This window comes from Bifidobacterium sp. W8110 (assembly GCF_016101375.1).
GTDB classification, from domain to species: domain Bacteria; phylum Actinomycetota; class Actinomycetes; order Actinomycetales; family Bifidobacteriaceae; genus Bombiscardovia; species Bombiscardovia asteroides.
Map to the genome: position 1 here is coordinate 115,343 of NZ_JACFQO010000004.1, position 47,264 is coordinate 162,606.

Annotated in this window: 36 protein-coding genes and 2 tRNA genes (1 of these 38 cut by a window edge); 14 read left to right on the forward strand and 24 right to left on the reverse strand. The window is 58.2% G+C overall.

The genetic code is table 11. The features are described from left to right. From H3T88_RS07335 to H3T88_RS07350, 4 genes are all read right to left on the reverse strand, one after another. A protein-coding gene (locus H3T88_RS07335) for an alpha-galactosidase (protein ID WP_198204125.1) crosses the window boundary here: on the reverse strand, positions 1 to 2,094 show its 5' portion. 27 nt of this gene lie to the left of the window's left edge; only the first 2,094 of its 2,121 coding nucleotides appear in the window; the start codon lies at positions 2,092 to 2,094; its stop codon lies beyond the left edge, outside the window. Between the two features lie 103 nt (positions 2,095 to 2,197). Further along, complete coding sequence (locus H3T88_RS07340; RefSeq protein ID WP_198204126.1) at positions 2,198 to 3,058, reverse strand: carbohydrate ABC transporter permease; 861 nt, start codon at positions 3,056 to 3,058, stop codon at positions 2,198 to 2,200. A 2-nt stretch (positions 3,059 to 3,060) separates the two neighbouring features. Continuing rightward, positions 3,061 to 4,038: a carbohydrate ABC transporter permease gene (locus H3T88_RS07345; RefSeq protein WP_198204127.1), complete on the reverse strand. Its 978-nt coding sequence runs from the start codon at positions 4,036 to 4,038 to the stop codon at positions 3,061 to 3,063. A 124-nt stretch (positions 4,039 to 4,162) separates the two neighbouring features. Continuing rightward, the gene (locus H3T88_RS07350; RefSeq protein WP_198204128.1) at positions 4,163 to 5,416 is read right to left on the reverse strand and encodes an ABC transporter substrate-binding protein; all 1,254 of its coding nucleotides are present in this window, start codon (positions 5,414 to 5,416) and stop codon (positions 4,163 to 4,165) included. 265 nt (positions 5,417 to 5,681) lie between these two features. On the opposite strand from H3T88_RS07350, the gene H3T88_RS07355 reads away from it, so the two are divergent. Continuing rightward, on the forward strand, positions 5,682 to 6,698 hold the full coding sequence (locus tag H3T88_RS07355; protein ID WP_015021098.1) for a LacI family DNA-binding transcriptional regulator: 1,017 nt from the start codon (positions 5,682 to 5,684) through the stop codon (positions 6,696 to 6,698). Between the two features lie 157 nt (positions 6,699 to 6,855). Here the strand turns inward: H3T88_RS07355 and H3T88_RS07360 are convergent, their stop codons facing one another. Both H3T88_RS07360 and H3T88_RS07365 read right to left on the reverse strand, forming a co-directional pair. Beyond that, positions 6,856 to 8,607 carry an FAD-dependent oxidoreductase gene (locus tag H3T88_RS07360; RefSeq protein WP_198204129.1) on the reverse strand — a complete coding sequence of 584 codons (1,752 nt, stop codon included), beginning with the start codon at positions 8,605 to 8,607 and terminating at the stop codon, positions 6,856 to 6,858. Positions 8,608 to 8,727: 120 nt separating this feature from the next. Next, a complete protein-coding gene (locus H3T88_RS07365; RefSeq protein WP_144178619.1) occupies positions 8,728 to 9,291 on the reverse strand; it encodes a redoxin domain-containing protein in 564 nt (187 codons plus the stop codon). Positions 9,292 to 9,449: 158 nt separating this feature from the next. Between H3T88_RS07365 and H3T88_RS07370 the strand changes: the two genes are divergently transcribed. The 3 genes from H3T88_RS07370 to H3T88_RS07380 all read left to right on the forward strand — a co-directional run bounded on the left by H3T88_RS07370 (position 9,450) and on the right by H3T88_RS07380 (position 13,414). Then, positions 9,450 to 10,832: a hemolysin family protein gene (locus tag H3T88_RS07370; protein WP_198204130.1), complete on the forward strand. Its 1,383-nt coding sequence runs from the start codon at positions 9,450 to 9,452 to the stop codon at positions 10,830 to 10,832. 375 nt (positions 10,833 to 11,207) lie between these two features. Further along, complete coding sequence (locus H3T88_RS07375; protein WP_198204131.1) at positions 11,208 to 11,687, forward strand: Dps family protein; 480 nt, start codon at positions 11,208 to 11,210, stop codon at positions 11,685 to 11,687. A gap of 233 nt (positions 11,688 to 11,920) precedes the next feature. Next, positions 11,921 to 13,414: a Na+/H+ antiporter NhaA gene (locus H3T88_RS07380; RefSeq protein ID WP_269748993.1), complete on the forward strand. Its 1,494-nt coding sequence runs from the start codon at positions 11,921 to 11,923 to the stop codon at positions 13,412 to 13,414. Positions 13,415 to 13,524: 110 nt separating this feature from the next. Here H3T88_RS07380 and H3T88_RS07385 read toward each other — a convergent pair whose 3' ends face one another. After that, positions 13,525 to 14,292 (reverse strand): SDR family oxidoreductase, encoded by a 768-nt coding sequence (locus H3T88_RS07385; protein ID WP_198204133.1) that lies wholly within the window; start codon positions 14,290 to 14,292, stop codon positions 13,525 to 13,527. Positions 14,293 to 14,771: 479 nt separating this feature from the next. Next, the gene (locus tag H3T88_RS07390) at positions 14,772 to 15,380 is read right to left on the reverse strand and encodes a M48 family metallopeptidase (protein ID WP_198204134.1); all 609 of its coding nucleotides are present in this window, start codon (positions 15,378 to 15,380) and stop codon (positions 14,772 to 14,774) included. A gap of 104 nt (positions 15,381 to 15,484) precedes the next feature. Here H3T88_RS07390 and H3T88_RS07395 point away from each other — a divergent pair. Both H3T88_RS07395 and H3T88_RS07400 read left to right on the forward strand, forming a co-directional pair. Continuing rightward, a tRNA-Ile gene (locus tag H3T88_RS07395) sits at positions 15,485 to 15,558 on the forward strand. 37 nt (positions 15,559 to 15,595) lie between these two features. Beyond that, positions 15,596 to 15,668 (forward strand) — tRNA-Ala (locus tag H3T88_RS07400). A gap of 274 nt (positions 15,669 to 15,942) precedes the next feature. Here H3T88_RS07400 and H3T88_RS07405 read toward each other — a convergent pair. The 8 genes from H3T88_RS07405 to H3T88_RS07440 all read right to left on the reverse strand — a co-directional run bounded on the left by H3T88_RS07405 (position 15,943) and on the right by H3T88_RS07440 (position 28,359). After that, entirely contained in the window at positions 15,943 to 16,935 is a 993-nt protein-coding gene (locus tag H3T88_RS07405) for a hypothetical protein (RefSeq protein WP_198204135.1), read from the reverse strand. A gap of 241 nt (positions 16,936 to 17,176) precedes the next feature. Then, positions 17,177 to 18,193 carry a hypothetical protein gene (locus H3T88_RS07410; protein ID WP_198204136.1) on the reverse strand — a complete coding sequence of 339 codons (1,017 nt, stop codon included), beginning with the start codon at positions 18,191 to 18,193 and terminating at the stop codon, positions 17,177 to 17,179. A 914-nt stretch (positions 18,194 to 19,107) separates the two neighbouring features. After that, positions 19,108 to 20,148 (reverse strand): Abi family protein, encoded by a 1,041-nt coding sequence (locus tag H3T88_RS07415; RefSeq protein WP_198204137.1) that lies wholly within the window; start codon positions 20,146 to 20,148, stop codon positions 19,108 to 19,110. Between the two features lie 253 nt (positions 20,149 to 20,401). Continuing rightward, entirely contained in the window at positions 20,402 to 21,883 is a 1,482-nt protein-coding gene (gene nhaC / locus H3T88_RS07420) for a Na+/H+ antiporter NhaC (protein WP_198204138.1), read from the reverse strand. Between the two features lie 7 nt (positions 21,884 to 21,890). After that, positions 21,891 to 23,063 (reverse strand): MalY/PatB family protein, encoded by a 1,173-nt coding sequence (locus tag H3T88_RS07425; protein ID WP_015021082.1) that lies wholly within the window; start codon positions 23,061 to 23,063, stop codon positions 21,891 to 21,893. 100 nt (positions 23,064 to 23,163) lie between these two features. Continuing rightward, on the reverse strand, positions 23,164 to 23,991 hold the full coding sequence (locus tag H3T88_RS07430) for a helix-turn-helix transcriptional regulator (RefSeq protein WP_198204139.1): 828 nt from the start codon (positions 23,989 to 23,991) through the stop codon (positions 23,164 to 23,166). A 755-nt stretch (positions 23,992 to 24,746) separates the two neighbouring features. Continuing rightward, positions 24,747 to 26,495, reverse strand: coding sequence for an amino acid ABC transporter ATP-binding/permease protein (locus H3T88_RS07435; RefSeq protein ID WP_198204140.1), 1,749 nt, complete (start codon positions 26,493 to 26,495; stop codon positions 24,747 to 24,749). Further along, the gene (locus H3T88_RS07440; RefSeq protein WP_198204141.1) at positions 26,479 to 28,359 is read right to left on the reverse strand and encodes an ATP-binding cassette domain-containing protein; all 1,881 of its coding nucleotides are present in this window, start codon (positions 28,357 to 28,359) and stop codon (positions 26,479 to 26,481) included. Before H3T88_RS07440 ends, H3T88_RS07435 begins: the two co-directional genes overlap by 17 nt. A 194-nt stretch (positions 28,360 to 28,553) precedes the next feature. On the opposite strand from H3T88_RS07440, the gene H3T88_RS07445 reads away from it, so the two are divergent. From H3T88_RS07445 to H3T88_RS07480, 8 genes are all read left to right on the forward strand, one after another. Beyond that, complete coding sequence (locus H3T88_RS07445; protein WP_045934821.1) at positions 28,554 to 29,162, forward strand: MptD family putative ECF transporter S component; 609 nt, start codon at positions 28,554 to 28,556, stop codon at positions 29,160 to 29,162. Next, entirely contained in the window at positions 29,159 to 29,857 is a 699-nt protein-coding gene (locus tag H3T88_RS07450; RefSeq protein ID WP_181415515.1) for an energy-coupling factor transporter transmembrane component T, read from the forward strand. The genes H3T88_RS07445 and H3T88_RS07450 overlap by 4 nt, the downstream gene beginning before the upstream one ends. Beyond that, a complete protein-coding gene (locus tag H3T88_RS07455; RefSeq protein ID WP_198204142.1) occupies positions 29,835 to 31,286 on the forward strand; it encodes an ABC transporter ATP-binding protein in 1,452 nt (483 codons plus the stop codon). The genes H3T88_RS07450 and H3T88_RS07455 overlap by 23 nt, the downstream gene beginning before the upstream one ends. A 163-nt stretch (positions 31,287 to 31,449) precedes the next feature. Beyond that, positions 31,450 to 32,151, forward strand: coding sequence for an ABC transporter ATP-binding protein (locus H3T88_RS07460; protein WP_045923831.1), 702 nt, complete (start codon positions 31,450 to 31,452; stop codon positions 32,149 to 32,151). 2 nt (positions 32,152 to 32,153) lie between these two features. Then, complete coding sequence (locus H3T88_RS07465; protein WP_198204143.1) at positions 32,154 to 35,612, forward strand: FtsX-like permease family protein; 3,459 nt, start codon at positions 32,154 to 32,156, stop codon at positions 35,610 to 35,612. A gap of 104 nt (positions 35,613 to 35,716) precedes the next feature. After that, positions 35,717 to 38,548 (forward strand): ABC transporter ATP-binding protein/permease, encoded by a 2,832-nt coding sequence (locus H3T88_RS07470; protein WP_198204144.1) that lies wholly within the window; start codon positions 35,717 to 35,719, stop codon positions 38,546 to 38,548. A gap of 111 nt (positions 38,549 to 38,659) precedes the next feature. Then, positions 38,660 to 39,502, forward strand: coding sequence for a formate/nitrite transporter family protein (locus H3T88_RS07475; RefSeq protein WP_046323574.1), 843 nt, complete (start codon positions 38,660 to 38,662; stop codon positions 39,500 to 39,502). 126 nt (positions 39,503 to 39,628) lie between these two features. Then, positions 39,629 to 40,012, forward strand: a complete 384-nt coding sequence (locus H3T88_RS07480; protein ID WP_198204145.1) for a nuclear transport factor 2 family protein — start codon at positions 39,629 to 39,631, stop codon at positions 40,010 to 40,012. An 80-nt stretch (positions 40,013 to 40,092) separates the two neighbouring features. On the opposite strand, the gene ptsP is transcribed toward H3T88_RS07480, so the two are convergent. From ptsP to H3T88_RS07520, 8 genes are read right to left on the reverse strand one after another with little or no spacing between them, the layout of a single operon-like run. Further along, on the reverse strand, positions 40,093 to 41,706 hold the full coding sequence (gene ptsP, locus H3T88_RS07485) for a phosphoenolpyruvate--protein phosphotransferase (RefSeq protein WP_198204146.1): 1,614 nt from the start codon (positions 41,704 to 41,706) through the stop codon (positions 40,093 to 40,095). Continuing rightward, positions 41,703 to 41,963, reverse strand: coding sequence for an HPr family phosphocarrier protein (locus H3T88_RS07490; RefSeq protein ID WP_015021069.1), 261 nt, complete (start codon positions 41,961 to 41,963; stop codon positions 41,703 to 41,705). Before H3T88_RS07490 ends, ptsP begins: the two co-directional genes overlap by 4 nt. Before the next feature lie 10 nt (positions 41,964 to 41,973). Further along, positions 41,974 to 42,723: a D-allulose 6-phosphate 3-epimerase gene (gene alsE / locus H3T88_RS07495; protein WP_015021068.1), complete on the reverse strand. Its 750-nt coding sequence runs from the start codon at positions 42,721 to 42,723 to the stop codon at positions 41,974 to 41,976. 26 nt (positions 42,724 to 42,749) lie between these two features. Continuing rightward, on the reverse strand, positions 42,750 to 43,868 hold the full coding sequence (locus H3T88_RS07500) for a PTS fructose transporter subunit IIC (protein WP_198204147.1): 1,119 nt from the start codon (positions 43,866 to 43,868) through the stop codon (positions 42,750 to 42,752). Between the two features lie 37 nt (positions 43,869 to 43,905). After that, positions 43,906 to 44,217: a PTS fructose transporter subunit IIB gene (locus H3T88_RS07505; protein WP_015021066.1), complete on the reverse strand. Its 312-nt coding sequence runs from the start codon at positions 44,215 to 44,217 to the stop codon at positions 43,906 to 43,908. Between the two features lie 39 nt (positions 44,218 to 44,256). Then, positions 44,257 to 44,721: a PTS sugar transporter subunit IIA gene (locus H3T88_RS07510; RefSeq protein WP_198204148.1), complete on the reverse strand. Its 465-nt coding sequence runs from the start codon at positions 44,719 to 44,721 to the stop codon at positions 44,257 to 44,259. Beyond that, positions 44,721 to 45,194 carry a PTS sugar transporter subunit IIA gene (locus H3T88_RS07515; RefSeq protein ID WP_198204149.1) on the reverse strand — a complete coding sequence of 158 codons (474 nt, stop codon included), beginning with the start codon at positions 45,192 to 45,194 and terminating at the stop codon, positions 44,721 to 44,723. The genes H3T88_RS07510 and H3T88_RS07515 overlap by 1 nt, the downstream gene beginning before the upstream one ends. Then, complete coding sequence (locus tag H3T88_RS07520; RefSeq protein ID WP_198204150.1) at positions 45,191 to 46,693, reverse strand: BglG family transcription antiterminator; 1,503 nt, start codon at positions 46,691 to 46,693, stop codon at positions 45,191 to 45,193. The genes H3T88_RS07515 and H3T88_RS07520 overlap by 4 nt, the downstream gene beginning before the upstream one ends. Positions 46,694 to 47,264 lie beyond the last annotated feature (571 nt).

A 47,264-nucleotide genomic window follows, 5' to 3' on the forward strand; every position in this document is an offset into this window, starting at 1 on the left:
GATGGTCTCGGGCTGGCAGCGGGGTATGCGAACGCCCACGCGCTCCAGATAGGTGCCGGTGACCTCGGCGGTCCCCAGCGGGCCCGTCGGATCCAAAGGCTCAAGCGAGGCCCTGGGCTTGGCGGGGCCGGTCCAAGCCAGCCGGTACCGGGCCTTGGGATCCAGGCCGGGAATACGTAGATAAACACCACGATTATGCAGGGATTCGTCCAACTGGACATGGGCCAGGATGGCACGGCTGCGGTCGGGGGCCACCACACCATGAGCCAGAACCGAGGAATCGGCAACGTCCAGGCGGACCACACGGCCGGAGTGAAGGAAGCCACGGTTCGTTTTGTACCAGGTAATCCATTCCTTGAGCCGCTCCAGGTCCTCCTCGCTGGCCTGGCGGATGTCCCACTCGATGCCCATGGACCCGAAGACGGCCGTGGCCGCCCGGAAATCCAGGCTATAGGTTCTGCCGGTCTGTTGGGAGGAGGGCTGGGAGATGTGGGCGCCGATGTACTCGGGGGCCACGGTCTGCTCGGTCCAGCGCTGGATCATCTGCCTGCTCAGGGCATCGGTCATGTCGGAGTTCCAGAAGCGGCGGATCTTCTCGATCACGCCCAGATCGATGCGACCGCCGCCCGAGGCGCAGGACTCCCACTCGACCTTGGGGAAGCAAGCGCGGAGGATGTCCAGCAGGCGGTAGTAAGCCAGGGTCTGCTCATGGATGGCAGGCGCGCCACCGTGGGCCTGGGAACCAGCCTCAAGAAGGTCGCGGTTGTGATCCCACTTGACGTAGTCGATTTGGCAGGACCCCAGAACCTTGGTCATAGCCTCCAGCACATGGTTGAAGGCCTGAGGGTTGGTCAGGTCCAGGACCAGCTGGTTGCGCTGCAGCTCCGGGTTTCTGGAGGATGCCCTCATGACCCACTCAGGATGGTCACGGAAGGCATCCGAATTCGGATTGATCATCTCCGGCTCGAACCAGAGGCCGAACTGCATCCCCAATTTATGGACATAATCAACTAAAGGCTCCAGACCCTGGGGCCAAACCGCCGGGTCCACCCACCAGTCGCCCAGACCGGCCGTGTCGTCCCGGCGCAGGTGGAACCAGCCGTCGTCCAGAACGAGCCGCTCCACCCCGATGCGTGCGGCGCGGTCGGCCAGGTCGCGCAGGGTGTCGAAGTCGTGGTTGAAGGTGATGGCCTCCCAGACATTCAGGATGACCGGCTGCTCGCGCGGATGCTCGGGCAGGGTGCGCTCCCAGGCGTGCAGGCTGTTCATGATCGGATCCATGCCATGGTCGGAGGCCGTGACAACGATCCAGGGCGTGCTGTACTCCTGACCCTGGCCCAAGACCACCTCGCCGGGCAGAAGGAGTTCACCAGCGCTGATGCCTGCCGGGGTGGCGCTGTTCCGCTCCACCCGAAGCACCGTGTTCCCGCTCCAAGCCGGCTGGACGCAGAGCACCCTGCCGTGATGGAAGTTGAACCCTGGGGTGCCCACCATGACCACGGGCCCCTCGAAACCGGTGCGGCCCCAGCGGAACTCACGCACCCAGGCTCCGTCGGCCAGGTCATGGCGCTGGGGGCTGCGCTCACGCTCGTGCCTGCCGGCGAAGTCCAGAATCTGGGTCTGCTGGTCGTCCAAGGGCAGACGGACCTCCAGACCCTCCAACAGGAAAGGATCGGTGCCCAGATTGCGCAGGGTATGGCGAATCCGCAGGGAGCCGCCGGCCATTGCCTCCACCCTGGTTTCCAACCCAAGCTGGGCATCCTCATCGCGGGCCTTGATGGTCAGCGAGTCAGCGGTCTGCTCGGGCTTGCCCTCCACCAGGAATCGGGGCGACCAGGAACGGCCAGCCTGGATGCCCTCGGGGTCTGATACAATCCGATGCCCTGTCAGGCCAGGATGCAGGTAGGTGTTCTGCGCATGCTCCAACAGCAGGGGCGAATGGGTCGAGGTCCAGGCGGGAGTCTGTTCCAAACCATCCAGGTCGGGGCCTGCATACAGTCCCCTGATGTCAGGAATATCAGCACCCGGCGTAATGGGCCCCAGAGCCATATAGGTGACTGGCTGTTCAGAATGGACCGGCTGTGGAAAGAGCATGAAAATCCTTTGGTAACTACGCACAAATGTGCAAAAACAACGATGCTTGATGAACCAGTGAGCCGCCGGCTCCACTGCAGTCAGGCAGCTCCTGATTGATAGACTACTTGACTGCTCCGGCCACCATCCCAGCAATGAAGTACCGCTGCAGGAACATGTAGGCTACAACAATCGGTGCTGCAGCCAGCAATGACGCAGCTGCTGCAATACCTAGATTATTGGTGTTGGCCGAGAAGAAGGAGGCTACACGAGGCGCAATGGTCTGTGAATTGGGATCGGTAAGAATATAGCTGGAGAGGGCGTAATCATTCCATACCGTAGAGCCCGTCATAATTGCCACTGTCGCTGTCACCGGTTTCAGCATTGGTAGAATCAGCCGTCCGAATACCTGTAACTTGTTGGCGCCATCTATTTCGCCGGCTTCATCTATTGCAGAAGGTATAGCCTTGATGAACGCTGTATACAGGAAAATTGATAGGGGCAGATTGGTGGCTGTCAATATAAGAATGATGCCCCAGTAGTTATTCACACCTCCAATTTTGACCATGAACGAGTACAAAGGCACCAGAATGCTCAGTGGAGGAATCATCATCATTGACAGGATGAAACCGGAGACGAATCGGTTGCAACGAGTGAGCCTGCGAGCCAGCGGATAGGCCGCTGCGGCTCCTAAAACGCACACCAGCAATGTAGTTCCGACTGTAACTACAACGCTGTTAAGGACCGAACGCAGTATCTGTCCTTCTTCCACAGCCTTTGACCAGTTGTCCCAGGCAAGATCATGGGTTCGGAAAGCCAAGGAAGGCGACATATCATCCGCTGGCTTCAACGAAGTGGTCACCGCAAGGTAAAAGGGGAGAATCTGGCATAGACATACGACTGCAAGAAATGCATAGGTAAGCCAATGCCCGCGACGGTACTGGCGTTCAGCCGCTGTCATAGTCGGCGATTTTCGTCCACCCATGATCACGCCTCCCAATCCAACTTGGCCAGGCCTTTATTGATAAGCCATGTCACTACGGCAATCAGCACGAACAGGAAGACGCCGATTGCGGAGGCATATCCGGCTGCCTGATTATCGAAATACACGGTGCTGATATACGTCGAGACGGAATTGGTCGCGTACCCAGGGCCTCCACCGGTAAGGACCTTGATCATGTCGTACAGTTTCAGCCCACCGATGAGATTCAACACAACACTGGTGGTAAAAGAGGGAGCCAGCAAGGGAAGGGTTATATTCCAGAATTTCTTCCAACCATAGGCTCCATCCACCTCGGCAGCTTCGACTACCTGCTGATCCATAGTCTGCAAACCTGCCAGATAAATAATCATAGAGACGCCGACGAATTGGATGGAGTTCACAATAACCACAATCGCTACTGACAGCCCGGCATTGTTGAACCAAGCAATTTTGTGAATACCGAAAATGCCCAAAAAGGCGTTCAAAGCACCTTGCCTATATTGGAAGACGAAGTAGTACATGATGCCCATAATTACGGGAGCGACCAAGGCCGGCAGATAGATTATCGCACGCCAAAGCGTTCTCCCCTTGATTCTTTTATTCAGCATCAAAGCGAGTGCCAGACCAAGAACCTGCTGAATTGCAGTGCTTCCGATCCCGTAAATAAAGGTGTTGATAACAATTTGTTTAAAATTGGCATCAGTGAGCATCTGCTTGTAGTTCGCCAACCCCACAAAAGACTGCGCGTCACTATAGCCATCCCAGTTGGTGAGCGATAGCCTGATTCCGGAAATAAGCGGATAAATGATAAATACAATCAGCAGAAGTACAGCAGGCAGGTAGAAAAAGTTGATGGAAGCGCCCCTGAATCTTGAGCGCCTCTTCTGTATTCGCGCCGAGGCCCGCACCGATCCAGAACCCTTCCCGAGAGAATGATCTGGACGAGCGCCTGGCTCTGCTGCGTTTCCTTGTGTTCTTCTCAAGCTAAACACCTAGCCTTTGATGATATTGATTCCCGAGCCGCCTGCAGTGGACAAACGAGACCACAGGCGGCCTAAGAACTACATCGGGAACTTTGTCCTTACGGCACTGTGCGGTACGAAAGGACTACTTCTGGCCATACAGGCTGTTGAACGAGGACTTCACCTGATCGGAAGCCGCCTGCGGGGTCAGTTGCTTCGTTATGATGCCGTCCGTCGACTTACCCAAGGTATTGAACATTCCGTTAGGCAGATACTTCCTGTCGAAGAAGGGCACCATTGGAGTTTTCTGCTCTTTAACCCAGTAATCATATGTCGGCTGGAACTGGCCCAAAGCCGAATTCACGCCGGTCAGGGCTGAGTCGTTCAGACTCACATCGACGAGGCCTTGCATATTCTCGGGCTCTGCCATGAAGTCGATGAATTTCAGGGCGGCATCCTTGTTCTTGCTCGTCTTCGACACGCCGAAAGTCAACGTATCCTCGCCGGTTGAGAAGTAAGGCTTGCCGACCAAGGACGGAACAGGCATCATGCCCAGTTTCACGTCATGATTGTAATTTCTGATCAGCTCCGAATTCTGATTCGAGTAGAAGAAGAATGCTGCCTTGTCAGAGGCCATGAGACGAGAGATATCGTCCTGTGTCGCGGAGACATAGTCTTCATTGAAGAAACCGTTGTTGGTCCAGCCCGCAACCTTTTCGGCCAGTTGCTGATAAACCTTGGTGTCGAACTTCCCGTTCTTGAGATCTTTAAGATCACTATCCTTATACATGCCTGGCAGCATGTAATCGGTCAGATTAGCGCTGAGACCCGTATCTTTGCCCGAAGAGATTATCGGAGTTATACCTGCATCCTTGAGCTTTTGACAGGCTTGGTCGAATTCATCCCATGAGGTGATTCCCTTGGGATCCACCCCGGCCTTTTCAAGGGCTGTTTCGTTGTACATGATACCGGAAACCTGTATATCCGCCGGAAGCGCATAGAACTTCCCGTCGGACGTCTTGAACACGTCATCACCCAGCGGCTTCATTCGTTTGGCCCAAGAACGGTTCTGCAGAGGCTCCAGGAACTTGCTGTACCGGTCTCGAGACCAACCATGGGTATTCCAAATGTCAGGAGGATTGTGTCCGGCCAGACGAACCTTGATGTCGTTCTCATTGTTACTGGTCCCAGGATCCAGCTTGATAGTTATGTCCTTATTCTTTGCCTCGAATTTTTTAGCGATTTTTTCTATTGCTTTGAACTGCTGTGTCCCAGAAGCTTGCATTGTCATAAACTCGATGGTCTTCGTTCCGCCCCCTGAAGAAGATCCGCAAGCACCGACAGAAGTCATAGCCAAGGCACAGCAAATGCCGATCGCCATCGTCTTTACTCTTTTCATCGACCACTCCTTCGTGGATAATCGCCGACTCCATCAATTTGCCAAGTCTCCAAGGACCTGACGCCTCTCAGTATACACGAGTAGATTTTTCTGTCAAAACATACCTTCTCTGACGTATTTTTCAACTTTTGGTATGCGAAAAGCCCATGTTTACGCCATTTCTTCATAGCTGCTTCGAAGCCTAACTTACGGTCCATTATTTACTCGTGTAGATAAAACAGTGGAGTAAGATTACCTCGTACTCCTTTTACAGAGAGAAGCTCCGATGGCGAAGATCACCGATCATATCCAGACCCATCGCAAGCGCGCTACAAGAACAGACGTGGCAAAACTTGCAGGGGTATCCACAGCTGTGGTCAGCTATGTTTTCAACAACGGCCCGCGTACAGTGGCTCCAGCCACCATGGAAAAAGTGCGCAGAGCCGCTGCCATGCTTAATTACAGGCCAAGTTCAACGGCCCGGGCCTTACGCACTGGTCGTACAAAGACTCTGGGCATCATTGGAAACTACTCGACCAATCCATACAATGCAAGCATCTACGACAATATTCAAGCCAGCGCTACACGCAGAGGTTATACGGTACCGTTTATCAATGTACGAGACAATCCGGAGCTGGAAACAGTTGCGATAGACAAGCTGATAGAGCGCAACGTCGACGCGATATTCCTGTCTTCGCTTCGCAATGTTGTACAACTGAGAACAGCGGACTTGCGTGTGAGTCGTTTCGTGCTCCTGGATCAGCCACACGAAGTGCCGAATGCCAAATGCGTCTCGACAGATTTGTTCAGCTCGGCAAAAACCGCGACGAATCATCTGCTGAACCATGGTTATCAAAGCGTTGACATGCTGTTCGGGGGTTCTCCTGAAGACCGAACCGACGCAAGAATTCAGGGGTGGTACGCAGCTCATCAGGATGCGAACAAGCTCCCGGGGCGAATAGCATACTCTTCATTCACACGTAAAGGTGGATACCAAGCCACATTGGAACTTATTGACAGCGACCACCAGCCCGAGGCCATTTTCGCCGGTTCCGACATGGAGGCCATGGGTGCTCTTCGGGCTCTTCATGAGCGCGGGCTGCGCATCCCCGAGGACGTGGCCATCGTCTCCTTCGACGGTACCGTTGACTCTCTCTATACCTGGCCTCAACTGACCACCATGCAGCAGGACACCGATAAAATCGCCGCCTGTGCCATGAATGCGGCCTTGGATCCGGACCAGGTCCCTGACGTGCAACTGATCAAGGCGGATCTGGTCATCCGTCACTCCTGCGGTTGCTGATACGGCAAACCAATCAAACCGTATAAGTTCCGGATAATACCCATAGTTTTTCATCAATGCAGACCTGCAACATATATCAGAGAAGGCGCTGACGTCACGCCACAAAGGCATTGACGCCAGCGCCTTCTCAGGCTCTATTCAGGCTCGGACCTAGGGGTCAGGCCCCGATCAGATCCAGCATTTCGGGAACGGACTTCTTGCCGAACTCCACGGTCTCCTGGCCGTCCTTGCGGATCACGATGCAGGGGACGCTCATGACCTGGTACTGGTCCTTGAGCTCGGGGAAGTGGGCCAGGTCGTAGGCCTCGGCGCGCACCTTGCCGTTCTGGGCAGCCACCCGCTGGGCGGACAGGACCGTGGTCGGGCACATGGTGCAGGTCAGGGAGACCAGCATCATCACGTCCACCTGGTCCTTGATGGCATCGATACGGTCCGAGGTGGGCTGATCCACCTGCTGGCCGGGGCCCGCCGCATTGTAGAGGGCCAGGACGAAGGAGTTGAACTCGTGGCCGCTGGGCACGCCGTGGAAGGCCAACCCGGTCGGCTGGGAGACGCCCTGATCGTCCACGCGGCAGATCCGCACGCTGGGGCGGGCATCGGGCAGGTCGCCGGCGGGATCATAGTCCTTGCCGTCCTCGTCCGTGCGCGAGTCGACCCTGGAGGTCAGCTTGCCGTCGGAGAGCCCGACCAGCTCGTCCACGAAGGCCTCCAGCTCCTTGGAGACCTGGCTGCCGTCCAGATCCAGGGCCAGCTCCAGCTTTCCGGTCATCTTGCCGAAGACCATGTCCAGCTGCTTGCGGATGTCCGGCCCGAAGAAGCCGGAGGTCTTGGCCGGGGCCTGGTCGTGCTCCTGGGCCACAGGCGCGGGCGAGGTGCCCGAGGCCAGGGCGGAGTTCTCGGCCTGACGCTCGGAGCGGGCGTAGGGGGAATCCTCGGGACGCGGCGGCACCAGGCCGGTCTTGTCCGACATGTTGGAGGCGTAGCGCTCCAGCTCCACGGCGGCCACAGCCCCATCGGAGGTGGCGGTGATGACCTGGCGCAGGTTCTTGACCCGCAGATCCCCGGCGGCGTAGATGCCCGGCACCGAGGTCTCCAGGTAGCCATGGGTCAGCACGTAGCCATGATCGTCCAGATCCACCACGCCCTTGAGCATGCCGGTCTGGGGCACGTAGCCGGCGAAGACAAAGACGCCGAAGGTGCCGCCGTCCTGGGGCTTCCAGGTGGTGGTCTGCCCACTCTTGCGGTCCAGGAGGGTGGCCTCGACCAGCCCGCCGGGACCTGCGGAGACACCCCTGAGCTCGGTGGAGTAGTGAATTTCGATCTTGTCGTTGTCCCGGGCCTCGTCAGCCACGGCAGCGTCGCAGGTGAAGTCCTCCTCGCGCACCAGCAGGGTCACCTTGGTGGCGTACTTGGTCAGGAAGACCGACTCCTCAGCGGCAGCGAACCCGCCGCCGACCACCAGGACCTCGCGCCCGGTGAAGAACTCGCCGTCGCAGGTGGCGCAGTAGGCCACACCGCGGCCCGCGTATTCCTGCTCGCCCTGGAAGCCTATCTTGCGGGGGCTGGCGCCAGTGGCGATCAGGATGCCGAAGGTGCGCAGATCACCCCGGGAGGTGTGGACCACTTTGATGTCGCCCTGGGCCTCGATGCCCGTGGCCTCGGCGCTCATGAATTCGGCTCCGAAGTTCTGGGCCTGCTGGCGCATGGTCTCGGTCAGCTTGCGGCCGTCGGTGCTGGCCACGCCCGGGTAGTTGACCACGTCGGCCGTAATGGTGATCTGGCCTCCGAAGTCGTCCTTCTCCAGGATCAGGGTGCGATACCGCGCCCGGGCCAAGTAGAGTCCTGCGCTCAGGCCTGCAGGGCCGCCGCCGATGACGACCACGTCATAAAGATTCTTGTCTTCCGTCATGAATGCCTCTTCCGAAGGAATGCACGGATGTGCTGTTTTGGATGCTGGTCGTGAATACAGAAAAGGGAACCCGCCCTGGTCGCTTCCGATCGGCGAGTTCCCGATGTTGGCAGCTGCGGATCAGAGCTGGCCGACCAAATCCAGGCTGGGCTCGATGGTGTCCTCACCGGGCTCCCACTTGGCAGGGCAGACCTGATCGCCGTGCTCATAGACGAACTGGGAGGCCTGGACGCGGCGCAGCAGCTCGTCGGCGTTGCGGCCCACGTTGGAGGAGATGACCTCGTAGGCCACGACCTTGCCTTCAGGAGTCAGAATGAAGTCACCGCGCTCGGCCTTGCCCTCGGCCTCGTTATAGGTCTGCAGGTCCTTGGCCAGGGTTGCGGTCGGATCGGCCAGCATGGGGTACTGAACCTTGGCGATCTTCTCGTTGGCCTCGTGCCAGGCCTTGTGGACGAACTCGGTGTCGCAGGAGACGGAGTAAATCTCGCAGCCGATCTTCTTGAAGTCCTCGTACTTGCTGGCCAGATCCTCCAGCTCGGTGGGGCAGACGAAGCTGAAGTCCGCAGGGTAGAAGAAGAGCAGGGACCAGTGGCCCAGCAGATCCTTCTTGGAGACCGGGAAGGTCTTGTTATCCTGGTAGGCCTGCGTGGTGAACTCAACCAATTCGTGCTGAAGCTGTGACATGAAAAAAATCCTTTCGGGAGCATTGGGAACTTCGGCCTGAAGCCGAACCTGTCTCCGTATTTCATGCTAGTCAGGAAGCGCTGTATGGGGAAGACGGAGGTTCGCCGCTGGGGTGTGACATAGGGCACATGGGGCGTCCATACCCTAGCATTGAAGGCATGGCATTATGGCTGAACATCCTGCTCATTCTCTTCTTCCTCCTGCTCGGTTCCGTCTTCTCGGGGACTGAACTGGCGCTGGTCTCCCTGCGAGGCTCGCAGCTGGAGCAGATGGAGCAGCAGGACGCGCGAGGCGCCCGGGTGGCCCGCATCGCCCGCGACCCAAATACCTTTCTTTCTGCCGTACAGATCGGCGTGACGCTGACGGGCTTCCTGTCGGCCTCCTTCGGCGCATCGTCCATCGCCCCCTACGTGGTGCCCGTCCTGACCGGGTGGGGCGTGCACGAGGGTCTGGCCGGCACCCTGACCACGGTGATCCTGACCCTGATCATCTCCTACTGCTCCATCGTCATCTCCGAGCTGGTGCCCAAGCGGATCGCCATGCAACGCACCGAGGCCATCGCCAGGGCCGTCGTTCCAGCCATCGACGTCTTCACCACCCTGTGCAGGCCGCTGATCTGGCTGATCGGCAAGAACACCGACCTCATCGTGCGCATCCTGGGCTTCGACCCCCAGCAGACCGACACCGAGGTCAGCGACGACGAGCTGCGGATGCTGGTCTCTTCCAACACCAACCTGAGCAAGGACGAGCGGATGATCCTGGGCGACGTCTTCGATGCCTCCGAGACCAGCGTGGCCGAGGTCATGCGCCCCAGGGCCGACGTGGTCTTCATCGCCGGGGACATGCCGCTGCAGGAGGCGGTCGAATTCGTGCACGACGAGCCCTACTCGCGCTACCCGGTGACCGGACGCGACTTCGACGATGTGCTGGGCTTCGTCCACGTTCGCGATCTGATGGACGTGCGCAATCCCCAGGCCAAGACCGTGGCCGACGTGACCAGGCCCGGCATCGCCCTGCCCGGCACCTCCAAGCTCCTGCCCAGCCTGGAGAAGCTGCGCAAGAAGGGCATCCACCTGGCCGTGGTCATCGACGAGTACGGTGGCACCGACGGCATCGTCACCTTGGAGGACATGACCGAGGAGCTGGTGGGCGACATCCGCGACGAGTACGACCTGCCCGAGGAGCAGAACCCTGCCCATCCCCAGGCAACCGCCTTCGTCAACGGGGTTGCCACGGTCGACGGCGGCATGACCATCGAGGACTTCGCGGACCTGACCGGAATCGAGCTGGAGGATGGCCCCTACGAGACCCTGGCCGGCTACTTCCTGGCCCAGACCGGGCGCATGGGGCAGGTGGGTGACGTGATCCACTCCGACGACGGGTATGACATGGTGGTGACCAAGGTGGACGGGCGGCGCATCGAGACCATCGAGGTCAGGCGCCGGCAGGACGAGGACCAGGTCGCCGATGATGACGAGGCCGACGCGGATGGCAAGGGTGAAGACAGGTCGAATTCCGAAGCAGGAGCGGACCGAGGATAACCGGACCGGATCTAATCTGAGCAAGACTGACTTGACCGAGGATAGCTTTGCCGGCTCTAACCTGACCTAGGTTGGTCGAAGCCAGGAAGGAAGACGACAATCCAAGGCGGGCCGAGACGATACTGCGACCAGAGCCTAGCTATCGTCTAACCGAATCCCTTCTATCCTCTAGCCAGTGCTGGGCTAGTAGTCAGCCGGTGACCGCTCTGACGCCAGTCAAGAAAAAATGACTGTCAGCGTAGCCGATGGTCCGTGAATGATTTCACTGGTTGATTCCCGCAAAATCCAAGCGTTTCCTTGCTTTTTCCTCTAGTCTGGAGATACAAGGCCGGACTGACCCGACCGCAGGCATAATTTCATATTTAAGGAGCGATTATGGCATTGAACTTTACCGTACCGGGACTCGACGAAGCGACCAGCGAGAAGGTCGTCGCCATCCTGCAGAGCCGTCTGAGCCAGGAACAGGAGACTGCCCTGATCCTCAAGCACGCCCATTGGAACATGAAGGGCAAGGAATTCATCGGCATTCATGAGATGATGGACCCCGAAGTCGATTCGGTGCTGAACATGGCCGACGAGACCGCCGAGCGCATCGCCACCCTGGGCGGCTCCCCCGCCGGGCGCCCTGACGACATCATGAAGAACCGCGACTGGGATGGCATCACCATGACCGGGCGTCAGGATGCCCTGGACTACCTGAAGGCCCTGGACACCTACTACACCACCTTCATCAAGCGCGACCGTGAGGCCATCGAGAAGCTGGACGACCTGGACGCCATCAGCTCCAACATCGTGCAGGACCATGTGCAGGAGCTGGAGCACTTCCAGTGGTTCATGCGCAGCCACCTGTTCTGAGTTACTGAGTTACTCGGTTTCTGAGTTCTGAGAGCTCATCGCCGCTCCGATAGGCGATATGCCAGCGGCACTGCATCGTGAAAGGTGCGGGGCCGCTGGCATTTTCTCTGACCGAGATAGACTCTGGGCTTCAGGATAGAATTGACGCTTGGGAGACGGCCGGGCGCCGCCTCACGCCGGGAAGACTGGTCGGCCAAGGAAGACCGAACCCTATCCGCCCGACCAGGAGCATCATGCCGCCCACGCCTACATTCCCAGCATTCCAAGTCAATTCGCATCGTCAGGATTGCGACGATTCGAATTCGCGGCGGAATCCTAAACTGTTCAATCCAAGGCGGTCGGGCCCCCAACCCTCAGACCTCCAACTGAATTCCGGACCGTCAGATTCCAGGCCATCGAATGCCCAACCATCAAATCCTCAGCGTGGGCAGGGCGGATCTGACAGGGACCGGCACAGACGACTCCATCTTTCAAACTTCTTCACTGCCCTGTCGTCGCTGGCTGAAAACGATCGAATCACCGGGCTATTCATGATGGCCTGTGCCTTGGCCGGGCTGATCCTGGCCAATCTGCCAGAGACCGGGCCGGGGCTGAATGCTCTTGCCGCTTGGATTCCTCTGGATCTACCCGGTGGACTGAACCTGTCTCTCAAGGACTGGATACAGGACGGGCTGCTGACCATATTCTTCCTGACCATGGGTCTTGACCTGCGCCAGGAGGCTGCCACGGGCACTCTGCGCAACCACAAACAGGTCCTGCTGCCCATGCTGGCCGCTTTGGGCGGCGTAGCCGTTCCGATTCTGATCTACTGCCTGTTCAACCTTGGCTCCCCTGCCGGTTTGCGTGGCTGGGCTGTCCCAACGGCCACCGACGTAGCCTTCTCCCTGGCGGCTCTGCAACTGCTCCTGCCCAAGGCCGGACCCGCCCTGCAGGCGTTTTTGATGACCCTGGCCATCTTCGACGATCTGATCGGCGTCCTGCTGATCGCACTTGGCTACTCCAGCTTGGGACAACCGGGCTGGCTGCTTGTCTGCTTGGTCGGTCTTGTGGTCTGGATGTTGCTAGTCCGAGCGACGAGCCGTTCCTTCCGGCTCTGGCGACCCTTGATGCCACTGTTCCTGCTGGGCGCCCTTGCGGGCGGTCTGCTGGCCTGGTACGGCCTCTTCAAGGCTGGAATCCACCCCGTGCTGGCGGGAGTGGCAATGGGCCTCTTGACCCCTGTTGCCAGGTCGAACGAAGCAGGACCTTCCGGGACCGAGACAGCAGGGATTGAGCCGAGCCACGTCCAGACATCATCGCCTGCCGAACAGTTGGATCGCCTGCTGACGCCCTTGAGCGCCCTGGTGGTCCTGCCCGTGTTCGCCTTCTTCTCGCTGTCCATCCCCCTGGATCAGCTGGGACCCGGACTGCTGACGGACCGGGTCTTTTGGGGCACCACGCTGGGACTGGCCTTGGGCAAACCCCTGGGAATCATGACCATGGCGATCCTGGCAAGTCATCTGGGGCTGCGGCCACCGGCCGGCGCCACGACCGGAAACATGATTGGCCTCTGCCAGCTCTGCGGAATCGGCTTCACCATGTCCTTCCTGATCGCCAACCTGGCCTTCGCCGGATCCCCGCACCTGGAAACAGCCCTGCTGGGCGTGCTGGCAGGGTCGATCCTGTCCGTGCTCATCGTTGCCGTGGGCACTATCCCCGGTCGACTGCGGTCCGCCAGGCACGCATAGGCCTAGCTGCCAAGACCCAACCTCCGCCAGACCCCGTTCCTGCCGGAATCAACCTGCCAAACTCGGTTTCTGACAGAATCAGTTTTGACAGCATCGGTCCCTTACCAGGCTCAGCTGCGACGGTAAAGCTTGGTGTAGGAGCCCTCGGCCCGGGGACGGACCACGATTTGGTCGATGTCCACAGTGTCAGGTTGCTCCAGGGCCCAGGTGACACATCCGGCGATGTCGTCGGCGGTCAGCGGGTCGGGCACCCCTGCGTAGACCGCATCGGCCCGGTCGCTATCGCCGCCAAACCGCTTCAGGGAGAACTCGTCGGTGTGGACCAGACCAGGGGCAATGTCGACCACGCGCACTGGCTGACCGATCAGCTCCAGCCGCAGAATGCGGGCCATGACCCGTTCAGCCGCCTTGGAGGCGCAGTATCCGCCGCCGCCCTCGTAGGGCTCGATGCCTGCCGTGGAGGAGATGACCAGGACCGTGCCCTCCGACTCTTTCAGGGCCGGGAGCAGCTTCTGGATGACCCGCAGGGTGCCGATGACGTTCAGCTCATACATGCCGCGCCAATCGTCCAGGCTGGAGGTAGCCACCGGATCCTTGCCAAAGGCCGCGCCGGCACAGTTGACCAGAGCCTTGACCGGACCGCCCTTGAGCACGGCATCGACGGCCGCCTGGGTAGATTCCTCGTCAGTCACATCACAGACCTCATAAGTGAAGTTCTGACCCAGCTGGTCAGCCAGAGCCTTGAGATTTTCCTCGCGCCGGGCCAGGCCGACCACCTTCCAGCCCTTGTCCACCAAGGCCCGCGCACTGACCTGGCCGATGCCGCTGGAGGCGCCAGTCACCACGGCACGCTTGATCGTCTTCTTTGATTCCGTCATTTCATCCGCTCCTTCATGATCAATTGCCCCGGATCAGCTCCACGCTTGCCTCCGGTTCGCAGGGAGCCTGCCTAGCTGCTGCAGGATCGCCCTTCTTCTTTAACGCTAGCGCACCAGCTTGGCTGTGGCAGACTCTCTTCGGTCTTCGATGACAAATGTGGCGCATTAAACCAGCCTTGAACAAGGTCAGAACGAATTAAAGGCAGAGTAATAGAGTCAGAATAGATCAAAGTCAGATCGGGCTGAATCAGGCAGTATAGTCAGGTTAAATCAGGATCGAAAGGATGTGGCATAAACCAATCCTGCTTCGTACGAGATGGCCTAGCGGGGGCTCCGATTCGGAACTCATCAGTACGAATGATGCTGTGGGTTCATAATTGACTGGCTCGCAGTGCGCAAGTTCAGAAATCACGCCGAGTTCACAGCTTCCGAAATCATGACTCCGGAAATCATGACTTCAGATGTCGAAGCTTCGGAGGTCACAGAGCTAAATAGCGGTTGAGCCGACGACGGCGCTCAGTCCAGTCGGGCATATAACGATCCATCCGCGCGCGGAAGCCAGGTCCGTGACCATGCTCGTAGAGGTGGGTCAGCTCGTGAACCAACACATACTCCAACAGGTCAGAATCCAGCCAAGCAAGGTCGGTATTAAGCCGGATGCTGCCAGTGGCGGGAGTGCAAGAGCCCCAGCGAGTTTTCATCTTCCGCAGACTGATGCGCTCAGGCCGGCGACCCACCACGGGGACCCACCGATCAAGCAGAGTCGGCAGCCTCTCCTGGAGAATCCTCTTAGCTTCGGCCTCGGATCGGTCCGGCGACAGCTGACCATCGGCTCCGGTTTGGGCGTATACCTCGCGTGAGCGGGCCAGACGATCTCTAGTGGTTGCGATCCAGCGGCGCTTGCCGTCGATAAAGGCGCAAATCTGGTCATCACTCAAGGTCAGAGGTGCCGTCACTTCCAAATGGCCGTCAGGCGGCTTGACCCGCAGATAGACGTTGGCGATCCGCTTCCTAATGACTAGAACGATCTCGCCACCGACCTCCAACCGCTCCGACCGGACTGGTTCCGCACGCCGTTTCCGCCTCATGACCACCATTGTTCCGCCAAGACGCGACGCGACGCCGCCGAGATTGACTTGAGGGGACACTATGGTAAGCTATCCATTTGTGTGATTCTTCGATCACACGGCATGGGCCTGTAGCTCAGCTGGTTAGAGCGCATCCCTGATAAGGATGAGGTCGGAGGTTCAAGTCCTCCCAGGCCCACGCATTCTTGCGTGGTTGAAGTTCTTTACACATTCACGGGGCTATGGCGCAGCTGGTAGCGCATCTGCTTTGCAAGCAGAGGGTCGCCGGTTCGAATCCGGCTAGCTCCACCGGTAAATTTTTAGGTCTCTTGAAAACCGTATCGACGTTGACCGTGGGTGGCTGGTAATGATGCCGCGAAGTGAGCAAGTCAGAAGCCGAAGCTCATGCGGCAAGATACGACTTCGCTATTATCTCCGTGCCACTGAATGCATACCCACCCTCACCAAGCCGTTTTATAAAATTTCCAGCGAAGCTACTTATGGAAGCAGTTTTTGGTTCAATACAAGTTTCAACACCATCGCTTTATGAGAGAAGCAGATATTTTAATAGGAATTAGGAATATTAGAAATCCTGATGGCCGATCAGATGATCACCTTCCCAATGAGCTTCTCCATCTGAACCATCGGTTGTGCCAACCCAAGCAGGGTGACGATTAACACTGCTGTCACCGTTGCCGCCCTTGGGGGCAGTTGTGCCGCCTCCTCCGGAGGGTGCACAATAGTTGCTGCCGCCGTTCTGGGAGGGGGCTCGATAGCCGTTGCCGCCCCGGCGCGCAGTAGCGCCGTAACCGCTATCAACCATAGAGGGAGCGCTTGCAACAGCCTTGGCATCCGCCTGGGCTTTGGCTGAGACTGCGTCATTCACCGCCTTGACCTTGGCATCCAAATCGGCCTTGACGTTGGCGAAAGCCTTAAAGACAGACTTCTTGCCATTGAGGATATTCTTAGCTGAGTCCAAGTCCTTGGCCAGGTCGTTGCGCGTCTGGTCCCCGTCAGGCACCTTGCCCTCAGAATCAGCCAGGGCCTTATACCCATTCCCAATAGCATCAGAGAGCAGCTTATGCGCCTTGGAAGTGGTGACAGCAAGCACATCCCTCTTAAGGATCTTCAATTTTGACTTCATCTTCGAAGTCCGGGCCTTCAGAGTTTCGGTAACTTTTTTCAATTCGCTTGTGGATGCATCCCCGGTCAAGTTGGTTTTCGCCACTGTCGTCATACCGGAGGCCGGCTTGACGGTCTGCATGCTCTTGGCCAGAATCTGGACTGTCTTAGCGTCACTGACCTGATTATCTGTAACCGCCGAAGCGGACTTAACCTCGTCAGATGCCAGATATTTGCGGTATTCGCCGTCCTGTGCCTCGTAGGACCTGACCACTGCCTTGTATGAGGCAAAGGCCCGATCATGCTCCTGCACGGAATGATGATGCCACTGTAAACCCCCGCTAGAAACGACAGCAACCACCAGCACCAAGGCAGCTATGATGATAAACCGACGCCTCGAACCGCTGCTCTTACCAGTACTATTTTTACCAGTACTATTCTCGGATTTCTCCACGATTGCCCCTCTGCCCTTCCCGCGAACCCACAGCTATTTGTCCGCAGGAACCCCTTGACCTGGCATAACCAGCCTTGCGCCAAACGCCTCGCAATGCCCATTCTAAACGACGAACCGCTCCAATTCTTAGAGCAATGCATCATCCAGCTGAGGTCGGGAAACAATATGAAGGCATTATTGCCCACCGCCGGACGACACCGTACAAACAGAAAGGAGTCTGCGATTACCCTAGTCGGGCAGATCAGCACCCAGTGGTGATATCGGGCTGCATTATGCACAGGTAGCGGTGCGCCCCGTCTATCTGTTCCTGAGTGTATTGAGGGGTCGTGGGCGCAGGGTTGACCGCTGGGACCTGAGGAGACGTGGACCCACCACCGTTCCCTGTACTGCCCTGCCGTCCGGCCCCGGGCTGGTTCTGAAAATTCCCAGACATGCTTCCCGACCACCTCGACTGGGGGTACAAACCGGATGATGAAGCACCGGGAGCCCGTGCACTTCCGGCCTGCGCCTGAGCAGAGCGTGCTTGCTCGTCCCGTTGCCGAGCGGCATCCTGATCCGCCTGGGCTTTGGCTGAGACTGCGTCATTCACGGCCTTGACCTTGGCATCCAGATCGGCCTTAGCATCAGAGAAAACCTTAAGAACCGACTGCTTATCATTGAGGACATCCTTAGCTGACTCCAACGCCTTGGTCAGATTGTTACGTGTCTGGTCCCCGTCAGGCACTTTGCCATCGGAATCGACCAGAATTTTATCTCCGTTCCCGATAGCATCAGAGAGCAGCTTTTGTGCTTGGGAAGTGGTGACAGCAAGCACGTCACCCTTGAGAGCCTTCAATTTCGATTTGAGCTTCGAGGTCTGAGCGTTCAGAGTATCGGCAGCTGTTTTCAATTCGCTAGTGGATGCATCCCCGGTCAAGTTGGTTTTCGCCCCTGTCGTCCTGCCGGAGGTAGGCTTGACAACCTGCACACCCTTGGCCAAGGCATGGACGGTCTTCGCGTCAATCACCTGGTCATCCGTAACCGTTGAGGCGGCCTTTACCTCGTCAGATGCCAGATACCTGTGGTATTCACTTTCCTGAACCTTGTAGGTTTTGGCCGCTGCCCTATAAGAGGCAAAAGCCCGATTATGCTCCTGGACAGCAGTGCGATGCCACCACAGACCCCCGCCACAGATGACGGCAACCACCAGCACCAGGACCGCTACAATGCTGAGCCTGCGCCTCGAATTGTTGCTTTTACTATTCTCGGTTTTCTCCACGATTGCCCTTCTGCCCTTCCCATGGGCCCTCAGCCATTGTCGGCAGGGACCCCTTCATCCGACTCAAGCATAACCGAGCTTGCGCTAAATGCCCCGCTACGCTCATCATGTCATGTATACAAACATGACATCCTATTTGCATTGAGCTTATGGACAACACTGATTTGACCCGGAAGGACTATGCTCAAGAACTCGGCATCAACATCGCCAGAGCACGCACCGTCAAGGGATATTCCCAGAACAGGGCGGGGAACCAACGCAGGCCTCCCGTGCTTCACCTACTGGAAGCTTGAACGCGGGGAATCGAACCACGACACCCCTGCCAACCCCAGACTGAGCAGCATCCGCGCCTCGCCGAAACACTCGACGTCGAACTAGACGACCTACTGCCCAAACACACCCCAAGCCTCCGTCGCCGATAGCCTCAAAACATGTCAGGACAGTCCACAAAGCCTCAACGCCGATCAACCCCTAACCGCGCAAACAACGTGTCCCCAGTAAGAACCATTGCCATTACGAATATGACTGCACAAGCCATGTATCTGACTTGTGCCCACAACGAGAGCATAGAGAACTCGAATGAGATACTCGTCGACTTGATTCTCTTTTCGCAAAGATTCACGTTTGTTATTTTCCAGTTGGTTATGACGCACAACCACATCTATCACGCCGAAATGCGATTTGGGGTTCATTCTTTTAATTACTGATTCCACTGAATAAGGCCGATCACAATAACAGGAATGAAAACCCAATACACATAGCTTCTAACACAACTTGTCACCAGAAGAGTGCACAGAGATACAGCGACGCAAGGGATTCATTATCCAAATAGAATGCACTAAACAAGTAAGAGATCAGCTAAGTAACGACTTCGGGAAAACCGCGATTCCTTCAAACTGGTGACTGAGCAGGATTCACTTAACAGGAAAAGGCTGAGGGATAAAATGCAATCTTCCGCTTTGATGCGGCTTGTCTCTTTCAGCTTTAATGTATGCCGAGAACGCTCTAGAAATACGAATAATGCACGCAAGAGTATTCCTTAAGTGGATGCACTCCGAATTCCTCTGATAATACTGCTCATAATTCTTGCATATTCTTTGTTCTAGATCTGACATCAATTTTGCTGCTACGCGACGTATGGGCATACTGTTACAGATTGTAAGAAACATGCACAAGAAACTTGAATAGTCATAGACAAGTTGCGACTTCTTAATCGTACTTGGAATAGGTGCCGGGGGTTTATCCATCTGGAACAGATCGCACAAACACCCATCGGCAAACTCAGTCTGAGGCACATGGCCCTGCTTGTTTGTTCTATCCACATCCAACAGTAACGGGGCACTATGCGATACCGCATTTCGCAATCTACGGAAGTTGCCAAAAAATTTTGTAGCATTGTCCCTCAGATGTGATGACTCCAGATACTTCATGTATGAATCAATTAGATCACCCAGATTGAAGCATTCCCATAGATTCCATATTTCAGGGTCAGGGAAATATTTGCGAACCATAGCATCTGAATAAGGAGAATATTTAAGCTTGATTCCTGTCTTGCCAGGCTTGCCATCGCGCTGATTTCGATAGCCAGTTTTTTCATCAAATACAAAGCAATCATGTGGATCAACCAGCTTTGCGATTCGTTTACCGTCAAGCTCAGAATTTGACATCAATAAATTATTGAATCGCACTTTCAAATCATGTTCCGCGTTTGCTACCAGATATTCCATTGCCATCCTGAGTTCATAGTCAATGACCGCCAAATCCTTGAGTACAGCGAAATCGAGATTCTTGTACTTCCCATCATGGTTCTTATTGAAATTAGAAGCATATCGCTTAATCCTAAACAGATAGGTGTTCGCAGATAGATATGCTTTAGCGGATTCCTCATTACAGATATCGAATACGACGCCATCGTTTTGCAAATTAGCAATTTGAGAATCGAGGCTTTTAGCCAAACACATGCGCTTTGAACTGTCCACATTGGCCCCCGCAGCTAAACTAATGGGGCATCCGCTTCGAAAAGCGCTGCCCCATTAGTGAAGAGCCGGCCAATGTGACCAACCCCCTTTTGACTTTGTAGTTACAATGCTAATTACATATAAGCATGTGTCAATTTATTTCGTGTTCTCTTTTATCCGCCAACAAGAAAAGCGCCACAACAGGCATTGCCCGGTTGTGGCGCTGATTAGCTATAGCAGGGAAAATGCTCTACGCTTCCTTCTCCTTATCCAGCTCGGCGAGCATGGTCTTCTGCTCATCCGGTGTCAGCTTGCGAATGCCGATTCCAGTATATCCCCAGATGGTGGCGAAAATCACACCGGTCCAGCAGAGGGTTGCCCAAGGCATATAAGAGAGCGTAGGTACGCCCAAGGTGGCCGCCATATAGGCGCCAGCGGCTGTCCAAGGCAGGATCGGCTCGAATATGGTGCCGGAATCCTCTATGCTTCGACCAAGATTGCAGGGATGCAGACCTCGGCGAATGTAGGCAGGCCTCAGCAGCTCGCCAGGCAGTAGGAGGGAGACCTGGCCGTTGCAGGTGGTGGATATGGTCAGGATGCCGGTCAGCAGGGTGACGACAATCAATGAGCCGGTGCTCTTGCTGATCTTGAGCAGGGATTCCACGATCTTGTTCAAAGCTCCGGAGGCCGAAAGCACCCCTGCGAAGGACAGGGCACAGAATGCAATCAGGAGGGTGCTCATCATGCTCTCCATACCGCCCCGGTTCAGCAGACTGGTGATGTCCTTGGCTGCGGGACCCAAGTTGAAGCCCCTGGGAAGCATAGAGGTGTCGAATCCGTTGACAATCGCGCTGAATGCGTTGGTGACGGAGAAGTGCTGGATGACGACGGCATTGAACATGGCGACCACCGACGAGAGCAGCATGACCGGGATGGTCGGCTTCTTCCATGCAGACCCGATCAGGATGATCAGGAGGGGTATAAGCAGCATGACCACGTTCCAGGTGAAGGCCTGCGAAAGCGTGTTATTCATCTCGGCAACCTTGTCAAAGCCGCTGCCACCTGTGGACTGGACACCACGGCCCGCCACAAACATGACTATCGCTGACACCAGCAAGGAGGGGAAGGTTGTCCACAACAGGTGCTTCATATGCGTGAACAGATTCACATGGGTGATGGCTGCAGCCAGGTTGGTATCTCCGGACAGAGGGGAAAGTTTATCCCCGAAATAGGCGCCACTGACCACTGCACCAGCGGCGATGGCAGGATTGATGCCTTCCATGCCCAGCGCCACTCCCATAAAGGCCACGCCAATGGTACCTGCTGAACCCCAGGAGGTTCCCGTGCAGACCGAAGTGATAGCCGTGACCAGCAGGGCCGTCAGATAGAGGTACTGGGGCGATACGATCTTGAGACCGAAGTAGACCATCATCGGAATGGTTCCGCCAATCATCCAGGACCCGATAAGCATGCCCACCACTATCAGAATCAGCAAAGCTGGCATGATCCCAGCAATCTTCTCGGCTATGGTGTTGAGCATCTCATCGTAACCGTGACCGAGCATGTAGGCAATGATTGCTGCTACCACGGCAGCCAGGATAAGCATCGGCTCAGCGGGAAGTTCCAGCCAGATGGCTCCAACCCCCATGAACACCGCCATAGCAATAATTGGGGTCAGCGCCAAGAGCAGTGAGGGGGAGCGCTGCTCCCTTTGTTTCTTTTCCTTCGTCATTGCAAGGTTACCTTTCCGTTGAAGTGCCAAGCGCCCGATTCATACGCGACAGGGCCTTGGTCAGAATCGGCGTAGTTGTTGCCAGGTTGATGCGCACAAAGCCGCTGCCACCCTGGCCGAAGTCAGTCCCCGGATCCAGCATCAGACCCTGTTTAGCCAGCCGCTTTTCGATTTCCTCATCCTCGAGTCCAAGCCCTCTCATATCTATCCAGGCCAGGTAGGTGCCTTCAGGTTCAATCAGCTTCACACCATCCATCCCGGCAACGCAGTCTCGCAAAAAATCAGTGTGCCTCTCAATCTCGGTCAGAAGCTCATCCAGCCAGTCTGCGCAATGGTCGTATCCCGCTTGAGTAGCAACTTGTGCAAAATAGCGGGGATTATGGCAGCCGGCATCATCAATGGCCTTCTCCACCTTGTGCCGTAGATCAGCGTCAGGAACGACGATATTGGCCGTTTCCAGCCCAGCGATGTTGAAGGTTTTGCCCGGAGAGGTAAAGGAGATGCCTCCAGCCGCTTCGGGCGACGAAATCAGATAAGGCTGAAATCGATATCCTGAATGGATCAGATCGGCATGGAACTCATCTGAGATGACCAGAACATTATGCTTGGCAGCAGCCTTGGCCACTTTGGCCAGTTCGTCACGGGTCCATACGCGACCAGTGGGGTTATGCGGATTGGTGATTACCAGCGCACTAGCTTGGTCAAGCAGGCCTCCAAGAGCATCAAAGTCGAATCGGTATTTTCCTTGTCCGTCCATCTTGAGCAGCCACGGAAGAACCTTGCACCCTGCAGCCTTAATCGCCGTTGGGGTGGGCGAGTATGCAGGATAAGGAACGATTACCGAACAGGCGGGCGGTAGAGCCTCCCTGAGTATGGCAGGCAAGGATTCCACCATTCTGCCTACCGGCACCAGACTGGCTGGACTAATCTGCCAACCATGGCGCCTTTTGAACCAGTCGCACACTGACTGTCTATATGAGGCGTCCAGGTAGGTGTAGCAGAAATCGCCCACCTGAGCACGCTTGACCACGGCCTGGACCAAAGGGTCCGGGGCTTTGAAATCCATGTCTGCCACCGACAGGGATATGGCATCGTCACCGCAGATGCGATGTGCGTCATCCCAGCGGATACTGTGTATTCTTCCCAGATCCTGGGTTGAAACGGGATGTAGAAGACCCATAATTACATCTATTCCCTTCTTTACAACTATGTTGGATTCTTGCCTTCATTGGCAATGTGATCCTCAGAGGCCACCATGACCTCGATAGTGCTTCCCCCGTTTATTGCTTTTTCTTATCTTTGACGGAGGTCGTCTCCTCTATTTCTTTGAGATAGTTGTAGACGGTGAACCGTGAAATCTGCAAGCGGTCGGCCAAGGTCTCAGCCGCATCTCGCAGGAAGAAAAAGCCCTGCTCTTTGGCTTGTCTTATCACCTCCTTTTTATGACTTTTTGTCATGAGTTCAACGGGCACACCCTGGCTCGCAACAGCACGATCAAGCACGATATTCGCCAAGTCGTCAAGGTTGTGGACGAAGGCTTCACCCGCAGAATTCGCTTCAGCCGAGTCCGTTCCACGACTTATCTGCCCTGTCTCGAATCCAGTCTTTTTTCCGATGCCATACCGTTGGTTCTGATCCAAATCTTTATCAAAATCAACTTCCAACTCTGGTTCAGAACTTGCATCGATACTGCCGTAGAGCATTTGTTGGCATATTTTCAGAAGCCCGGACCAGATTTCGACGCTACTGTTGATGCATAAGGCAGCGACCGGCTCCCCTTGGCTATCCTTGACGGCTATAGTGGCACAACGAATCCGACGCCCGTCAGGCAGAACAGAGCTGTAGTTGACCATGGTGCGCACCCGACCCTCAGCCAGCTGCTTAAGTAGAACATCGGTGGCCGGATCGCCAACCTTGCGACCAGTCAAACCTCCTGCAATAGCGACGATGGTGGTGGGTACCTGCGAAAGATCATGCACTACAACCTCGCAGTCCGGCATCAGCGAGGCCAGTGGCTCCACCAGTTGGGCCAAGGATTGGATTATCAGGGCACGCTCTGCGCTGTCCTGCGCCTTAAGGCTGCGTGCCGACTGTGCATCGTTGCTCATACATCATCTCTTTCGTGAAGTACCTGAAGATAGTATAACCATTTAATAAACATTTTGTTGAGTGATTCTATAAATTGTTTATTTATTTCTGTAATTTTTGTGAATTCACAATCTTGATGGGGAATGTTCATCTATTCAAACCATTGAAAATCCAGCTGTTCAACCACGAAGCAGATAGTGTTGAGCACAAGGTGGTGGGACATCCATAATCTGCAGATAGGAAACCAAAGTAACCAACTAGACCCTTGATAGGAGCTTCAGGATATCGAAAAAGCGACGCTCTGCCGGGAATCCAACAAGCTCTAATTCCCAAAGTAAGTTGTCGAAGACTATCTACTCGACTGCTGGGGTCCATGCCAAGCAGACCTGAAAGCTGGCTTCCGCCTATTAATTAGTGAAGCAAGTCGGTAAAGCGATAACTGTACTGATAGACTTAGTTATCTCAACTCTACCGCAAGGAACCCTTTACTTTTCAGCTGTTCTAAGACTGCTGGGGTCCATGAACCAGGCTTGTAGAGGAAGCTGATAGATATACCACTACCCCGGATGAGAGCGGACACCTAGTTTACTGAACCTATTTTTCTCCGAACTAACTCCAACTACGCTCCCCATTTGCGGAGTCGGCAGAAAGAATCCGCGCCCAGAATCTTTCATTCAATGTGCCATGCCGATTTGAATTGTTTCGACAGCAACATAGCTACGAGCAACAATTCGAACCGGCACTATAAATTGCATCTCATTCTTTATGCAGATGCTCAGGCAGAGACTAGCCTTCCGTCCTGCAGCGTCAGCAGCCGGTCAGCTCGGGCAAGGACCGAGGAACGATGGGAGACAATCAGACAGGTACGGTCGCCCTTCTGCTCGATCAGCCTGGTCAAGACCCGGCCCTCCAAGAGAGCGTCCATGTTGCTGGTTGGCTCATCCAGGAGCATGAAAGGCGCTGAGCTCAGGAAGGCACGAGCCAGAGCCACCCTTTGCCGCTGCCCCTCAGACAGGTCGGAGCCGTTGTCAGCCAACAGATGATCCAAGCCGTCGGGCAGCTGGTCGATCAAATCATCCAGGCAAGCGTCATGAGCAGCCTGCTCAATATCCGCCCTACTGGCATCGGGCCGGGCCAAGGCGATGTTATCCACCAAAGTGAGACCGAATATGTAGGTGTCCTGGCTCACCAGAGCCTGCTGGGCGCGCAGGTCGGCGGTGCGGATGGTTTCGATAGGTAGACCGGAGACGGTCAGGCTCCCGCCGCTGCGCTCCTGGAACCGCATCAGCAAGTCGATCAGGGTGGACTTACCGACTCCATTGGCCCCCTGGATGCCAATCAATTCGCCAGGTTTGATGGAAAGATCCAGATTATCCAAAACCGAGATTCGACCGCCATGTTCACCCGAGTGAGTCTTGCCCGGGTCAGTCTTGCCAGCATAGGAGAAGGAAACCGCCTTGGCCTCTTCTCCAGTGAACTCCGTCAGGGGATTCCCATGATTGGATTCCACCTCACGCACAGGCGGCTCCTTGTCCAAAAGCGCGAAGACCCGCCTGGCAGCAGCCAGAGTAGGCTGCAGGCCGGCGCCTAGCCGGGCCACAGGTATCAAGGAAGCGAAGGAAGAGAGGAAACCGACCAGTCCGATCATCCCACGAGCCGGATCCACCAACCCTGCCGAACCTAGGTGGCAGGCCATCAGCGTGAAGACTCCAGCGCAGATCAGAGTGACCACGTTGGTGACCATATCGTTGGCGATGGTCCGCCCAGAGGTACGTCCCCGTGCATCCAGCATCTGGTCCGTAGCGGCTCCCACCAGACGACGGGTATTCCCAAGAGCGCCCAGCCCCGCCAGTTCGGTACGGCCCTGCAGGGTCTCCAGAAGAAGGGAATGCAGGTTGGCTTGGGCCGTTCGCTCCTGCATGGCTACCTTGAAAGTGGGCCTTGCACTCAGGATGGGGATGAGCAGACCGACAATCAAATAGGAGACGAGGGCGGCCAGGCCCATCCAGGGCGAGAGCCAGGTGAGCAGGGCCAGGTTGGCCAAGGAGGTCACCAGGGCGATGGCGATGGGCGAAAGGGTGTGGGCGTAGAAAATCTCCAGCAGCTCGATGTCGTTGGTGATCACGGTCACCATGTCCCCGCGCGCCTGGTCTCGCAGACCGGCCGGGGCCAGGGAGCGCATCTTGTCGAAGACCGTCGTGCGGATGTCGCGGAGCATACTGAAGGCCATCTCATGGTTGTAGTACTGCTCTCCATAGGCCATAACCCCTCTGCTGAGAGCAGTCAGGACCGCCACCAGAGCCCAGACGACCCACTGGCCATTCAGCGGCGGCCAGTCCGTGACCAGACCGATCAAGGCCGCAGCGGCTGCCATCATGCTCCAGACCGCGAAGAGGTGACCCAGGCTGCCACAGAGGATGGCTTTGCCCTCCGTACCAGCCAGAGGCTTCATCAGCCGGGCCATGCGGCGCATCATCGTCAGATTGCCGGTCGTCTGCTGCATGTCGTCACTCCCCGTCCTCATACTGGGCCTGCTCCTTCCACTGGGCCGCAAATCCGCCCCCGGCATCCATCAGTTCACGGAAGCCACCACTTTCCATCAGACGACCCCCTTGCAAGAAGAGAATGGCATCGGCATTACGAACCCCGGCCAGGCGGTGGGTGATGGTCAGGACAAGGGACTCCTTGCCCAGCGCGTCCATCAAGGCGGCCAGAGTGGCGTCATGTTCACGGTCCACGGCACTGGTAGCCTCGTCGAAGATGTAGACGGGGGAACGTCGCAGGAGTCCGCGGGCAATGGACAGGCGCTGGCGCTGCCCTCCGGAGAGGTTGCCTCCCTCAGGATCAATGGGAGCATTCAGCCCGCCCTTGCTCTGGACAAGACCGGTCAGGCCGACCTGGTCCAGCGCATCCTGCAGCTCCCAATCCGAATAGCCCAGTCCGGCCGGGTCCAGATTCGACCTGATGGTTCCGGTGAAGAGGTGATCGGTTCCCCGAACCACGGTCTGCAGGCCGACCAGGTCCTCGCGTGACAGGTCGCTGATCTGGCGCCCGCCAATGGTCAACTCTCCGGCATACCCCTGAAGGCGCCCGGACAGCAGGCCTGCCAAGGTGCTCTTGCCAGAGCCCGAAGCGCCGACCAGGCCCACATGTCCCTTGGCCGGCAGATCGAAGTTCAGATCGGTCAGGGCCTGGAAACCGTCAGGATAGGTGTAGGTCAAAGCGCGAGCGCTGATGCCTAGCGAATCATCGCCAGACATATCCGCCTGATCTGCCTGCTCCGAAGCGGATTCCGAGTCAGACTCCCGAACTGCTTCCTCAGAAGTTTCGAGACTCGCGTCCGGAGCCGTCTCCGAACCCGTACTCTTGCATGACTCAGGAGTCGTCTCTGGAGCCGTCGGCCTCCCGTCGCTCCCCTGCCGCGCCTGGAGAATATCGTCAATGGCCTTGCCCTGCTTGATGGCGACCATGCCGGAATGCATCATGTAGACCAGCTGCCGCTCAGGTGCAAAGAGCCGGACCCCAGCCAGGGCGACAACCAGGCAGGACAGCACTCGCGAGGTCCCGCCCTGCCCAATCAGGACCGTAGCTGCAACCGCCAAAATAAGACTGGTGTAGATGACCACGTCGGCCTTGATCAGGGAGCGCAGCTGCCCGCCCAGAACCCCCATGGTTATCCGGCGGAACCCCTCGGACTCCTCGGCCAGATCGTCGGCCTGCCGTTGATCTGCCCCGAAGATCTTCAGGGTGTTCAGCCCCCTCAGGGCATGCTCGAAGTGGACACCGACCTTGTCGTACTTGCGCAGCTGGCCCAGCTGAATCTTGATGTTCTCGCCCATGGTGGGCTTGGAAGCCAGAGGCAGGGCCACCATACCGATTACGACAATCCCAGCAGCCAGGGGGCTGACAGGCAGGAGGACGACCAGGGTCACGACCAGCATCAGGGCGGTCTGGACCAAAGCTGGAATATAAGCTGTGAAGTAGGAGACGACCGACTTGACCCCCTCGGTCGAAAGCCTGGCCAGGGTCTGCGCCGGAACGCCCAGATCATCCTCCTGCCTGTTGGGGTCGAACACGGATAGGTACAGGGCCTGGGAGAGCGCCTTGCCCATCCCATCAGCCAGCCGGGCGCTTACGGACCTGGCGATCGCCTGAGTCAGGAACCGAACCAGGATCAGCCCGCCTATCAAGACCGCCAGAGGCCCGGGCCGATTAGGCACCCAAGCAAGGGCATGAGGAACAGCCAGGCCAAGGGAACGGCCCACGGCCGCGACGGCCACCGGCAGGAGGAGGACCTCCGCCAACGCACCGATCGTCTGCAGGAGGGCCAGCAGGAGGCTGGCGCCCATCCTGGCTCCCGGTAGATGAAGTAGTCGCTTGCTGATCATGCCTGTCCTCCGTGCCGCCTTTCTGATACGCCCCTATCAGTGGACACTAACAAAATCCTCGCGCGCCAAGCAAGAGACATAAAAAAATATCATTTACTTTCCCCTCCGGCCCTCCTAAACTTGACGGCACAACCTGAAATCGGCGGATATGGCCTAGGGCCGAGCGACCGCCACCCAGATGGGAGCGATCCTTTATGAAAGCACTGAAGACAAAAGACCTGGTCAACGTCGGCATTTTCACGGCCCTCTACTTCGTCAGCATGGCGGTGGGCAACTTCATCACCGTCTTCCTGGCTGGCCTGGTCATGCCAGGCCTGTCCTCCCTCTTCATCCCCGCTGTGGTGGGGCTGGTCTCCGGCCCGGTCTACATGCTGATGATCCGCCGGGTGCCCAGGTTCGGGGCCATCACCATCGTCGGCGTCATCATGGGCCTCTTCCTGCTGGTCTTCGGCCACTTCGCCCTCTCCTTCATCCCCTACGCCTTCTGCGGCCTGCTGGCTGACCTGGTTCAGTCCTCGCTCGGGGAGAGCCGTCCCAACCTGGCCCGCTACCTGAGCTACGTCATCCTCACTTTCGGCTGCACCGGCCCCGTCCTGCCTCTTTGGTTCATGAAGGACGCCTACGTGGCCAGCCTGGTCCGCCGCGGCAAGAGCCAGGAGTACATCGACGGGGTCTTCGCGCCCATCACCGGAGCCACCTTCCTGGTCTGCATTCTGGCCACCCTGGTCGGCGCCCTGCTCGGTGCATGGATAGGCGCCAGGATCGTCGACCGGCATTTCAACCGGATACCCGCCAAGCAATGAGGCCCATCTCCATCTACACCAGATTCCTGCTGGTCATCTTCGCCAACGCCCTGATTTTCGTAACCCTGCCCACCCCGCTGGTCCTGGCCATCAACATCTACTTCTGCAGCTTCCAGGTCATCGTGGGCAGGGTCAGGAAGGGCCAGGCCTGGCTTATGGTCTGCCTGGTCTTCGCCCTGGGCGCCTCCCTGGCCATGGTCTTTCCCGAGAACCTGCCGGGGCATTACCTGCTCTTCCTCTTCGTCGGCGTAGGCAGGATCCTCCCCCTGGTGCTGGTCGCGGCCTTCATGATGGGCACCACCAAGGTCTCGGAGCTGGTCTACCTGCTGCGCAAGATCCACGCCCCCCAGTGGCTGGTCATCCCCGTCAGCGTGCTCTTCCGCTTCTTCCCGACCGTCAGGCACGACTATGCCCAGATCAGACGGGCCATGAAGTTCAGAGGGATCGCGGTCACCACCGGCGACATGGTCCGGCACCCGATGCGAACCATGGAATACATCTACGTCCCCCTGCTCAACAACGCCACCAATGTGGCCTCCGACCTGACCTCGGCTGCCCTGACCAGGGGGATTGGCGACCCCGGACCCAAGACCTCCATCCAACGGATTGCCTTCACCAGACTGGATGCGCTCATGTGTGCCCTGGGTCTGGTCCTTATGGGATGTGGAGCCTATGTTGCAATGTTCCAGGCTTAGCTTCACCTACGAGGGCGCCAGCAGGCCTTCCCTCGAAGAGGTCTCCTGCCGGATGGACCGAGGCCGGCTGACCGTGGTCACCGGACCGAGCGGTTGCGGCAAGACCACCCTGTCCAGGGTTATCAACGGCCTGATTCCCGAGCTCTACGAGGGCAAGCTGGAGGGAGAGTGCCTGATCGGGGGCGAGCCCACCACGGCCCGACCCATCTACCGGCTTTCGGAGCAGGTGGGATCGGTCTTCCAGAACCCCAAGACACAGTTCTTCACCACCGACGTCCGCAGCGAGCTGGCCTTCCCCCTGGAGAACACCGGTGTCCAGCCGGAGGCCATCCGGGAGCGCATAGACCAGGTGGCCAACCTCTTCGGCATCACCCCGCTCATGGACCGGGACATCTTTTCCCTTTCCGGGGGTGAGAAGCAGATGATCGCCATCGCATCCTCCTGCATGATGGACCCGCAGATCCTGGTCATGGACGAGCCCTCCGGCAACCTGGACGTCGAAGCAGTGGCCGGCCTGGCGCAGATCCTGGGCCGCTTGAAGGACCGGGGCCTGACCATGGTCCTGATCGAGCACCGCCTCTACTACCTGGACGGCCTGGCCGACGACTTTCTGGTCATGAAGGACGGCAGGTTGGCGGAGCACCTGACTCCGGCCGCCATGAGGGGGCTGGATGGCCCAAGCCGCCAGGCCCTGGGGCTGCGGGCTCTGAATCTGGACGCGACCGAGAATGCGAGCGCACCTGCCAGAGTCACTACCGAAAAGACCCCTGACCTGCTGCGGGTCAGGAACCTGACCTATGCCTACCATCACGACCAGGATCCTGCCCTGGATGTGGACGACCTGACCCTGTCCAGCGACGACATCACCGGCATCATCGGCCGCAACGGTGCCGGCAAGAGCACCTTCGCCTCGGTCCTGACCGGTCTGCTCAAGCCTGGCGACAGGTCGGAAATCAGCCTGAATGGGACCAAGCAGACCGCCAGGGAGCGCGTCGAGGACTCCTACATGGTCTTTCAGGATGTCAACTACCAGCTCTTCAGCGAGACCGTGGAGGGCGAGATGCTCCTTGGAGCCAGTCGGACCGACCTCTTCGAGGAGGTGGCACGAAAGCTGGACCTGGAGCGGCTCCTGGGCCGGCACCCCAACACCCTCTCCGGCGGGGAAAAGCAACGGGTGGCCATCGCGGCCGCCATACTGTCGGGCAAGCGCCTGGTGGTTCTGGACGAGCCCACCAGCGGCCTGGATCTGCTCCACATGAACCAGGTGACCGCAATGATCCGCTACATGCGCTCCCTGGGGGTCATGGTGATCGTCATCTCGCACGACCAGGAGTTCCTGACCCAGACCTGCCAGCGGTTCATCACCTTCCGCCAGGGCAGGCCGGTCAGGGACAGCCGCAAACTGGGTAACCTCCTGCAAGCCCTCTGAGCCTCCGAGCCCTTGCAGGGTCCGTGAATATGTCGCCGACTTGCAGGCGGTTCTCCTGTGTTCCGGACCCCGCGAACGTATACAGTAGTGGGGAAAAGAGCATCAGGGGGCGTCCCTCGCGTCGGACGACCCCGCCGCACAGCCAGGGTTACGAGAGGGCATGATGGGCTATATCGACGTCATCGGAGAGACGAAACGGTATGTGACCGGAGAGACGACCATCGTGGCCAACAATGAGGTCACTTTCTCCATCGAGAAGGGCGAGCTGGTGGTCATCCTCGGCGCCTCGGGGGCGGGCAAGTCGACCGTGCTGAACATCCTGGGCGGCATGGACACCTGCAACGAGGGCCAGGTGATCGTGGACGGGAAGGACATCGCCGGCTACGACGCCCGGCAACTGACCACCTACCGTCGCTACGATGTGGGTTTCGTCTTCCAGTTCTACAATTTGGTGGCCAACCTGACCGCCAGGGAGAACGTGGAACTGGCATCGGAGATCGTGGACGATGCCGCCGACCCGGTCCAGACCCTGGTCGACGTGGGCCTGGGCGACCGGATCGACAACTTTCCCGCCCAGCTTTCCGGCGGCGAGCAGCAGCGGGTGGCCATCGCCCGGGCCGTAGCCAAGAACCCCAAGATCCTGCTCTGCGACGAACCCACCGGAGCCCTGGACTACCGGACCGGCAAGCAGGTGCTGCGCATCCTCCAGGACCAGTGCCGCAAGAAGGGCGCCACCGTGGTCATCGTCACCCACAACGCGGCCATCGCCCCCATCGCCGACAGGGTCATCCGCATGCACGACGCCCGGGTCCAGGCCGTGCAGACCAATGACAGCCCCGAAGACATCGAAAACGTGGAGTGGTGAGGATGCAGCCCGTCAGGAAGGTGCTCTGGCACGACATCCGGGTCTCCCTGCGCAAGTCCCTGGGACGGTTCATCTCCATCGTCTGTCTGGTGGCGCTGGGCTCCTTCGCCCTGGTCGGACTGAGCGTAACCGGGCCGGACATGCGGCAGGCCGGCAACGCCTACCTGTCCGACCACCATCTGGCCGACCTGATGGTCATCAGCAGCTACGGACTCGACCAGGAGGATCGGGATGCCATCGATACCGCCCCCGGCAACTCGGGCATCGAATACGGGTATCTGAAGGATGTGGCGCTCAAGGGGACCGACAAGAGCCTGCGCATCTACTCCGCCCCCGACCGGATCTCCACCTACGAGCTGGTCGACGGATCCATGCCGGCCAGGCCTGACCAGGTGGCGGTCGACACGGCCCTGGCCGGGAGCCACCCCATTGGCAGCAGCATCCAGGTGGATGAGAAGGCCGACCAGCTGGGCAGGAAGGTCCTGAGGCACCACAAGCTGCGCGTGGTGGGCACGGTCAGGTCGACTGAGATCCTGAGCAAGGTCAACATGGGCCCTTCCACAGCCGGATCCGGTTCCCTGGACTCCTACGCTGTGACCACACCTAAAGCCTTCGACTCGGACGAGTACATGATCGCCCGCCTGACTTTCAAGGACCTGGACCGGATCCGGGACCACTATTCCGACCAGTACATCCAGGCCCTGCAGAGCCACAAGGACGACCTGAACAGGATTCTGTCAGGACGCCCCACCGCCAGACTGAACGCCATCAAGGCTCCTCTGCAGAAGCAGCTGGACCAGGGGCAGGATCAGGTGGACCAGTCCAGAAAGGAACTCGAAGGGAACAGGCAGCAGCTGGACCAGGCCAGGAAGGATCTGGACCAGGGTGCCCAGAGCATCCAGTCCGCCAAGAACCAACTGGCCACCAAGACGGTACAGGCCCAGGCGGCCATCGACCAAGGGCAACAGGAGGTGGACCTGAGCTCGGCTGAACTGGCTCGAAAACAGAAGCAGTATCAGTCCTCCGCCAGCCAGGTGGCCCAAGGCAAGCAACAGGCCGACCAAGGGCAGCAGGCCATCGACCAGGGACAGGCCAAGCTTGATGGTTCCCGCCAGCAGCTGGAGGGCGGCAAGGCCCAGGCCGACCAGGCTGTAGCCCAGGCCCAGGAAGCCCAGAAGCAATGCAGACAGGGCATAGCACAAGTCAGCGGCCTCATTCAGGCCATTGACGCCCAGCTGGCCACACCCGGGCTGACCCCCCAGCAGCAGGAGGAGCTCAACCACAAGAAGGCCGGGCTACAGGCGCAGCTGACCGAGCTCAACCGGCAATCGCCGCAAATCGACGCCCTGGCGGCCAAGGCCAAGGCGGGCCGCGATGCCTTCATGACCAACCAGTACACCCCCGGCATGGCCCAGGTTGCGGCCAACCAGCAGATCTTGGATGCAAAGCGCCGGGAGCTGGCCCAGGCAAGGACCAAAGTTGCGGAGGGCGAGCGCCAACTGGCCCAGGGCAAGGCACAGCTTGACCAAGCCTCAGCTCAGCTGGGTCAAGGCAAGGCCAAGATAGCCCAGGCCCGGCAGCAGCTGGCCAGCAGCCGTGCCTCGGCCCAGGGGCAGATCGACCAGGCCCAGGCCACTCTGGACCAGAAAACCGCGGAGTACCAGACCAAACTGGACAGGTTCAACAGGGAGAGCCCGGACGCCCAGAAGAGGATCGACGACTCCCAGGAAAAGCTGAACAAGGCGGCCGACCAGCTGAGCCGACTGGAAAAGCCGGTCTACGCCCTGGACTCACGCCGTGAGGCACCCGGTTCGGAGGGCTACAAGGTCTACGCCTCCGTCTCGTTCATCGTGGACTCGTTGGCCAAGGTCTTCCCCTACTTCATGTACCTGGTGGCTGCCCTGGTCACCTTCACCACCATGACGCGCTTTGTGGACGAGGAACGGATCAACGCCGGAACGCTCAAGGCCCTGGGCTACAGGGACCGGGATGTCATGGCCAAATTCCTGGTCTATGGCGGAGCGGCTTCCGCCCTGGGCGCGCTTCTGGGTATCATCACCGGCCACACCCTGCTGCCCTGGATCGTCTACCAGGCCTATGCCCATGCCTTCGACATGCCGCCCATCCACTACGGCTTCCACCTGCCCATAACTCTCCTGGCCTGTCTGCTGGCCTTCCTGAGCGCCGTGGTTCCGGCCTTCCTGAGCGCGTGGCGGGAGCTGCGCGAGAAGCCGTCAGCCCTCCTCCTGCCCAAACCGCCCAGCGCCGGTTCGAAGATCTTCCTGGAGCGCATACCTCTGATCTGGAACCGGCTCAACTTCACCCACAAGGTCACCGCCCGGAACATCTTCCGCTACAAGCAGCGGATGCTGATGACCATCTTCGGAGTCTGCGGATCGGTGGCCCTGCTGATGGCGGGATTCGGCGTGCAGGGATCCATCTCGGCCATCAACGAGCACCAGTTCGGCCAAGTCATTCGCTACGACCTGATCGCCGCCGAGAACAGCCAGGCCACATCCGACCAGCGCCAATCCATCAAAAAACGGCTGGAAAAGCCCGATGTGAGCCGCTCCCTGAACGTGCGCTACGAGGAGATGAGCAAGACGGCCGGCCACAACGCCGACAAGCAGTCCATCACCATGATCGCGCCGGCCAGCGCCGAGCACCTGGACGACTTCATCCGCATGGACACCCGGTCGGGGCACAAGCCCCTGAGCCTCAGGGGCGACGGCGTGATCCTCTCCGAACGGATCGCCCAGCTGACAGGGACCAAGGCCGGCGACAGGATCACCCTGCAGGATTCAGGCGGCAGGGACAGGACCATGCGGGTGGACGGCATCTGTGAGATGTACCTGGGGCACTTCGTCTTCATGAGCCCATCGGCCTACAGGACCGTCTTCCGCCAGGACTTCTCGCCCAACGCCCATCTGGTCACCTTCAAGGACTCGAGCGCGGAGAACACCAGAAGGCAGGCCGCCTCCTTCATGCGGATCGACGGAATCCAGGGGGTGGTGCAGAACACGACCCTGATGAGCCAGATCGACACCGTGGTCAAATCCCTGAACATGATCATGCAGGTGCTGATCATCGTGGCCACCCTGCTGGCCCTGGTCATTCTCTACAACCTGACCAACCTGAACGTGGAGGAACGGATCCGCGAGCTGAGCACCATCAAGGTGCTGGGCTTCTACGACCGCGAGGTGACCATGTACATCTACCGGGAGACCATCCTCCTATCGGCTATCGGCGTCCTGGCCGGGTACGGGTTCGGGGCCTGGCTGCACCACTACATCATCACCACCGTCCCTCCGGACAACGTCCTCTTTGACCCCTCCATCAGCTGGGTGGCCTTCGTCGTGCCCCTGGTCATGATCACCGTCATCACGGCCGGCCTGGGCTGGATGGTCAACAACAAGCTCAAGCACGTGGACATGTTGGAAGCCCTCAAGTCGGTGGACTAGGCCATATCGGCATTTACCCATGCTGATGGCGTAAGCTGGCACTCCAAGAGTCCATAAGTCCATGCCATTAAAGCCATTGAGAATCCAGAAAGCGGAGGACGACGGTGCTGCAGATCGAACACATCTCCAAGCAATACAAAACAGGGGACTTCGTCCAGCAAGCCTTGAATGATGTCAGCGTCAACCTGCGTGACAACGAGTTCGTGGCCATCCTGGGCCCCTCCGGCTCCGGCAAGACCACCCTGCTCAACATCATCGGCGGGCTGGACCGCTACGACCGGGGCGACCTCATCATCAACGGCACCTCCACCAAAAAGTATAAGGACCGTGACTGGGACTCCTACCGCAACCACACCGTGGGCTTCGTCTTCCAGAGCTACAACCTGATCCCCCACCAGAGCATCCTGTCCAACGTTGAGCTGGCCCTGACCATCTCGGGCGTGCATCGGCAGGAGCGGCGGGAGCGGGCCAGGAAGGCCCTTGAGCAGGTAGGTCTGGGCCAGCACGTGAACAAGCGGCCCAACCAGCTCTCTGGCGGGCAGATGCAGCGGGTGGCCATCGCCAGGGCCCTGGTCAACAACCCCCGCATCCTCCTGGCCGACGAGCCCACCGGAGCCTTGGACTCCGAGACCTCCATCCAGATCATGGACCTGCTCAAGGAGGTGGCCCAGGACCGGCTGGTGGTCATGGTCACTCACAACCCCGAGCTGGCCCACCAGTACGCCACCAGGATCGTGGAGCTGCACGACGGCTCCGTGATCAGCGACTCCGACCCCCTGCCCGACGACCAGGTGCCCATCCGCCGGGCCCGCCACCGCACCTTCGGCAAGGCCTCCATGGGGTTGCTGACTTCACTGTCGCTGAGCTTCAACAATCTTCGGACCAAGAAGGCCCGAACAGCCCTGACATCCTTCGCCGGATCCATCGGCATCATCGGCATCGCCCTGATCCTGTCCGTATCCACTGGGGTCAACCGCTACATCGACAGGGTGCAGCGGGAGACCATGACCTCCTACCCCATCACCATTCAGGAGCAGTCCTTCGACCTGAACAAGATAGTGGACTCCGCCCAGGAATCCCAGAAGGAGGCCAATGCCCACAAGGATCTCAAGGCCATCCAGCCGGACGACTCCAGCATCAAGGGGGCCTCCAGCCTGACCAGCAGCATCACCCAGAACAATCTGACTGACTTCAAAAAATACTTGGACAATCCCAAGAGCGATATCCACCAGTACGTGGGGTCCGTCGGCATCCAGTACTCCTACGCCACCAAGTTCTCGGTCTTCGGGCACGATCCGGACGGCAAGCTGGTCTCTGCAGACAAGGTGACCATGGGCGGGCAGGACGATGCCGGCTCCACCGCCAGCCAGATGGCCACGGCCAACACCGACAGCGACATGGGCGACATCCAGTCCATGCAGATGTCCTACCTGACCGGCAAGACCGAGAAGAACAAGGCCCCGGAGATCTTCGGCGAAATCATGCCGGGAGCCAATGCCAAGACCACCATCAGCAAGGTGGTGACCGACAACTACCAGGTGGTGAACGGCACATGGCCAAAGGCCAAGGATCAGGTGGTCCTGGTGCTGGACAAGAACAACCAGATGCCCGTCACCAGCCTCTACAAGCTGGGCATCCTCCCCTCCAGCCAGTACACCGACATGATGAACAAGCTCAACAGCGGCCAGGAGGTCAAGGTCGACACCAAGCCCATCGAATACGCCAAGGCCATGGACCAGAAGCTCTCCCTGGTGCCTGCTGCGAACCAGTATGCCAAGGGGACCGACGGCCACTACCACTACATCGGCGACAGCACCGACCAGATGTCCAAGGCCGCCGACCAGGGTCTGCAGCTGCATATCGTCGGCATTGTTCGTCCCAACCAGGGGGCCAAGGCCACGCCACTCAAGGTCGGCGTCGGGTATACCCGCCAGCTGACCGATTATCTGATCGACCAGGCCAAGACCAGCCCCATCGTCACCGACCAGGAGGCCGACCAGGGCCGCAGCGTCCTCAACGGGATGGCCTTCGCCCCTGCCGACGATGCCGCCAAGGCCAACGACGCCAAGGCCTACATCGCATCCCTGGGCGTCAGCCAGAAGGCCAGCATGGCCCAGGAGATCATGAAGGGCTCGGCAGCCATGGCCGGCCAGGAGACCCAAGCCCAGGGCCGGGCCGGGGCCGCTGCAAGAGCCCAAGGTTCTGCGGGCATCCCCACGGGGGCCTCAGCCGAACAGCAGACGGCCCAGGCCTTCGACCAGTACATCGCCACCGCTCCCCAGGACGCCCTGGTCGCCATCTACAACCAGTATGTCTCCACCGGCACCTACGCGGACAACCTGAGCGACTTCGGCCTAATCTCCCGGGATGCCCCCTCCCGCATCAGCATCTACACGGACAGCTTCGAGAACAAAAATTCCGTAGGCGACTCCATCAAGCACTACAACGACAAGGCCGCAAAGAAGAACCGGATCGTCTATACCGACTACGTCGGCCTGATGATGAATTCGGTCACCACCATCATCAACGTCATCACCTACGTGCTGATAGCCTTCGTCGGGGTCTCGCTGGTGGTCTCCTCCATCATGATCGGCATCATCACCTACATATCGGTTCTGGAGCGGACCAAGGAGATCGGCATCCTGCGCGCCATGGGCGCCTCCAAGCGCAATGTCTCCAACGTCTTCAACGCCGAGACCGGCCTCATCGGTCTTCTGGCCGGCCTGCTGGGGGTGGGCATCACCCTGCTGCTGATCATTCCGGCCAACAGCATCATGCACCACTTCATGGGCACCACCGAGGTGAACGCGGCCCTGCCCGCCTCGGGTGGCGTGGCTCTGGTCATTCTGAGCGTGGTCCTGACCCTGATCGGCGGCCTGATCCCCTCACGCAAGGCGGCCAAGCAGGATCCTGCCACCGCCCTGCGCACCGAGTGATGCCAAGCGACACTGGCAAAGTAGTGAATTCCCGCACAGTAGGGCCCTAAGGCCGGCCTTCCCCCGCTCGGGAATGCCATAATGAACCCCGTGAACGAGCAACCCAATCAAATGACAGATCAACAGAACAGACAGCCCCTCTTCCCCGGACGGGCCTTCATCAGCACCGTCCTGGACGTGGTTGAGAGCAAGAAGACCATGAGCGGCGCCCTGACCGGCAAGTACATGCAGCGGGCCACCATGGCCGGCCTCTTTGTGGGTATCTTCTTCACGGCCTTCTTCGTCATCATGGGTCAGGCCGGACAAAACCCCGCCGACCACGGCCTGATTCTGGCAGGTCGGGTCCTGGCGGCAACCACCTTCGGCTGGGCCCTGGTCCTGATCTACTACACCAACTCCGAGCTGCTGACCTCCAACATGATGGTGGTCACCATAGGCGCCTATCACAAGCGCCTGGGCTGGCTGGCCTCCCTGCGTATCCTGGTCCTCTGCCTTCTGGGCAACCTGGTCGGGGCCCTGATCGTGGCCGTCATCCTGCGATTCTCATCCATCGTCAGCGGTCCCACCCTGGACCAGATGCTGGCGGCCGCGACGACCAAGATCGGCTACGTCTCCGGCGGTCCCATGGGATTCGCCGACCTCTTCGTGCGCGGCATCCTGTGCAACTTCTGCATCAACATCGCCATGCTCATGGTCTACAACGGCAAGCTTTCCAACGACTTCACCAAGTGCATCATCATGGTCGTGGCCGTCTTCGTCTTCGCCTTCTGCGGGTTCGAGCACTCGATAGCGGATTCGGCCCTCTTCCTCATCCTGGGCGTCTTCGGGCGGGTCAACGCCTGGAAGGCAATACTGGTGGTCCTGGTGGCCATGCTGGGCAACTATATAGGCGGCGGCATCCTGATCGGTCTGAACTTCGCCACCATGAACGACGAGCGCCACTTCAAGGCTTGACAGCCCTTCCCGCCTGCTATCGTCCCTCACTCATCGGAGACCACAGATGTGCTTACGAGCCTGAGCGAAGACACCTATCATGAAGAAACTCGACAGCCTATGTACAGGCAGAAGCGGAGGTTCACGATGAGCGAGAGTGAGACGGCAGCCGACAAGTCCCTGGTGCAGGAATTCTACGACCAGGTCTTCAGCCGGGGAGATACCGGCAACCTCGACAGGTTCATGCGGGACGACTACATCCAGCACAACCCCACCTGCGCCGACGGGAAGGCGGGCTTCCTGGAATTCATCAAGGGCTTCCTGGCCCTGGGCCCGCAAATCGACATCATCAGACTGAACGGCGAGGACGACATGGTCTACGTCTTCTTCAGGTGCACGCTGAAGAACGGCCATGTCAACAAGGTTTGCGACATCTACCGGCTGCAGGACGGCCAGCTGGCTGAGCACTGGGACATCATCGAGCACAATGTGGAAGACGTTCAGTCCCGCAACGGCAACGGCCTCTTCTGACCCTTACCCCGTCCCTCGACCGACCAGGCTGGTTCTCTTGCCTTCGAACCATGGTTCGTAGGCAAGAGGACCAGGAGGTTTCAGCGAGCGCGAATGGCCTCTCTGACCGGCAGAACGCTCGCCGGCGAGACCGAAAGCTCGTCCAGGCCGTAATCCAGGAAGGTCGCCGTAAGATCCCTGTCAGCACCCAGCTCGCCGCAGATCCCACACCAGATGCCAGCCTGGTGAGCGGCATCCACGGCCATGCGGATCATGCGCAGGACGGCAGGCGAATGCGGGTCGGCAAACTGTCCCAGGTTTGGGTTCTGCCGGTCACAGGCCAGGGTGTACTGGGTGAGGTCATTGGTCCCGATGGAGAAGAAATCCACCTTCCGGGCCAACTCCGGTGCCATGACGACCGAGGCCGGGGTCTCGACCATGATGCCCACCTGGATGTCCTCCTTGAAGTCTTCGTCCCTACCGCGCAGCTCTTCCTTGACCTGGTCGATTATGGCTCTGGCCTGGTCGACCTCTTTGGTGGATGTGATCATGGGCAGCATGATGGAGATGTTCCCGAAGGCTGATGCCCGCAAGATGGCCCTGAGTTGCACCTTGAAAATCTCCGGCCGGGTCAGGCAGATACGGATGGCCCGATACCCCAAAGCAGGATTGGCCTCATGCTCCAGACCGAAGTAGCCGACCTGCTTGTCAGCTCCGATATCCAAAGTCCGGATGATGACGGGCTTGTCGCCCATTCTCTGGGCGACCTCCTTGTAGGCCTGGAACTGTGATTCCTCCGTGGGGAAGTCCTCACTCTCCAAGTAGAGGAACTCGCTGCGGAAGAGTCCGATCCCCTCGGCATCGTTGGCTTCAACTGCATCCAGATCCGAAGGCCTGCCAATATTGGCATAGAGATGGACCTCCTGGCCTTCCTTGGTTCTGGTGGGCTTGCCCTTGAGCTCCTGAAGCTGCTGCATGTGCTGCTGGAACTCCCGCTGACGGACTTTATAGGCTTCAAGGGTCTTTTGATCCGGGTCGATCAACACCAGACCCTGGCTACCATCCACAATGGCCGTCAGGCCCTGGTCCTCTGGTCTGGGATCCTGGCCGAGACCGATGACCGCAGGCAACCCCATAGTCCTGGCCAGTATGGCCGTATGGGAATTAGCCGATCCCTGGCTGGTGGCGAAACCCAGCACTTGCGAAGGATCCATCTGAGCCGTCTGGCTGGGGGCCAGGTCGGAGGCCATGACGATGGTTGGTCGGCCATCCCCGCTTCCCTGCGCACCCGAGCCCAGGTTGTCGATCAGACGCCGGGAAATGTCCTGCACGTCGGCGGCCCGTGCCTGCATATAGGAGGAGTCCATACCGGCGAACATGGTGACAAACCTCTGAGCAGTGGCATCCACCGCATATTCGGCATTGACCTTGTCCGATTGGATCAGCCCCTCGACCCCTTCCACATAGTCCGGATCTTTGAGCATGAGCCGGTGGGTGTCGAATAACTCGGCCTTGTCCTCGCCGAGTTTGGCAGCGGTATCCTCCCGGATCCTGGCCAGCTGATCCATGGAGACCTGCTGGGCCTGGTGGAATCGTTCAATCTCGGCATGGGGATCATCGACGGTGCGCCGCACCACCTGCCTGGCCTCCTCCAGGACCTTGACGGGCCCTATGGCGATGCCTGCCGAGACGCCGGTGCCTCTCAGCTCCCTCATAGGTTCTCCTTGAAGAAGCTTTGGAGCTCCTCGACGGCCTTGTCCTGGTCCGGGCCATCCACGCTCACAGTGAGCGTATCGCCCTGCTTGGCCCCCAGGCCCATGACCGCGAAGATGCGTTTGGCATCCGCCTTGTTGCCCTTGTCGTCGAGAGTGATGGCGGACTGGTACTTCTGCGCCTGCTCGACCAACCTGCCTGCGGGTCTTGCATGCATGCCCTCAGGATCGGAAATGGTTACGGTGAATTCACTTGCCATATCTACCTCCTCAGTCTTCGCTGACGTAACGGCCATTGTCGAACCGGTAACCTGTGGACTGTTCATACTCGTGGACCATCTGGTCCCAGGAATCCTCGATTCTGTCAGTAAGTCCGAATAGCCCGGAACGGCCGATCACATAGATATCGGGATCGGCATCGGATATCAGCTTCCAGTGGGCCAGGTTGGTGGATCCGTCCATCTCAATCTGATAGCCATAGCCGTGCTCGTCGCGCAGTTTGCGCAATTGGACGATCTTGTCCAGGCAGACCGACAGGAAACGCTGACCGGCGAAGCCCGGATCGATGGTCATGATGGTCACCTTGTCCAACAAATCGATGTAAGGAAGAATGGTGTCGACCGGGGTCTCCGGGTTGAGCACCATGCCCGCTTTAAGACCCGCATCATGAATCTGGTCGATCAATCGGAACGCCACGCCGTTGGACACCTCCGCTGGCATGCAGATCATCTCGCACTTGATATCAATCAGCTGCTGAACCCAGAAAGGTGCGTCAGTCACCATCAGGTGGGCCGACATGGGCAGATCTGAGATCTTGCGCGTCTGCTCGATAAACCAGGGCGACAGGGTGATGTTGGGTACGAAGTGGCCGTCCATGATATCGATGTGGTAGAGGTTGACTCTCTCGTTCAGAAAGCTGATCTGCTCCTTGAACTGGTCCAGATCCATGGTCATCAGCGAGGGGGCCAGCTGAATTTGCCGCGGGCGCTTGGTCAATGTTGGTGTGCTTGTTACTGTCATTGTGAAATGTGTGTCTTTCTGTTAGTTCAGATGACCTGGATGTCGTCCAGGTCGAGGTCCTCTTCGTCTTCGGCCGCTGCTGCAGCAGGCTCGGCGGCGTCTTCAGGAATCGACTTCTTGATCAACGCATAGACGATGCCGGTCACCAGGACGTTGGCAGCGATGGCCAGCAGTCCAACCCACCACTTGGCACCCATGGTGGGGAGCATCAGGAAGCCGCCGAAAGGCACGGTGGCGCCCTTACCGTTGGATAGGCTCATCAGGATGGCGCCTTCGCACATGCCGCCCAGACCAGCGGCGACGATTCCCCTCACCAGATCGTTCATGACAATGGGGATGGATCCCTCGACGATGTTCACAACACCCATGGGCACAGCCGACTTGAGGGTCTCCACCTCCTCATGGGTGTAAATCCGCTTGCGCAGAAGCTTGGCGACCAGATAGGCGAAGCCGAAGCCGATGGGGGTGGCCGTGTTGGTCAGCTGCAAGGCAGTGACAGGACCGTTGATGCCCTGGGCCTGCAGCGTCAGTGCAAAGGCAAAGGCGGTCTTGTTGATGGGGCCACCGAAGTCGACGATGCTCAGCGTGCCCAGAACGGCGCCGAAGATGAGGTTGGAGGCCCCGTTCATGCTTGTCAGCAGGTTGGTCAGCCAGCTGGTAAACCAAGCCACAGGGGTGCCGATGATGTAGACCATGATCAGCCCGCTGGCCAAGGAGGCCAGGAAAGGCACGATCAATGTGGGCATAAGTCCCTTGGCCCAGCTGGGTACTTTGACGTAGCGCAGCACAGCGTAAGCCAGCCAGCCGCCGATATAGCCGCCGATGATGCCGCCGATGAAGCCAGCGCTGATGGCTACGGCCGCCAGACCGGTCACGAAGCCGGGCGCAATCCCTGGCTTGCCCGCAATCGAGAAGGCGATGCCTGTGGCAATGATGACCGGGAGAAGTCCCAGTGCCTTGCCGCCCAGGGTAGCCAGGGCCTGGAAGAAGTCGAACTTCCCCATGACCAAAGTGTCCTGGGCCTTGCCTCCGAAGGCCATGCCGATGGCGATAATGAAGCCCGCACCACAGACGATGGGGATCATATAGGAGATGGCCGTCAGCAGATGGCCCTTGAAATTGGCTTTCTTCCAAAATTCTTTCATGATGACTTCCTTGTCCACATGGTTGGTTGCATGGTTTCTACTTACCGACGATTTCGTGCAGTTTGGCAATCAGCTTGTTGGGCGACTTGATCGCCGTCTCAGTCGAGACCTTGACGGTCTTCTTGCCCTGGAACCGCTCTTCGTCAGCTATTTTGATGTCAATGGCCAGAATGACCACATCCGCCTGTTTGATGTCCTCTGCGGTCAGGGCATTCTCGATGCCGATGGTGCCCTGGGTTTCGATTTTGATATCGTCGCCGGCCGCCTTGGCTGCATCCTCCAGCTTCTGCTGGGCCAGATAGGTATGCGCGATGCCGATGGTGCAGGCTGTGACTCCAACGATCTTCATGATTAATTCTCCTTTGCTGTTATTCGATTAAGTGACAAATCATCTGGTCAAAGCTGACACGACCTGGTCGGTGTTCTGGGCCTGGAGGAGGTCGTGTACCACATCGGCCTTAGCCAGTTTCCTGGCAAACTCCGAAAGCAGCTGCAGGTGTCGCTTTGAGCCCTCGTCATCAGCACCTACGGCAAACAGCACCACAACTTTTGCTCCGGTGTCGTCCAAGGATTCCCAGGGAATTTCATGATCCAGCACTGCAATGGCGACGCCGTTCCTGCGAACAGTGTCACTGCGGCCATGAGGGATGGCCACATGCTCGCCTATGCCTGTCGCGCCCTGGCCTTCACGCTCGTACAGGGCCTTCATGAAGACCTCTGGCGAATCGATGTAGCCGGCATCATGAAGCCTGTGGGTCAGCTCGTCGAAGACCTCGTCCTTGGTCTTCGCTTTAAGTCCCGTCACCACGGTCCTCTTGTCGATTGCCTCGCCAAGTGATGCTGCGTCCACCATCATTTCCCTTCTGTCGTCAATATCTGTCGAACATCCGTGATCGAACCTGTTCCTAACAGGTCCAGAACCCTCTCACCACCCATTCGCCGGTAGAGGTCACGCAGATACTGCAAGTCCTCCATCGAGGGATTCTGCGGGATGAGGGTGAGCAAAAGTCGGGACACTTCATGCAATCCGTCCCACTTTGGAACGGGTCGGGAAAGCCCCAAGTAGAAGAGCACGCATTCATCGACGAAAGGTCCCTGCGCGTGCGGATTGGCCAGATGGTCTGCAATGACTGTGCTGCCCGAGACCTCACGGGCAAGCAGTTCCTTTGCTAGGAGATCGACAGACCTGATGATGCCCTTGGACTGCAAATGTCTGCATATGCAGACGAATAGGGCATGCATCGACTCCTGGCCTGAGGATGCCGTTGATGCAGAGTTTCGGATTCCGAAACCGCCAGAAGGCTCCTGCTCAATCAGGATCTTCATCGTCCGACCTCCCCGTTATGGATATGGTCGGCCATCCGCTCCAGCCGCTCCTGATCTTCGATGGTCAGCATGGCGCTGACGACCAGCGTCGGCCGCTTCAGCGCTTCAGACAGGGTAACTGTAGAGACCACGAGATCAGTCATCGGATACCGCTTCAAGGCCTTCTCTACATCTCTGGCAGCCACTGTCCCTATGACGTTCATATCGGAGAACCGCCGCTCGATTTTGGATTTCAGCAATTGAGCCGTGCCCAGCCCAGTGGTGCAAACCAGCAGGATGTTCAAGGGCCTGCTGAGATTTTCCACAGCTTGAGCGAAATAAACAGTGATGAAACCGATTTCCTCGTCGTCGATGACCGGGAGATGCTCGTGCTCCTCCAAATGGTGTGTGGCTTCCTTCACTGTACGGAACAGGTTCGGATACTCCAGCTTGATCTGCTCAAGAAGGTTGTTGTTGACTCTGATGCCGTTCTTCAACCTGTTAAGCAAGGGCTTCATATGCTTGGAAAGCCTGGCGAACAGCTCGGACTGATCGATCTGCTTGTAACGAGGGTTCAGAGCGACCTGGTCGATCAGATAGCGCGTGGCCCGCCGAACCGGATCAGGCATGTCGTTGGCAGCCGAAAGATCATCCTCGATCCTTGAGGAAGCCAGATATTGGTAAAGATCGTAAACTTCGGCATCGGGCAGCTGTGCATCCAGATACATGTCCACGTTGGCAATGACAGCTCGGCAGACGTTCATGACCTTGGAACCATCATCGGCAATGGCAGCCTGCTGCTCGCCGGCTCGGTCCTCCATGAGAGCCCCAACGCTGCGAAATCGCTCGATGAGGATATACAGATGGGTGAAGATGTTGACTCTATAAGGATAGGGGATCTCGGCGTGAAGCAGTTCCTCGATCAGATCCAGCTGTTTGTCGACAAAGGCCGCGTCACGCTGCTCAATGTCCTGGTCGGACTGCATGAACCGTCTGTTGCCAGGCTGGCCTTCATTGACGAACAGACTGCCGATCGCCCGACGGATATCGGCCTCCTCACCATCGATCCAAACGAACCCGCTGACATGTTCGATGGAAAGCTGGAAGCGGCCAAGCATCAGTCTCAGGGAACGAAGATCGGTCGCTACGGCAGAGTCACCGATAAAGTATTTGCCCCAGAGCTCGGTCACCCTGTACCGCTGCGGCGCCGTGAACAAGAGTCGCTTGACAATCTCATCCCGCCGCTCTATGGACGTCAGACGGCTGACATCGACATTGGCCTGGCCGATTACAAATCCTGAATCACCGAATGACAGCGTCTCGGGGTTCTTAAGGCGATACCCGCGCCCTCTCTTGGATTCGATAATGGTCACGGGCCGGTATTGCTCGTTGATCTGTTGGACAGCTCGGGTGATGGTTTTAGTCGAGACCTTGAGCGCATGGGACAACTCGGAGCCGCGCACGTAATCACGCCTGTTGAGCAGATAGCCGATCAACGACTTCTTGAACCCGGTCTCCATTGCCCTTGAACCTCCTTTACGTTTAGGGTAATGTGGCCGCTTTCGGCATAGGTCGGTGTGTGATATTCAGCCTTGTCCTTTGTCTGCGGACTATGTGCTGAACATCAGGGAAGCCCACAAAACTAAAAAGGCGGAGAAGTTGCTGAAATACGTCGTCGTCGACAAGCATCAGCATCATGTTGTATAGATAAGGATTCGATGGTATCCGCAACTAAATAATGGTTCCACAAAATGTCTGCCACGGGACATGTTTCAAAGTGCATCATAGGAGTGAAGTCGTATTTGATAGCTGCTTCTGTTGCATACGAACCTTTATGGCGTGGTACGCGCTTATTGGCGTGTTGGTCTGTGAAGCGCTCGGCCATGGCGTAGTGCTCTTCCAGGTATGGTGGCGGCGTACAGACAGTGGTGTTTTGCCGGGTATAGGACGAGGGAATACAGTAAAGGCCTCTGGTGACCGGTGTCATCAGAGGCCTTTACTTTTTCGTGTAGTGGCGGCGGTGTGCTACTCTCCCACACTCTTCCGGGTGCAGTACCATTGCCGTGCTGGGTCTTAGCTTCCGGGTTCGGA

What these genes read in the sequence shown, in the direction of transcription:
- H3T88_RS07340 (WP_198204126.1), bottom strand. Translation starts at nt 3,058, where the DNA reads ATGGGTGGACGAAAATCGCCGACTATGACAGCGGCTGAACGCCAGTAC.
- H3T88_RS07350 (WP_198204128.1), bottom strand. Translation starts at nt 5,416, where the DNA reads ATGAAAAGAGTAAAGACGATGGCGATCGGCATTTGCTGTGCCTTGGCT.
- H3T88_RS07355 (WP_015021098.1), top strand. Translation starts at nt 5,682, where the DNA reads ATGGCGAAGATCACCGATCATATCCAGACCCATCGCAAGCGCGCTACA.
- H3T88_RS07360 (WP_198204129.1), bottom strand. Translation starts at nt 8,607, where the DNA reads ATGACGGAAGACAAGAATCTTTATGACGTGGTCGTCATCGGCGGCGGC.
- H3T88_RS07365 (WP_144178619.1), bottom strand. Translation starts at nt 9,291, where the DNA reads ATGTCACAGCTTCAGCACGAATTGGTTGAGTTCACCACGCAGGCCTAC.
- H3T88_RS07370 (WP_198204130.1), top strand. Translation starts at nt 9,450, where the DNA reads ATGGCATTATGGCTGAACATCCTGCTCATTCTCTTCTTCCTCCTGCTC.
- H3T88_RS07375 (WP_198204131.1), top strand. Translation starts at nt 11,208, where the DNA reads ATGGCATTGAACTTTACCGTACCGGGACTCGACGAAGCGACCAGCGAG.
- H3T88_RS07380 (WP_269748993.1), top strand. Translation starts at nt 11,921, where the DNA reads ATGCCGCCCACGCCTACATTCCCAGCATTCCAAGTCAATTCGCATCGT.
- H3T88_RS07385 (WP_198204133.1), bottom strand. Translation starts at nt 14,292, where the DNA reads ATGACGGAATCAAAGAAGACGATCAAGCGTGCCGTGGTGACTGGCGCC.
- H3T88_RS07390 (WP_198204134.1), bottom strand. Translation starts at nt 15,380, where the DNA reads ATGAGGCGGAAACGGCGTGCGGAACCAGTCCGGTCGGAGCGGTTGGAG.
- nhaC (WP_198204138.1), bottom strand. Translation starts at nt 21,883, where the DNA reads ATGACGAAGGAAAAGAAACAAAGGGAGCAGCGCTCCCCCTCACTGCTC.
- H3T88_RS07425 (WP_015021082.1), bottom strand. Translation starts at nt 23,063, where the DNA reads ATGGGTCTTCTACATCCCGTTTCAACCCAGGATCTGGGAAGAATACAC.
- H3T88_RS07430 (WP_198204139.1), bottom strand. Translation starts at nt 23,991, where the DNA reads ATGAGCAACGATGCACAGTCGGCACGCAGCCTTAAGGCGCAGGACAGC.
- H3T88_RS07435 (WP_198204140.1), bottom strand. Translation starts at nt 26,495, where the DNA reads ATGAGGACGGGGAGTGACGACATGCAGCAGACGACCGGCAATCTGACG.
- H3T88_RS07440 (WP_198204141.1), bottom strand. Translation starts at nt 28,359, where the DNA reads ATGATCAGCAAGCGACTACTTCATCTACCGGGAGCCAGGATGGGCGCC.
- H3T88_RS07445 (WP_045934821.1), top strand. Translation starts at nt 28,554, where the DNA reads ATGAAAGCACTGAAGACAAAAGACCTGGTCAACGTCGGCATTTTCACG.
- H3T88_RS07450 (WP_181415515.1), top strand. Translation starts at nt 29,159, where the DNA reads ATGAGGCCCATCTCCATCTACACCAGATTCCTGCTGGTCATCTTCGCC.
- H3T88_RS07455 (WP_198204142.1), top strand. Translation starts at nt 29,835, where the DNA reads ATGTTGCAATGTTCCAGGCTTAGCTTCACCTACGAGGGCGCCAGCAGG.
- H3T88_RS07460 (WP_045923831.1), top strand. Translation starts at nt 31,450, where the DNA reads ATGGGCTATATCGACGTCATCGGAGAGACGAAACGGTATGTGACCGGA.
- H3T88_RS07465 (WP_198204143.1), top strand. Translation starts at nt 32,154, where the DNA reads ATGCAGCCCGTCAGGAAGGTGCTCTGGCACGACATCCGGGTCTCCCTG.
- H3T88_RS07475 (WP_046323574.1), top strand. Translation starts at nt 38,660, where the DNA reads ATGACAGATCAACAGAACAGACAGCCCCTCTTCCCCGGACGGGCCTTC.
- H3T88_RS07480 (WP_198204145.1), top strand. Translation starts at nt 39,629, where the DNA reads ATGAGCGAGAGTGAGACGGCAGCCGACAAGTCCCTGGTGCAGGAATTC.
- ptsP (WP_198204146.1), bottom strand. Translation starts at nt 41,706, where the DNA reads ATGAGGGAGCTGAGAGGCACCGGCGTCTCGGCAGGCATCGCCATAGGG.
- H3T88_RS07490 (WP_015021069.1), bottom strand. Translation starts at nt 41,963, where the DNA reads ATGGCAAGTGAATTCACCGTAACCATTTCCGATCCTGAGGGCATGCAT.
- alsE (WP_015021068.1), bottom strand. Translation starts at nt 42,723, where the DNA reads ATGACAGTAACAAGCACACCAACATTGACCAAGCGCCCGCGGCAAATT.
- H3T88_RS07500 (WP_198204147.1), bottom strand. Translation starts at nt 43,868, where the DNA reads ATGAAAGAATTTTGGAAGAAAGCCAATTTCAAGGGCCATCTGCTGACG.
- H3T88_RS07505 (WP_015021066.1), bottom strand. Translation starts at nt 44,217, where the DNA reads ATGAAGATCGTTGGAGTCACAGCCTGCACCATCGGCATCGCGCATACC.
- H3T88_RS07510 (WP_198204148.1), bottom strand. Translation starts at nt 44,721, where the DNA reads ATGGTGGACGCAGCATCACTTGGCGAGGCAATCGACAAGAGGACCGTG.
- H3T88_RS07515 (WP_198204149.1), bottom strand. Translation starts at nt 45,194, where the DNA reads ATGAAGATCCTGATTGAGCAGGAGCCTTCTGGCGGTTTCGGAATCCGA.
- H3T88_RS07520 (WP_198204150.1), bottom strand. Translation starts at nt 46,693, where the DNA reads ATGGAGACCGGGTTCAAGAAGTCGTTGATCGGCTATCTGCTCAACAGG.